Annotated in this window: 47 protein-coding genes and 6 pseudogenes (1 of these 53 cut by a window edge); 34 read left to right on the forward strand and 19 right to left on the reverse strand. The window is 67.2% G+C overall.

Going from position 1 to position 57352, the window contains the following annotated elements; translation table 11 throughout:
- The first annotated feature begins 75 nt into the window (after positions 1-75).
- The gene (locus BGI51_RS10940) at positions 76-981 is read left to right on the forward strand and encodes an alpha/beta fold hydrolase (protein WP_187981142.1); all 906 of its coding nucleotides are present in this window, start codon (positions 76-78) and stop codon (positions 979-981) included.
- An 8-nt stretch (positions 982-989) separates the two neighbouring features.
- Here BGI51_RS10940 and rutR read toward each other — a convergent pair whose 3' ends face one another.
- Complete coding sequence (gene rutR, locus BGI51_RS10945) at positions 990-1670, reverse strand: HTH-type transcriptional regulator RutR (RefSeq protein ID WP_133862169.1); 681 nt, start codon at positions 1668-1670, stop codon at positions 990-992.
- A 366-nt stretch (positions 1671-2036) separates the two neighbouring features.
- Here rutR and rutA point away from each other — a divergent pair.
- The 5 genes and pseudogenes from rutA to BGI51_RS10970 all read left to right on the forward strand — a co-directional run bounded on the left by rutA (position 2037) and on the right by BGI51_RS10970 (position 5641).
- Positions 2037-3124: pseudogene (gene rutA / locus BGI51_RS10950) on the forward strand (pyrimidine utilization protein A).
- On the forward strand, positions 3124-3852 hold the full coding sequence (gene rutB / locus BGI51_RS10955; protein WP_133862167.1) for a pyrimidine utilization protein B: 729 nt from the start codon (positions 3124-3126) through the stop codon (positions 3850-3852). The pseudogene rutA and the gene rutB overlap by 1 nt, the downstream one beginning before the upstream one ends.
- Positions 3853-3858: 6 nt before the next feature.
- Positions 3859-4242, forward strand: a complete 384-nt coding sequence (gene rutC, locus BGI51_RS10960) for a pyrimidine utilization protein C (protein ID WP_187981143.1) — start codon at positions 3859-3861, stop codon at positions 4240-4242.
- A gap of 85 nt (positions 4243-4327) precedes the next feature.
- Complete coding sequence (gene rutD, locus BGI51_RS10965; RefSeq protein WP_187981144.1) at positions 4328-5113, forward strand: pyrimidine utilization protein D; 786 nt, start codon at positions 4328-4330, stop codon at positions 5111-5113.
- 4 nt (positions 5114-5117) lie between these two features.
- Positions 5118-5641, forward strand: a pseudogene (locus tag BGI51_RS10970) (flavin reductase).
- A 74-nt stretch (positions 5642-5715) separates the two neighbouring features.
- Here the strand turns inward: BGI51_RS10970 and cysZ are convergent.
- Positions 5716-6468, reverse strand: coding sequence for a sulfate transporter CysZ (gene cysZ / locus BGI51_RS10975; RefSeq protein ID WP_187981145.1), 753 nt, complete (start codon positions 6466-6468; stop codon positions 5716-5718).
- A 299-nt stretch (positions 6469-6767) separates the two neighbouring features.
- Between cysZ and trxB the strand changes: the two genes are divergently transcribed.
- Positions 6768-7742 carry a thioredoxin-disulfide reductase gene (trxB, locus tag BGI51_RS10980; RefSeq protein WP_133862163.1) on the forward strand — a complete coding sequence of 325 codons (975 nt, stop codon included), beginning with the start codon at positions 6768-6770 and terminating at the stop codon, positions 7740-7742.
- A gap of 207 nt (positions 7743-7949) precedes the next feature.
- Here trxB and glyA read toward each other — a convergent pair whose 3' ends face one another.
- Complete coding sequence (gene glyA / locus BGI51_RS10985) at positions 7950-9203, reverse strand: serine hydroxymethyltransferase (protein WP_187981146.1); 1254 nt, start codon at positions 9201-9203, stop codon at positions 7950-7952.
- 123 nt (positions 9204-9326) lie between these two features.
- Entirely contained in the window at positions 9327-13520 is a 4194-nt protein-coding gene (locus BGI51_RS10990; RefSeq protein ID WP_187981147.1) for a sensor domain-containing protein, read from the reverse strand.
- A gap of 211 nt (positions 13521-13731) precedes the next feature.
- Between BGI51_RS10990 and ettA the strand changes: the two genes are divergently transcribed.
- Positions 13732-15396: an energy-dependent translational throttle protein EttA gene (ettA, locus tag BGI51_RS10995; RefSeq protein ID WP_158893649.1), complete on the forward strand. Its 1665-nt coding sequence runs from the start codon at positions 13732-13734 to the stop codon at positions 15394-15396.
- A 280-nt stretch (positions 15397-15676) separates the two neighbouring features.
- Here ettA and BGI51_RS11000 read toward each other — a convergent pair whose 3' ends face one another.
- Positions 15677-16105 carry a TOBE domain-containing protein gene (locus tag BGI51_RS11000; protein ID WP_187981148.1) on the reverse strand — a complete coding sequence of 143 codons (429 nt, stop codon included), beginning with the start codon at positions 16103-16105 and terminating at the stop codon, positions 15677-15679.
- A 95-nt stretch (positions 16106-16200) separates the two neighbouring features.
- On the opposite strand from BGI51_RS11000, the gene BGI51_RS23470 reads away from it, so the two are divergent.
- From BGI51_RS23470 to modC, 5 genes are read left to right on the forward strand one after another with little or no spacing between them, the layout of a single operon-like run.
- On the forward strand, positions 16201-16443 hold the full coding sequence (locus BGI51_RS23470; RefSeq protein ID WP_252977268.1) for a winged helix-turn-helix domain-containing protein: 243 nt from the start codon (positions 16201-16203) through the stop codon (positions 16441-16443).
- A gap of 17 nt (positions 16444-16460) precedes the next feature.
- Positions 16461-17012, forward strand: coding sequence for a TOBE domain-containing protein (locus BGI51_RS11005; protein WP_252977269.1), 552 nt, complete (start codon positions 16461-16463; stop codon positions 17010-17012).
- A gap of 22 nt (positions 17013-17034) precedes the next feature.
- Positions 17035-17790: a molybdate ABC transporter substrate-binding protein gene (gene modA / locus BGI51_RS11010; RefSeq protein WP_187981149.1), complete on the forward strand. Its 756-nt coding sequence runs from the start codon at positions 17035-17037 to the stop codon at positions 17788-17790.
- 4 nt (positions 17791-17794) lie between these two features.
- Entirely contained in the window at positions 17795-18472 is a 678-nt protein-coding gene (modB, locus tag BGI51_RS11015; RefSeq protein WP_187981150.1) for a molybdate ABC transporter permease subunit, read from the forward strand.
- Positions 18469-19545 (forward strand): molybdenum ABC transporter ATP-binding protein, encoded by a 1077-nt coding sequence (modC, locus tag BGI51_RS11020; RefSeq protein WP_187981151.1) that lies wholly within the window; start codon positions 18469-18471, stop codon positions 19543-19545. The genes modB and modC overlap by 4 nt, the downstream gene beginning before the upstream one ends.
- A 78-nt stretch (positions 19546-19623) precedes the next feature.
- On the opposite strand, the gene BGI51_RS11025 is transcribed toward modC, so the two are convergent.
- Positions 19624-20757 carry a Fic family protein gene (locus BGI51_RS11025; RefSeq protein ID WP_187981152.1) on the reverse strand — a complete coding sequence of 378 codons (1134 nt, stop codon included), beginning with the start codon at positions 20755-20757 and terminating at the stop codon, positions 19624-19626.
- 108 nt (positions 20758-20865) lie between these two features.
- Positions 20866-21756, reverse strand: a complete 891-nt coding sequence (locus BGI51_RS11030; protein WP_187981153.1) for a LysR family transcriptional regulator — start codon at positions 21754-21756, stop codon at positions 20866-20868.
- A gap of 172 nt (positions 21757-21928) precedes the next feature.
- On the opposite strand from BGI51_RS11030, the pseudogene BGI51_RS11035 reads away from it, so the two are divergent.
- A pseudogene (locus BGI51_RS11035) lies at positions 21929-22845 on the forward strand (DMT family transporter).
- On the opposite strand, the gene BGI51_RS11040 reads toward BGI51_RS11035, so the two are convergent.
- Both BGI51_RS11040 and BGI51_RS11045 read right to left on the reverse strand, forming a co-directional pair.
- On the reverse strand, positions 22811-23710 hold the full coding sequence (locus BGI51_RS11040) for an acetamidase/formamidase family protein (protein WP_252977270.1): 900 nt from the start codon (positions 23708-23710) through the stop codon (positions 22811-22813). The pseudogene BGI51_RS11035 and the gene BGI51_RS11040 overlap by 35 nt on opposite strands.
- Before the next feature lie 58 nt (positions 23711-23768).
- On the reverse strand, positions 23769-25151 hold the full coding sequence (locus tag BGI51_RS11045; protein WP_187981154.1) for an APC family permease: 1383 nt from the start codon (positions 25149-25151) through the stop codon (positions 23769-23771).
- Positions 25152-25303: 152 nt separating this feature from the next.
- On the opposite strand from BGI51_RS11045, the gene BGI51_RS11050 reads away from it, so the two are divergent.
- The 6 genes and pseudogenes from BGI51_RS11050 (at position 25304) to BGI51_RS11075 (ending at position 31468) form a co-directional block, all read left to right on the forward strand.
- A complete protein-coding gene (locus BGI51_RS11050; protein ID WP_187981155.1) occupies positions 25304-26068 on the forward strand; it encodes a LuxR family transcriptional regulator in 765 nt (254 codons plus the stop codon).
- 263 nt (positions 26069-26331) lie between these two features.
- Complete coding sequence (locus tag BGI51_RS11055; RefSeq protein ID WP_133862145.1) at positions 26332-26802, forward strand: DUF1348 family protein; 471 nt, start codon at positions 26332-26334, stop codon at positions 26800-26802.
- Between the two features lie 72 nt (positions 26803-26874).
- A pseudogene (locus BGI51_RS11060) lies at positions 26875-27779 on the forward strand (LysR family transcriptional regulator).
- Between the two features lie 109 nt (positions 27780-27888).
- Complete coding sequence (locus BGI51_RS11065; protein WP_133862143.1) at positions 27889-29079, forward strand: CaiB/BaiF CoA transferase family protein; 1191 nt, start codon at positions 27889-27891, stop codon at positions 29077-29079.
- On the forward strand, positions 29076-30002 hold the full coding sequence (locus tag BGI51_RS11070; protein ID WP_187981156.1) for a hydroxymethylglutaryl-CoA lyase: 927 nt from the start codon (positions 29076-29078) through the stop codon (positions 30000-30002). The genes BGI51_RS11065 and BGI51_RS11070 overlap by 4 nt, the downstream gene beginning before the upstream one ends.
- A 77-nt stretch (positions 30003-30079) precedes the next feature.
- Complete coding sequence (locus BGI51_RS11075) at positions 30080-31468, forward strand: MFS transporter (protein WP_187981157.1); 1389 nt, start codon at positions 30080-30082, stop codon at positions 31466-31468.
- Between the two features lie 2 nt (positions 31469-31470).
- Here BGI51_RS11075 and BGI51_RS11080 read toward each other — a convergent pair whose 3' ends face one another.
- Entirely contained in the window at positions 31471-34569 is a 3099-nt protein-coding gene (locus BGI51_RS11080; RefSeq protein WP_187981158.1) for a multidrug efflux RND transporter permease subunit, read from the reverse strand.
- On the reverse strand, positions 34569-35720 hold the full coding sequence (locus BGI51_RS11085; RefSeq protein ID WP_187981159.1) for an efflux RND transporter periplasmic adaptor subunit: 1152 nt from the start codon (positions 35718-35720) through the stop codon (positions 34569-34571). Before BGI51_RS11085 ends, BGI51_RS11080 begins: the two co-directional genes overlap by 1 nt.
- A gap of 118 nt (positions 35721-35838) precedes the next feature.
- Here BGI51_RS11085 and BGI51_RS11090 point away from each other — a divergent pair, with 118 nt between their 5' ends.
- The 3 genes from BGI51_RS11090 (at position 35839) to glsB (ending at position 39038) form a co-directional block, all read left to right on the forward strand.
- Positions 35839-36567, forward strand: coding sequence for a response regulator transcription factor (locus tag BGI51_RS11090; RefSeq protein ID WP_252977271.1), 729 nt, complete (start codon positions 35839-35841; stop codon positions 36565-36567).
- A 163-nt stretch (positions 36568-36730) separates the two neighbouring features.
- Positions 36731-38047, forward strand: coding sequence for an ATP-binding protein (locus BGI51_RS11095; protein ID WP_187981160.1), 1317 nt, complete (start codon positions 36731-36733; stop codon positions 38045-38047).
- 76 nt (positions 38048-38123) lie between these two features.
- Positions 38124-39038 carry a glutaminase B gene (gene glsB / locus BGI51_RS11100; protein WP_187981309.1) on the forward strand — a complete coding sequence of 305 codons (915 nt, stop codon included), beginning with the start codon at positions 38124-38126 and terminating at the stop codon, positions 39036-39038.
- Between the two features lie 185 nt (positions 39039-39223).
- Here glsB and BGI51_RS11105 read toward each other — a convergent pair whose 3' ends face one another.
- From BGI51_RS11105 to BGI51_RS11115, 3 genes are all read right to left on the reverse strand, one after another.
- Positions 39224-40108 carry a hypothetical protein gene (locus BGI51_RS11105; protein ID WP_187981161.1) on the reverse strand — a complete coding sequence of 295 codons (885 nt, stop codon included), beginning with the start codon at positions 40106-40108 and terminating at the stop codon, positions 39224-39226.
- An 85-nt stretch (positions 40109-40193) separates the two neighbouring features.
- Positions 40194-41633, reverse strand: coding sequence for a cardiolipin synthase (gene cls / locus BGI51_RS11110; RefSeq protein WP_187981162.1), 1440 nt, complete (start codon positions 41631-41633; stop codon positions 40194-40196).
- A 28-nt stretch (positions 41634-41661) separates the two neighbouring features.
- Positions 41662-42792, reverse strand: coding sequence for a methyltransferase (locus tag BGI51_RS11115; protein ID WP_187981163.1), 1131 nt, complete (start codon positions 42790-42792; stop codon positions 41662-41664).
- A 72-nt stretch (positions 42793-42864) separates the two neighbouring features.
- On the opposite strand from BGI51_RS11115, the gene BGI51_RS11120 reads away from it, so the two are divergent.
- Both BGI51_RS11120 and BGI51_RS11125 read left to right on the forward strand, forming a co-directional pair.
- Positions 42865-43641 carry a ferredoxin--NADP reductase gene (locus BGI51_RS11120; protein WP_187981164.1) on the forward strand — a complete coding sequence of 259 codons (777 nt, stop codon included), beginning with the start codon at positions 42865-42867 and terminating at the stop codon, positions 43639-43641.
- Between the two features lie 302 nt (positions 43642-43943).
- Positions 43944-45497 (forward strand): TerC family protein, encoded by a 1554-nt coding sequence (locus BGI51_RS11125; RefSeq protein ID WP_187981165.1) that lies wholly within the window; start codon positions 43944-43946, stop codon positions 45495-45497.
- Positions 45498-45666: 169 nt separating this feature from the next.
- Here the strand turns inward: BGI51_RS11125 and mscL are convergent, their stop codons facing one another.
- Positions 45667-46116, reverse strand: a complete 450-nt coding sequence (gene mscL / locus BGI51_RS11130) for a large-conductance mechanosensitive channel protein MscL (RefSeq protein WP_187981166.1) — start codon at positions 46114-46116, stop codon at positions 45667-45669.
- A gap of 233 nt (positions 46117-46349) precedes the next feature.
- Between mscL and BGI51_RS11135 the strand changes: the two genes are divergently transcribed.
- The 5 genes and pseudogenes from BGI51_RS11135 to BGI51_RS11155 form a co-directional block, all read left to right on the forward strand.
- On the forward strand, positions 46350-46589 hold the full coding sequence (locus tag BGI51_RS11135) for a YdcH family protein (RefSeq protein WP_187981167.1): 240 nt from the start codon (positions 46350-46352) through the stop codon (positions 46587-46589).
- 93 nt (positions 46590-46682) lie between these two features.
- Positions 46683-46892, forward strand: a complete 210-nt coding sequence (locus tag BGI51_RS11140; protein ID WP_183633565.1) for a hypothetical protein — start codon at positions 46683-46685, stop codon at positions 46890-46892.
- A 142-nt stretch (positions 46893-47034) separates the two neighbouring features.
- Complete coding sequence (locus BGI51_RS11145; RefSeq protein WP_187981168.1) at positions 47035-47304, forward strand: hypothetical protein; 270 nt, start codon at positions 47035-47037, stop codon at positions 47302-47304.
- A gap of 115 nt (positions 47305-47419) precedes the next feature.
- Positions 47420-48781 (forward strand): DNA repair protein RadA, encoded by a 1362-nt coding sequence (radA, locus tag BGI51_RS11150; protein WP_017639095.1) that lies wholly within the window; start codon positions 47420-47422, stop codon positions 48779-48781.
- Between the two features lie 190 nt (positions 48782-48971).
- Positions 48972-49577: pseudogene (locus BGI51_RS11155) on the forward strand (copper resistance protein B); the annotation flags it as partial.
- A 255-nt stretch (positions 49578-49832) separates the two neighbouring features.
- Here BGI51_RS11155 and BGI51_RS11160 read toward each other — a convergent pair.
- From BGI51_RS11160 to BGI51_RS11170, 3 genes and pseudogenes are all read right to left on the reverse strand, one after another.
- Positions 49833-50198 carry a PilZ domain-containing protein gene (locus BGI51_RS11160; protein WP_187981169.1) on the reverse strand — a complete coding sequence of 122 codons (366 nt, stop codon included), beginning with the start codon at positions 50196-50198 and terminating at the stop codon, positions 49833-49835.
- A gap of 144 nt (positions 50199-50342) precedes the next feature.
- Positions 50343-50981, reverse strand: coding sequence for a response regulator (locus BGI51_RS11165; protein ID WP_187981170.1), 639 nt, complete (start codon positions 50979-50981; stop codon positions 50343-50345).
- Positions 50978-52350, reverse strand: a pseudogene (locus BGI51_RS11170) (cache domain-containing protein). The gene BGI51_RS11165 and the pseudogene BGI51_RS11170 overlap by 4 nt, the downstream one beginning before the upstream one ends.
- A gap of 165 nt (positions 52351-52515) precedes the next feature.
- Here BGI51_RS11170 and BGI51_RS11175 point away from each other — a divergent pair.
- From BGI51_RS11175 to yjiA, 3 genes are all read left to right on the forward strand, one after another.
- Entirely contained in the window at positions 52516-54573 is a 2058-nt protein-coding gene (locus BGI51_RS11175) for a carbon starvation CstA family protein (RefSeq protein ID WP_187981171.1), read from the forward strand.
- Positions 54574-54585: 12 nt separating this feature from the next.
- On the forward strand, positions 54586-54789 hold the full coding sequence (locus tag BGI51_RS11180; protein WP_007162682.1) for a YbdD/YjiX family protein: 204 nt from the start codon (positions 54586-54588) through the stop codon (positions 54787-54789).
- Positions 54790-55036: 247 nt separating this feature from the next.
- On the forward strand, positions 55037-56029 hold the full coding sequence (gene yjiA / locus BGI51_RS11185; RefSeq protein WP_187981172.1) for a GTPase: 993 nt from the start codon (positions 55037-55039) through the stop codon (positions 56027-56029).
- A 4-nt stretch (positions 56030-56033) separates the two neighbouring features.
- Here yjiA and BGI51_RS11190 read toward each other — a convergent pair whose 3' ends face one another.
- The gene (locus BGI51_RS11190) at positions 56034-56492 is read right to left on the reverse strand and encodes a DUF721 domain-containing protein (protein ID WP_187981173.1); all 459 of its coding nucleotides are present in this window, start codon (positions 56490-56492) and stop codon (positions 56034-56036) included.
- Between the two features lie 234 nt (positions 56493-56726).
- Here BGI51_RS11190 and secA point away from each other — a divergent pair, with 234 nt between their 5' ends.
- A protein-coding gene (secA, locus tag BGI51_RS11195; RefSeq protein ID WP_187981174.1) for a preprotein translocase subunit SecA crosses the window boundary here: on the forward strand, positions 56727-57352 show its start. It continues 2116 nt past the right edge of the window; the window shows 626 of its 2742 coding nt (coding positions 1-626); its start codon is at positions 56727-56729; the stop codon falls past the right edge of the window.

A 57352-nucleotide genomic window follows, 5' to 3' on the forward strand; every position in this document is an offset into this window, starting at 1 on the left:
GACCGCCGGGTTCTGCCGCTTTCGCCGCGCCGGCCTTGGGGTAGCATGACCCTTTGCCCATTTCGCGGGGGAGCCATGGACATACGTGAAGGTCGCGCCCGGGTCGGTGCTCTCGAACTGGCCTATGAGGACTGGGGCGATCCCGCCGATCCGCCGCTGCTGCTGATCATGGGCTTTGGCGCCCAGCTGCTGCTCTGGCCGGAAGGCTTCTGCGAGGCCTTGGTACGCCGGGGCCTGCGGGTGATCCGTTTCGACAATCGCGACGTCGGCCAGTCCTCGCGGCTGAGCTGGCCGGGTGGACGGCCGCCTTCGCTGTGGCCGGTGCTGGGGCGGGCGCAACTGGGCAAGCCCAGTGCGGTGCCCTATCGCCTGGAAGCCATGGCCGCCGATGCGGTCGGGCTGCTCGATCACCTGGGGCTGGAGCGCGCCTTCGTGCTGGGCGGCTCCATGGGCGGCATGATCGCGCAGATCCTCGCCGCCGACTGGCCGCAGCGGGTCGCGCGGCTCGGCATCCTGTTCTCGTCGACCAATCAGCCGCTGTTGCCGCCGCCCTCGTTCAGGCTGCTTGGCAGCCTGCTGCTGCGGCCGCCGACCGATCTGCCGGCGGAAGCGGCGCTCGCCCGGCAGAAGGCCCTGCTGCGCGGTATCGAGAGCCCGCGCTATCGGCAGCGCGAGGTGGATCTCGAACGACTGGTGCAACGGATCCTGGCGCGCGGGGTGGATGTGGACGGGGTGCAGCGGCAGCTGTTCGCCCTGCTCGGCAGCGGCGATCTGCGGCCCTTTGCCCGGCGCATCCAGGCGCCGACCCTGGTGGTCCATGGGGCGCGGGATCCGCTGTTGCGTCCGGCCTGTGGCCGCGCCGTGGCCCGGACCATTCCCGGTGCCCGCTTCGAGTTGATACCCGACATGGCCCACGACCTGCCGGCACCGCTCTGGCCGAGACTGAGCGAGCTGTTCGCCGACTTCTTCCTGGCGCCCTGAGCCGGGCTTCAGCCTCTGAGGCGCGGGCGCAGCCCGTCGATGAGCAGGGTTTCCAGGCCGCGCAGAACCTCGTCGAAGAAGGCTGGATCCTGCAGGGTACGGCCACAGAGTGCCTGCACCTGGACCCTGAAGTCCGCATAGTGTTGGGTGGTGGCCCAGAGGCTGAACATCAGCTGGTACGGGTCCACCGGTGCCAGCCGGCCGGCATCGATCCAGGTACGGATCACCCGGGCCTTCTCGTCTATCAGATCGTGCAGGCTGCCCTGCAATTCCGGCAGCAGCAGCGGCGCGCCCTGGACCATCTCCAGGCAGAACAGCCGGGACTCGGCGGGATAGTCGCGGGACATCTCCAGCTTATGGCGCAGATAGCCGCGCAGGGCGTCGAGGGGATCCTGGTCTTCGCTGAAGGTGCGCAGGGGACTCAGCCAGGTCGCCAGCAACTGGCGCAGCACGGCGACATAGAGCTCTTCCTTGCTGCTGAAATAGTAGAGCAGGTTGGTCTTGGAGACGTCTGCCTGCAGGGCCACCTGATCCAGGCTGGCGCCGTGCAGGCCGAAGCGGGAAAAGATATCGAGCGCGGCGCCGAGGATCTGGGCGCGCTTGGCTTCTATCTGACGCTGCCGGCGTTGCTGGGCGGCAGGGCTGGGTTGACGCGGCTTGCGTGGCGGAGGATCACTGGCCTGACTCACGAACTGCTCCTTGGGCCTTCTTGGACATCTGACGCGGACCGACCGCTGGACGAGCAGGAGGGCCGGCTTCAGGCGCGGTCGTTGAGATTCGCACCTTCCTGGTGACGAATCGTCGGCGGACGCCAGAGGGTAGCGCGCCGGTCTCCAAACTCTAGCATGGCCCGACATCCTGCATGCCCCAGATTCGGGCGCCTTGCACAAACTAGGTGCTCTGATCTGGACCAAATGGTCTGGATATATTTCTAGATTTCCCCCAAGTGTTTGATTGGCTTGAAATTTCAAGACTTGGCAAGCTTTCTGCTCCGATCCTGCAGCCACGGCGCATCTCGATGCGCCTCGATTCCTGACTGCGGGAGAGTGCGAGCGATGAACATCGGTGTCTTCATTCCCATCGGCAACAACGGCTGGCTGCTGTCGGAAAACGCGCCCCAGTACCGGCCCACCTTCGAGCTGAATCGCGAGATCGTGCAGCGCGCCGAGCACTACGGCTTCGACTTCGCCCTGTCGATGATCAAGCTGCGCGGCTTCGGCGGTAAGACCGAATTCTGGGACCACAACCTGGAGTCCTTCACCCTCATGGCCGGGCTGGCGGCGGTGACCTCGCGCATCAAGCTGTTCGCCACCGCCGCGACCCTGACCCTGCCGCCGGCCATCGTCGCGCGGATGGCCGCCACCATCGACTGCATTTCCGGTGGCCGCTTCGGCGTCAATCTGGTCACCGGCTGGCAGAAACCCGAATACAGCCAGATGGGGCTCTGGCCGGGGATGAGTTCTTCGCCAGCCGCTATCAATACCTCGGTGAATACGCCCAGGTGCTGCGCGACCTCTGGGGCACCGGCCAGTCGGATTTCCAGGGCGCGCACTTCCGCATGGAGGACTGCCGGGTCAGTCCCCAACCCCAGGCGCCCATGGAGATCGTCTGCGCCGGGGCGAGCGACGCCGGCCTGGCCTTTGCCGCCGAACACGCCGATTACAGCTTCGTCTTCGGCAAGGGCGTCAACACGCCCAAGGCCTTCGCCCCGGCGGTGGAGCGGCTGCAGGCGGCCACCGCCAAGACCGGGCGCGAGGTCTCTTCCATCGCCCTGTTCATGATCATCGCCGCCGAGACCGACGAGGCCGCCCGCGCCAAGTGGGAGCACTACAAGGCCGGTGCCGACGAGGAGGCCATCGCCTGGCTGGGCGCCCAGGCCGCCGCCGACACCAAGTCCGGCAGCGACACCAACGTGCGGCAGATGGCCGATCCGACCTCGGCGGTCAACATCAACATGGGCACCCTGGTGGGTTCCTTCGCCAGCGTGGCGCGGATGCTCGACGAGATCGCCGAGGTGCCCGGAGCCAGTGGGGTGCTGCTGACCTTCGACGACTTCGTCCAGGGCGTGACCGACTTCGGCGAGCGTATCCAGCCGCTGATGCAGAGCCGTCGTCACGTCGACCTGCTCAAGGAGAGTGCCTGATGAATGCCGTGGAAACCCTGGCGGGCTATGCCTTGCCTGCGAGCGACACCGAAGCCGTGACGCTGCCGGCGCGACCCGAACCGCTGCGGCTCAAGGCCAGCGAGACCGCCCTGATCGTGGTGGACATGCAGAATGCCTATGCCAGCCAGGGTGGCTACCTGGATCTGGCCGGTTTCGATGTCTCGGCCACCGGCCCGGTGATCGAGAACGTCGCTGCGGTGGTGGAGACCGCCCGCGGCGCGGGTATCCAGGTGGTCTGGTTCCAGAATGGCTGGGACCCGGAGTATCGCGAGGCGGGCGGGCCGGGTTCGCCCAACTGGCACAAATCCAATGCCCTCAAGACCATGCGCAAGCGACCCGAACTGCAGGGGCAGCTGCTGGCCAGGGGTGGCTGGGACTATGCCCTGGTCGACCGGCTGCAACCGGCGGCCGCGGACCTGGTGGTGCCCAAGACCCGCTACAGCGGCTTCTACAACACCCACCTGGACAGCCTGCTGCGCGCCCGTGGCATCCGCAATCTGGTGTTCGTCGGCGTGGCCACCAATGTCTGCGTGGAGTCGACCCTGAGGGACGGCTTCTTCCTCGAATACTTCGGCGTCTGCCTGCACGACGCCTGCCATCAGGCCGGGCCTCGTGCGGCCCACGAGGCCGCACTGTTCAACATCGAGACCTTCTTCGGCTGGGTCGCCAGCTGCGCCGACTTCCACACCACCTTCGCCAAGGACTGAGCCACCATGCCCAAGCAAGCCGTGATCCCCGCCGGTACCGGTACCCCCATCGCCCCCTTCGTGCCCGGCAGCCTGGCCGATGGCGTGCTCTATGTCTCCGGCACCCTGCCGTTCGATGCCGAGAACAACGTGGTCCACGTCGGCGACGCCGCCGCCCAGGCACGCCACGTGCTCACCACCATCCAGGGCGTGGTGGAGGCGGCTGGCGGCAGCATGGCCGACGTCACCTTCAACATGATCATGCTCACCGACTGGGCGAACTACGCCGCCATCAACGCGGTGTACGCCGAATTCTTTCCCGGCGAGAAGCCGGCGCGCTATTGCATCCAGTGCGGCCTGGTGAAGCCCGACGCCCTGATCGAGATCGCCAGCATCGCCCATGTCGGCTAGCTCCCGCGCCGTACCTACCCCCTCTCCCTCTGGGAGAGGGCTGGGGTAAGGGAAGCCCCAACCACTGAACCACCGAGGACCGCCCATGCACTTCGAACTCCATGGCCGCCAGGACCCGGCGGCCGAGACCCTGCTGCTCAGCTCCGGGCTGGGCGGCGCCGGGGCCTTCTGGGCGCCGCAGCTGGCGGCCCTCGGCGAAAGATTCCGGGTGGTGGTCTACGACCAGACCGGCACCGGCAGCAGTCCGGCCGACCTGCCGGCGGACTATCGCATCCAGCATATGGCCGAGGACCTGCTGGCCCTGGCCGATCGCCTGGAACTGCGCGAGTGCCTGTTCATGGGCCATGCCCTGGGCGGTCTGGTGGGCCTGCAGGCCAGTCTGCTGCGTCCGGGCCTGATCCGCCGCCAGGTGCTGGTCAATGCCTGGAGTCGACCCAATGCGCATACCGCGCGCTGCTTCGCCCTGCGCCAGCGCCTGCTGCGCGACAGCGGCGCCGCGGCCTATGTCCAGGCCCAGGCGATCTTTCTCTATCCGGCTACCTGGATCGCCGAACACGGCGAGCGCCTGGCCGCCGACGAAGCCCATGCCCTGGCGCACTTCCCCGGCGAGGCCAATGTCCTGCGGCGCATCGGCGCGCTGCTGGCCTTCGACCTGGACGCCGAGCTGGCGTGCATCCCGGTGCCGACCCTGGTGCTGGCCAATCGCGACGATGTCCTGGTGCCCTGGACCTCGTCCCAGCGGCTGGCCGCGGGTCTGCCCCGGGCCAGCTTCCAGTTGCTGGAGTGGGGCGGCCACGCCTCCAGCGTCACCGATTCCGCCACCTTCGACCGGGTGGTGCTCGACTATCTCAGCCAAGATCTGGAGGCGTAACGCCATGTCCGTTGCCCATGCCTTGCCCCTGTCCGCCGCCAGCCCCGCCGCCCCGGTCGAACGCGACCTCTTCCGCGGGGCCATGGCGCGCCTGGGCGCCGCGGTCACCCTCGTCACCACCGATGGTCCGGCCGGCATGGCCGGCTTTACCGCCACCGCCGTGTGCAGCGTCAGCGATACCCCGCCGACCCTGCTGGTCTGCCTCAACCGCAGCGCCTCGGTGCACCCCGCCTTCAGTGCCAACGGCGTGCTCTGCGTCAACGTCCTGGCCGCCGGCCAGCAGGCGCTGGCCAACCTCTTCGGCGGTAAGACCGCCATGGCCGAACGCTTCGCCGCGGCGCGCTGGACCCGCCTCGCCACGGGGCACCGGTGCTGGACGGTGCCCTGGTGGCCTGCGATTGCCGCATCGCCGAGGTGCAGTCGGTGGGTAGCCACGACCTGCTGCTCTGCGAGGTGCTGGGGGTGGCCGAGCCGGGTGGCGAAGGCGGATTGCTGTACTTCGACCGGCGTTATCACGAGCTGGCTTAGCCAGGGCTGCCGGACTTCGGCGCTGGCGCCGTCTCAGCGCCAACCTGCGTCAGAACGTCCGACGAACCCGCTCCTCAGGTGCGCACCAGCAGGGCCTTGTCGCCCCCTTCACGCACCCAGAAGAGCGTCGCCCCGGCCACGGCGGCGGGCATGAACAGGGCGTTCAGGCCGGGCACCAGCAGCGCAAGGTAGGTCACCCCGCCAAAGCCCAGGCAGCGCAGGCGGCGGGTGCGCAGCCAGGCGAGCATGCTGCGGAAATCCAGCTGGTGGTTGTCGGCGGGGAAGTCGATGTACTGCACCGCCATCATCCAGACGCCGAACAGGATCCACAGCGGCGCGGCGATCAGGTTCAGACCGGGGATGAAGGTCAGCACCAGCAGGCCCAGCGCACGCGGCAGGTAGTAGCCCAGCTTGCGCAGTTCACGCTGCAGGGTGCGCGGCACCATGGTGACCAGTTCGGCGAGATTGAACGGCGGGAAATCGTCCTGGCCGCGTACCATGACCTCGACCTTTTCCGCGAGAAAGCCGTTGAAGGGCGCCGCCACCAGGTTGGCCAGCATCGTGAAGGTAAAGAAGATGATCGCCAGCAGCAGGAGCACGAACAGTGGCCAGAGCAGCCATTCGACGAAGCTCGCCCAGGCCGGCAGGCTCGGCATCAGCTGCTCCAGCCAGCCCTCGAAGCCGCGCACGGCAAAGGTGAGGATGGCCGCGTAGAGCAGCAGATTGATGGTGAGCGGGATGACCACGAAGCGGCGCATGCCGGGGCGAGTCACCAGGCGCAGCCCTTCGGCGAAATAGGCGGAGCCGGACAGCGGAGCGACAGCCATGAAGATTCCTGACGGGGAGCGGGAATGCACAGCTTACCTCAGGGCTCGATTGCCGCAGCGGTCGACATAGGCGCGCCCTATGGTCTGGATTTAGAATGGTCGCTTCTGTGGAGGGGCGGTACCCGTTAGGCTGAGCCCCATCCCTGGACCCGGTGTCCGCCTATCGGCGCCGGTCGCGCCGTCGCCAGGAGCGACCGGCGCTGCGGAACGGCTCCGCACGCACACCGGCCGGCATGCCCATGGGGCGCGCCGGCCTCTCTACTCTTAGGTCTGCCGGAGATCCCGGCAGGGAGAATGTCATGTCTGAAGCCAGCACCTCGCGCCATTCGCGCCTCATCATCCTCGGTTCCGGTCCGGCCGGTTATACGGCTGCGGTCTATGCCGCCCGCGCCAACCTCAAGCCGCTACTGATCACCGGCATGCAGATGGGTGGCCAGCTGACCACCACCACCGAGGTCGACAACTGGCCGGGCGATCCCCACGACCTGACCGGTCCGGCGCTGATGGAGCGGATGCGCGAGCACGCCGAGCGCTTCGAGACCGAGATCGTCTTCGACCACATCAATGCCGTGGACTTCGGTGGCAAGCCCTACACCCTCAAGGGTGACAGCGCCACCTACACCTGCGACGCCCTGATCATCGCCACCGGCGCCAGCGCCCGCTACCTGGGCCTGGCCAGCGAAGAGGCCTTCATGGGCAAGGGCGTGTCCGCCTGCGCCACCTGCGACGGCTTCTTCTATCGCAACCGCGAGGTGGCGGTGGTCGGCGGCGGCAACACCGCAGTCGAGGAAGCCCTGTACCTGGCCAACATCGCCAGCAAGGTGACCCTGATCCACCGCCGCGAGACCTTCCGCGCCGAGAAGATCCTGCAGGACAAGCTGCGCGCCCGGGTCGCCGAAGGCAAGATGGCGCTCAAGCTCAACGCCAGCGTCGACGAGGTGCTGGGTGACAACATGGGTGTCACCGGGGTACGGATCAAGAACAACGATGGCAGTACCGAAGAGCTGCAGGTGGCCGGTCTGTTCGTCGCCATCGGCCACACGCCGAACACTGGGCTGTTCGAAGGCCAGCTGGACAGCCACGACGGCTACCTGGTGGTGAAGGGCGGTCGCGAGGCCAATGCCACCGCCACCAACGTACCCGGCGTGTTCGCCGCCGGCGACGTGGCCGACCACACCTATCGCCAGGCCATCACCTCGGCCGGTGCCGGCTGCATGGCCGCCCTGGACGCCGAGCGCTACCTGGACGGCCTGGGCGATCTGCAGGTCCTCTGAGGCTGAGCAGCGTCTGACAAAGAAAACCCCGGCACTGGCCGGGGTTTTTCGTTTTCGGGGCCTTCCGGCGTGCGCCGGGGTCCGGCTTGGCGGCCTTGACGACCCTGCTGGAAATGCAGCGAGCCGCGGCCGATTGGTCGGGGCTCGTGGTTTGGGGTTTTCCCTCACCCCGGCCCTCTCCCAGGGGAGAGGGGGAAGGCGGACCTCTTACTTGCCGTATACCGGCAGGCGGGCGCAGACGGCCTGCACCTTCTCACGCACGGCGTCGATCACGGATTCGTCGCCCATGTTGCCGAGGATGTCGCAGATCCAGCCGGCCAGCTCGCGGCACTCGGTTTCCTGGAAGCCACGGGTGGTGACGGCCGGGGTGCCGATGCGCAGACCGGAGGTGACGAAGGGCGAGCGCGGATCGTTCGGCACCGAGTTCTTGTTCACGGTGATGAAGGCGCGACCCAGGGCGGCGTCCGCGTCCTTGCCGGTGATCTCCTGCTTGATCAGGCTGAGCAGGAACAGGTGGTTGTCGGTGCCGCCGGATACGACGTCGAAGCCGCGCTCGATGAACACGCCGGCCATGGCCTGGGCGTTCTTGATCACCTGCTGCTGGTAGGTCTTGAACTCGGGCTGCAGGGCTTCCTTGAAGCACACCGCCTTGCCGGCGATGACGTGCATCAGCGGACCTCCCTGGGCGCCGGGGAAGACCGCCGAGTTGAGCTTCTTCTCGATGGCTTCGTTGGCCTTGGCCAGGATCAGGCCGCCGCGCGGGCCGCGCAGGGTCTTGTGGGTAGTGCTGGTGACCACGTCGGCGAAGGGTACCGGGTTCGGATAGACACCGGCGGCGACCAGGCCGGCGAAGTGGGCCATGTCGACGAACAGGTAGGCACCCACGGCATCGGCGATGGCGCGGAAGCGGGCGAAGTCCAGCACCTGGGAATAGGCGGAGTAGCCGGCGACGATGACCTTGGGCTGGTGCTCGCGGGCCAGGCGCTCGACTTCGGCGTAGTCGATCAGGCCCTGCTCGTCGATGCCGTACTGCACGGCGTTGTACAGCTTGCCGGAGGAGGACACGGTAGCGCCGTGGGTCAGGTGACCGCCGTGAGCCAGGCTCATGCCGAGGATGGTGTCGCCGGCTTCGATCAGCGCCAGGTACACGGCCGAGTTGGCCTGGGAGCCGGAGTGCGGCTGGACGTTGGCGTAGTCGGCGCCGAACAGCTGCTTGGCGCGGTCGATGGCCAGTTGCTCGACCACGTCGACGTATTCGCAGCCGCCATAGTAGCGCTTGTGGGGATAGCCTTCGGCGTACTTGTTGGTCAGCACGCTGCCCTGGGCTTCCATGACCGCCGGACTGGTGTAGTTTTCCGAAGCGATCAGCTCGATGTGATCTTCCTGACGCTGGGCTTCCTGCTGCATGGCGGCATACAGGTCGGCGTCGAAGCGGGCGAGGGTGGTTTCACGGCTGAACATGGCGGCAGGGTCCCCTGAGGCATGGCGAAGAGCGAGCCCGATCGGGCTCGTGAGGGGCGACATTCTACCCCATCGCGGGAACTCTGAGGTATGAGCGCCGGTCATGCGCCGCCGCCATCGGTCTCATGTCAGGACGGGGAACAGCCCCTGGTGCTCCAGCCGCTCGCGCAGCAGATCCGGCGGCAGCGGACGGTCGAAGAGGAAGCCCTGCACCTCGTCGCAGCCATGGAGGCGCAGGAATTCCAGTTGCGCCGGCTCCTCGACGCCCTCGGCGATCACCGAGAGATTGAGGCTGTGGGCCATGGCGATGATGGCCCGGGCGATCTGCGCATCCTGCTCGCCGTGGGGCAGGCCGTCGACGAAGCTGCGGTCGATCTTGAGGATGTCGATGGGGAACTGCTTGAGGTAGTTGAGCGAGGAATAGCCGGTGCCGAAGTCGTCGACCGCGATGCACAGGCCCAGGCTCTTGAGTTCGCCCAGCAGCTGCAGGGCCTCGCCGACGTCGCGCATCAGGATGCTTTCGGTCAGTTCCAGCTCCAGGCAGGCCGGCGCCAGGCCGGTCTCGGCGAGGATCTCGGCGATGCGCTGGCCGAGCTGGCCATCGCTGAACTGGCGGGCGGAGAGATTCACCGAGACCTTGGGAATGCGCACCCTGGCCGCGTGCCATTCGCGCATCTGCCGGCAGGCTTCGCGAATCACCCAGTCGCCGACCTGGACCACCAGGCCGATCTCTTCCAGCACCGGGATGAATTCCGCCGGCGAGACGTGGCCGCGCACCGGATGCTCCCAGCGCAGCAGGGCCTCGACCCCGGTCAGGCGCCGGTTGTCGCAACGGTACTGCGGCTGGTAGTGCAGGCGGAATTCACCCTGCAGCAGGGCGTGCCGCAGATCGGCTTCCAGTTCCAGGCGCTCCAGGGCGCGGGCGTTCATCTCGGCCTGGTAGAACTGGAAGTTGTTCTTGCCCATCTCCTTGGCGTGGTACATGGCGGTGTCGGCGTTCTTCATCAGCTGGCTGAGTTCATGGCCGTCCTGGGGCGAGAGGGCGATGCCGATGCTGGCGGAGACGAAGAATTCGCGGCCTTCGAGCACGAAGGCCTCGGACAGCTGGGAGAGGATCTGCTCGCCGACGCGGATCGCCTGGGCCAGGGCGACCTCGCGGCTTTCCAGACCGGACAGCAGCAGGGTGAATTCGTCGCCACCCATGCGCGCCACGCTGTCCTCGGTGCCGACGCAGGCGGTCAGGCGCATGGCCACGTCCTTGAGCAGGCGGTCGCCGGCGGCGTGGCCGAGGCTGTCGTTGATCGGCTTGAAGCGGTCGAGGTCGAGGAACATCAGCACCACCCAGCTGCCGTTGTGGCGGCTCTGCTGCAGGGCGTTGTGCAGGCGATCCTGGAACAGGGTGCGGTTGGGCAGCAGGGTCAGGGCGTCGTAGTAGGCCAGGCGGTGGATGCGCCTTTCGCTGGCCTTGCGCTCGCTGATGTCGACGAAGAAGCAGACATAGCTCATCAGGTCGCCGTCGTCGTCGCGGATGGCGGTGATGCCGACCCAGGAGGGGTAGGGCTCGTTGTCCTGGCGGCGCTGCCAGAGTTCGCCTTCCCAGCTCTCCTGGGTGCGCAGCTGCTGCATCACGTGCTGCAGCTGGTTGGCTTCCTGCTTGTCCGCGCAGAGCATCATCGGCTGCTGGTCGAACACCTCTTCGGGACTGAAGCCGGTGATGCGGGTGAAGGTGCGGTTGACCCGCACGATGTAGCCGGCCGGGTCGGTGACCAGGATGGCGCCGGCGGAGTGGTCGAACACCGTGGCCGCCATGCGCATGTCCTTTTCCGTGCGGCGCTGGGCGGAGATGTCGCGGCAGATGCCGAGCAGACCGGCGAAGCGCTCGTGGTCGTCCCATAGCGGCTTGAGGCGCAGCTCGATCTGCAGGGTGTGGCCCTGGGCGTGCAGGCAGTCGAGCAACAGGGGCGCGAAGTGTTCCCGGCGCAACTCGGCCAGGGCGCGCGGATTGTCGAGGCTGCGCAGCAGCCGCTGCAGGGTGCGGCGCACCTCCTGCCACTGGCGCGAGTGCACCACCAGTTCGGCCAGGGTGCGCTGTTGCAGCTCGCCGACGGGATAGCCGAGCAATTCCTCCACCGAGGGACTGATGTAGTTGAGCACCAGCTGGGCGTCGGTGGTGAAGATGACGTCGCTGATGCTTTCCGCCAGCTGCCGGTAGCGATTCTCGCTTTCGCGCAGGCGCTCGCTGGCCCGCACCATGTCGGTGACATCCAGGGCCAGCCCGACCACGCTTGCCGCGGTGCCGTCCGCCGCACGGGCGAGGCGCTGCTCGCGCACGTCGAACCAGCGCCAGCCGCCGTTGCGGTGCTGCCAGCGCAAGAGGCTGCTGCTGGGCTGGTCGGAGAGCGTCGGCCGCATGCTCACCACCCGCTCGTGCAGTTCGAGGTCATCCGGGTGCAGGCGCGCGCGCCCGAGGCTGGCGAAGGCTTCCGGCGGATAGCCGAGCTTGAGGGCCAGCGAACGACTCTCGTAGGTCAGCTCGCCGCTGGCCACGTCATAGGTATAGAGGGTGTCGGGGATGGCGCTGATCAGATTCGACCAGAAGCTGTCGCGCTCGAGCAGGCGCAATTCGCCGAGCTTGCGCTGGGTGATGTCGTTGAGGCTGAGCAGGGTCGCGTCGAGGTGCCGGGGGTCGGCTGGCAGGTGCATGGTCAGCCAGAGGTGCCGTTCGCCCTCGGCAGTGCCGATGCAGGTCTCGAGTTCCAGTACCTGCTGGCCGGAGAGCAGGCCGGCCAGCAGGCGGTATCTCTTGCCACCGAGCTGGACGCGGGAGTCACCCACCAGCCGCGCCCAGGCCTGGTCGAGGTGCTCGATGCCGAGCATTTCCAGGGCGCGCTGGTTGATCTCGGTGATGCGCACCTGGCGGCCCAGGCTATCCAGGACTTCGGGCTCGCGGGCGAACAGCTCCGCCAGTTGCTCGGGGCGCTCCAGGCCGAGGGCCTGCATGTGCGGCTGGACGGCGCTCAGATCCACCACGCAGATGCCGGTGTGCACCCCGTTGAAGATGCTTTCGTAGCGCTGCCGGGTGGTCTGGATGGTCTCCAGGTTGCGCTGCTGTTCGGTGACGTCGCGCAAGACCCAGACGAAGCCATCCTGGGTCTGGGTGCGGTCGCGCAGGACCCGGACACTGGGCTGGCTGTCCGCCAGGGCGTGGCAGCTGACCGCGAAGCGCCGCGGCTGGCCTTCCACCGCCAGGGTGACCAGGGCGCCGCTGTCACGCTCGGCGGCCGTCAGGGCGACCAGCTCGGGCAGCAGGCTGGCGAGGAAGAATTGCTGGGCGTCATTGGCGGCGATGCCCAGCAGCCGCGCGGCAGTGGCGTTGACATGCACCAGGCGACCATCGGCCTGGGTCATGCAGACGGCTTCCTCGATCCCGTTGAGCGCGATGCCGGCCAGGCGCAGGCCGCGTCGCGAGGCGAGGGTCAGGGCGCGCAGGCCACGTTCTTCGCGCAACAGCAAATAGAGCAGGATGACGGCCACCAGGCCGGACAGGCTGAACAGCGCCAGGCGGCCGAAGGAGGCCCCCAGCAGCGTGGTGCCCATGTCTTCGGCGGGATGGCTGCCCACTACCTGCCAGTTGCTGTAGGCCAGCTCCTGGCGTACCTCGTCGACGCTGTTCGCCGCCGGGGCTTCTCCGCCGCGGAACAGCAGGGTGCCCTGGGAGCGATCTTCCAGACGCCAGTCGAGGCCGGACGGTACCCGGGTCGGCCGCCACAGGGGTTCGAGCAGGGGGGCGCTGGTCAGCACCCACCAGCCATTCTGCAGTTGTGGATCGCCGGCCAGCAGCACATAGAGGGGCGCCGCGGTGGCCTGACCGTTGTAGCCGTAACGGAAGTCGGCCTGGCCGGCGCGCGCGATCAGTTGCTGGATGAAGGCGGCGTCCGGCGTATCGCCCAGGCGCGCACTGCGCAGGTTGGCGTTGGCCGGCAGCCAGCGTACCTGTTGCAGTCCGGGAAAGAAGTCCTTGAGGCCGAGCAGCAGATTGGGGGCCAGCGGCAGGGTGGGGTCCAGCGACCAGCGCAGGGTGCTGCGCACCGCCTGGGCCTTGAGCGCCAGCCCGAATTCGACGGTGTTGGCCAGCTGTCGGGTCAGGCCATCCAGCTGTTCGCGCCGCAGCGTCTCGCGCTCGGCCACGCTGGCGAGGGCCTGCCAGAACATCAGGGCCAGCATGGCCACCAGCGAGAGGATCAGCAGACCGCGGGTCAGGCGTCGCGAAGCGGGGGCGAGCGGCTCTTCCGGCAGCGAGGAGGGCGGGCTGTTCACGACGGACTGCGTTCCTGCAGAGGCGATGGCCGTTCGGCTGCGCCCGATTCCGCGGGGCAGGGATGGCCTATGATAAGGGACCGGACGGTGTCTCCGCCGGTTTTTTCCGCGTGATCAGCACCGGCGCTTTCGTCGCGCGGGGTTTCGACAGCGTTCGCTGCTGACGCCATACTGTGTCCCCTGTTTTTCATTCCGGTCCCAAGGTCCCACCATGGCTCAATACGTCTACACCATGCACCGGGTCGGCAAGGTCGTGCCGCCCAAGCGTGAAATCCTCAAGAACATCTCCCTGTCGTTCTTTCCCGGCGCCAAGATCGGCGTGCTCGGTCTGAACGGTGCGGGTAAATCGACGCTGCTGCGCATCATGGCCGGCGTCGATACCGAGATCGAAGGTGAAGCGCGGCCGATGCCCGGTATCAATGTGGGTTATCTGCCGCAGGAACCGAAACTTGATCCCGAGCAGACAGTTCGTGACGTGGTCGAGGAAGCGGTCGGTCAGATCAAGCAGGCCCAGGCCCGGCTGGACGAGGTCTATGCCGCCTACGCCGAGCCGGATGCCGACTTCGACGCCCTGGCCGCCGAGCAGGCCAAGCTGGAAGCCATCCTCCAGGCCGCCGACGGCCACAACCTGGAGCGCCAGCTGGAAGTCGCCGCCGATGCCCTGCGCCTGCCGGCCTGGGACGCCAAGGTCGGCGTGCTCTCCGGTGGCGAGAAGCGCCGCGTTGCGCTGTGTCGCCTGCTGCTGTCGGCCCCCGACATGCTGCTGCTGGACGAACCCACCAACCACCTGGACGCCGACTCGGTGGCCTGGCTGGAGCACTTCCTCCACGACTTCCCCGGGACCGTGGTGGCCATCACCCACGACCGCTACTTCCTCGACAACGTCGCCGGCTGGATCCTGGAACTGGACCGCGGCCAGGGCATCCCCTTCGAAGGCAACTACTCCGGCTGGTTGGAATCCAAGGCCGCGCGCCTGACCCAGGAAGCCAAGCAGGAAGCCGCCCACGCCAAGGCCATGAAGGCCGAACTGGAATGGGTGCGCTCCGGTGCCAAGGCCCGCCAGTCCAAGTCCAAGGCCCGCCTGCAGCGCTTCGAGGAAATGCAGTCCCAGGAATTCCAGAAGCGCAGCGAGACCAACGAGATCTACATCCCCGCCGGTCAGCGCCTGGGCGACAAGGTCATCGAGTTCAAGAACGTCAGCAAGGGCTATGGTGATCGCCTGCTGATCGACGACCTGAGCTTCGTGGTGCCCAAGGGCGCCATCGTCGGCGTCATCGGCGGCAACGGCGCCGGCAAGTCGACTCTGTTCCGCATGATCATGGGCAAGGAGCAGCCGGACGCCGGCAGCATCGAGATCGGCGACACCGTGCAACTGGCCAGCGTCGACCAGAGCCGCGAGAATCTGTCCGACACCAAGACCGTCTGGGAGCAGGTCTCCGACGGCTCCGACGTGATCAAGATCGGCAACTACGAGGTGCCTTCGCGCAGCTACGTGGGTCGCTTCAACTTCAAGGGCGCCGACCAGCAGAAGTTCGTCAAGGACCTCTCCGGCGGTGAGCGCGGTCGTCTGCACCTGGCGCTGACCCTCAAGCAGGGCGGCAACGTGCTGCTGCTGGACGAACCCTCCAACGACCTGGACGTGGAAACCCTGCGCGCCCTGGAAGACGCCCTGCTGGACTTCCCCGGCGCGGCCATCGTGATCTCCCACGATCGCTGGTTCCTCGACCGCATCGCCACCCACATCCTCTCCTACGAGGACGATTCCAACGTGGTGTTCTTCGAAGGCAACTACACCGAGTACGAAGCCGATCGCAAGAAGCGCCTGGGCGAGGCCGCGGCCCAGCCCAAGCGGGTCAAGTACAAGAAGCTGGCCTAAAAAGCTCTCCACGATCTGCTGCGCGTCGGCCAAACGGCGTTGAAAATGCCCTGGGTGGCCAGCCCCGTCGGAATGCTCATTTACCGGTGTGGGCTCCGCTTCCTCAGGGGTTTTCGCAGGGCCGCCTAGGCCTTGTTTGTCTCTAGCTCGCGAGATCGTGAATAGCTTCTCAAGCGCCAAGCGAAACGCCGGCAGGGAAACCTGCCGGCGTTTTCTTTTGTCTCACGCTATATACTTTAGGCTATAACGCCCTGGCGGATCGGATCCGCCGCCCCCAGGATCAGGCCGGGACCCCCAGGATCACATGAGACGCCTTGAACACCGCCGTAGCGGCCACGCCCGGTGCCAGCTGCAGCTCCTGCACCGCGTCACGGGTGACCATGGCCACTACGCGGCTGCCACCGGGCAGGGCGATGACCACCTCGGCGTTGACCGCGCCATCGCTGATGCTCTCCACGGTTCCGGCCAGGCAGTTGCGCGCCGACAGGCGCAGTCCGCTATCGGCGCTCATCACCATCACCCAGGGCGCCTTGACCAGGGCCACCGCCGACGTGCCCGGCGCCAGCTCCAGGCTCTTCACGCTGTCCAGGGTAACCACGGCCACCAGCTCGGTACCGCCGGTCAGGGTAAGGGTCACCTCTGCATTCACCGCGCCTTCGCGCACCTGGCTGACGGTTCCCGGGAAGACATTGCGGGCACTGACCTTCATTGGATATCGCTCCTGAACGTTGGGGAAGAGGCAGAGGGCGCCACTCTAGGTCGGAGCGTTGTAGTCATACAACCCGGACGCCGGGAGTCCCTGACATGAGCGCCTCGCCCTTCATTGCCCATCTGTCGCTGGAAAGCAGTGTCGGCGCCGAGCTGACCCAGACCCGCATTCGTCTGCTGGAGGCCATCGCCGCCACCGGCTCCATCAGCCAGGCGGCCAAGCGGGTGCCACTGTCCTACAAGGCGGCCTGGGACGCGGTGGACCAGATCAACAACCTCTCCGCCCAGCCCCTGGTCGCCCGCAGCACGGGGGTAGCGGTGGCGGCGGCACCCGGCTGACCGCCTATGGCCAGCGGGTGGTGGCCTTCTATCGGGCGCTGGAGCAGCACTACCAGAACACTTTGGACCAGGTGGCGGCCGGACTGGACGAGGCCAGTCGCACCGAAGTGGCCGATTTTCGCCAGTTGCTGCTCAACCTCAACTGGCGCAGCAGCGCCCGCAACCAGTTTTCCGGCGTGGTCGAGGCGCTCGAACAGGGCGATGTGGAAAGCGCCGTGGTGCTGTGCCTGGACGATGCCACGCGACTCACTGCCCTGGTCACCCGCGACAGCGCCGCGCAGCTCGGCCTGGCGCCAGGTCGCGCCGTGGTGGCCCTGGTCAAGGCTTCGGCAGTGCTGATCGGCACCGATCCGGGGCTGCGCCTGTCGGCGCAGAATCTGTGGTGGGGAGAGGTCGAGCGCGTCCATGAGGGACCGATCAACCACGAGGTGGTGCTGGCGCTACCGGCCGGTCGCCGCGTCACCGCCACCCTGACCGCCACTAGCAGTCGCCAGCTGGGACTCGTCCCGGGCCTGGCCGCCTGCGCCTGTTTCAGCGCCGCCAGCGTCCTGCTGATGAGCGCATCCTGACCATCCCAAGGAGCCCGATCCGATGACCACCAGCCGTTCCCGCCTGTTGCTTTCCCTGCTCACCGCGACGCTGGCCGCGCCCGCCCTGGCCGACGAGGTCCAGGTGGCCGTGGCCGCCAATTTCAGCGCACCGCTCAAGGCCATCGGCGAGCAGTTCACCCGGGACACCGGCCATCAGCTGGTGATTTCCAGCGGCGCCACCGGTCAGCTCTACACCCAGATCAGGAATGGCGCCCCCTTTGCGGTCTTCCTCTCCGCCGACGACAGCACCCCGGCCAAGCTGGAAAGCGAGGGCGCGGCGGTCAAGGGCTCGCGCTTCACCTATGCCATCGGCACCCTGGCGCTCTGGTCGCCCAGGACCGGCTACGTGGACAGCGAAGGCGCGGTGCTCAAGCAGAACGCCTTCGCCCACCTGGCCGTGGCCAATCCCAAGACCGCGCCCTATGGCCTGGCCGCCACCCAGGTGCTGGCCAAGCTGGGCCTGACCGAGGCGGTCGCGGCCAAGCGGGTGGAAGGTCAGAACATCACCCAGACCTACCAGTTCGTCGCCACCGGCAATGCCGAGCTGGGTTTCGTTGCCCTGTCGCAGATCTATCAGGACGGCAAGGTCAAGGAAGGCTCGGCCTGGATCGTACCGGCCGAGCTCTATGCGCCGATTCGCCAGGACGCCGTGTTGCTGGACAAGGGCCAGGATCAGCCGGCAGCCAAGGCGCTGCTGGCCTATCTCAAGGGACCCCAGGCGGCCACGGTGCTCAAGGCCTACGGCTACCGGCAGTGATCCCATGAGCCTGAGCGCGGCGGACTGGGCGGCGATCCGCCTGACCCTGGAACTGGCCAGCGTGACCACGCTGCTGCTGCTGGTGCTGGGTACGCCCCTCGCCTGGTGGCTGGCGCGCACCCGCTCCTGGCTCAAGGGGCCGGTCGGTGCCCTGGTGGCCCTGCCGCTGGTGCTACCGCCCACGGTGATCGGCTTCTACCTGCTGCTGGCCATGGGGCCGGAGGGCTGGGTGGGACAGGCGACCTCGGCCCTGGGGCTGGGGCGGTTGCCCTTCACCTTCGCCGGGCTGGTGGTGGGCTCGCTGTGCTATTCGCTGCCCTTCGTGGTGCAGCCGCTGCAGAACGCCTTCGAGGCCATCGGTCCGCGTCCCCTGGAGGCCGCGGCCACCCTGAGGGCCAGTCCCCTGGATACCTTCTTCCACGTGGTGCTGCCGCTGGCGCGGCCGGGCTTCGTCACCGCCGCCATCCTCGGCTTTGCCCATACCGTGGGCGAATTCGGCGTGGTGCTGATGATCGGCGGCAACATTCCCGGGCGGACCCAGGTGGTCTCCACCCAGATCTTCAATCACGTGGAAGCCATGGAGTATCCCCAGGCGCATCTCCTGGCCGGCGGCATGCTGGCCTTTTCCTTCGTGATCCTCCTGCTGCTCTATGGCCGTCGCGGGCGGTCGGCCTGGACATGAGTCTCGCCGCGCGCTTCGAACTGCGGCATGCCGACTTCGTGCTGGCTGTGGACCTCGCCCTGCCAGGCAGCGGCGTCACCGCCCTGTTTGGGCCCTCGGGTTCGGGCAAGACCAGCTGCCTGAGGTGCGTGGCCGGACTCGAACCCGCCGCCCGCGGGCGTCTGGTGGTGGCCGGGGAGACCTGGCAGGACAGCGACCGCGGCCTGTTCCTGCCGCCGCACCGACGCGCCCTGGGCTATGTCTTCCAGGACGCCAATCTGTTCGAGCACCTGGACGTGCGCCGCAACCTGCTGTTCGGCTGGCAGCGGGTCGCGCCGGACGAGCGCTGGCTGGCGCTAGAGCAGGTCATCGAGCTGCTGGGCATCGAGGGACTGCTTTCGCGGATGCCGGCGCGCCTGTCCGGCGGCGAACGCCAGCGGGTCGGCATCGCCCGGGCGCTGCTGACCAGTCCGCGGCTGCTGCTGATGGATGAACCCCTGGCGGCGCTGGACGCCGAGCGCAAGGCGGAGATCCTGCCCTACCTGGAGCGCCTGACCCGTGAGCTGGCGCTGCCGATCCTCTATGTCAGCCATGCCCCCGACGAGGTGGCGCGACTGGCCGATCACCTGGTGCTGCTGGAGCGGGGTCGGGTGCTGGCCAGTGGGCCGACCACCGAGGTACTGGCGCGCCTCGACCTGCCCATCGCCCTGGCCGATGACGCCGGGGTGGTGCTGGAAGGGCGGGTGCTCGGCCATGATCCGGACTACGGCCTGCTCAGCCTGGGCTTGGCCGGCGAGCAGCGCGTGCTGCTGGCCCATGCCCCGCTACCGCCCGGCCAGGCGCTGCGCATCAAGGTACTGGCGCGGGATGTCAGCCTCAGCCTGGAGCGCCAGCACAGCAGCATCCTCAATGTGCTGCCGGCAACCATCGCCGAGATCGCCCCGACCCGTTCGCCGGCCCAGGTGCTGGTGCGCCTGGACCTGGGCGGCGCGGCGCTGCTGGCACGGATCACCCGCTATTCGCTGGAGCGGCTGGCGTTGCAGCCGGGGAGCCGGGTCTGGGCGCAGCTCAAGTCGGTGGCGGTCCTGGCTTGATGCCTTACATAGGCATTCCCATATGTAAGAAAAAACCTCTGCTCTTACATATGGGGACGCATATGTAAGAGCAGGACATCAGCGCATGAACAGGCGGAAATAGCGCTCGAAGAGGAACAGGCGATTGCGTCCATAGCCTGTTGTCTCGACCAGTACGCCTAGCTCTTCGAGCTTACGAATCAGAATATTAGCGCTCTGGTGGGTAACGCCCAGATGCTCGGCTGCTTCGTTCACACTGAGCATGGGGCGCTGGTACAGATACAGCAGTAGACGCTTGGCATTTTCCGCACGGCCACCCAGGGCGAGGATTTGATGCTCGACACCCTGGCGTAACGCCATGATTTCCATGAAGGTGTTCTTGCTGCTGGTGGCGGTCTCGGCAACGGCTGTCAGAAAGAAACGTAGCCAATGGAGTAGGTCGTTGGAGCTGCGGACCACCGTCAAGGCGTCATAGTAGGCACCACGATTGCGTTCGAAGAAGTCGGACAGGTACAACGCGGGCTTATGCAGCAAGCCTTTGTCTACCAGGTAGAGCGTGATCAGCAAGCGACCGATTCGACCGTTGCCGTCTAGGAAAGGGTGGATAGTCTCGAACTGGTAGTGGCTCAGTGCAATACGTATGAGATCGGGTACCAGGATCTGCTCGTTGTGCCAGAACTTCTCCAGATCACCCATCAGCTCAGCGACCTGATCGGGATGAGGGGGCACGAAGACAGCGTTGTTCAGGTTGCTGCCGCCAATCCAGTTTTGCGAGCTGCGAAATTCGCCAGGTAGCTTGTGCGCGCCGCGTACGCCCTGCATCAACACTGCATGGGTCTGTTTGAGCAGGCGAATGGATAGCGGCAAATGCTCCAGGTCGGATACTGCAGTGTTGATGGCCTCGATGTAGTTCTGCACTTCCTGCCAGTCGTCGCGCTTTTCGGGCGCCACTTGTTCCCGACGCATGATGGCTTCGTCCATCTGCGTTTGGGTCCCTTCGATACGACTGGAGGTATTGGCTTCCTTGGCAATGTGCATGCGGATGAAAAGATCCACGTCCGGCACCATCAGGGAAAGTGCATTCAATTCCGCCAGTGACCGAGAGGCTCGCTCCAGAAGGGTATTGAGTTGAGGATCCAGCCATTGCCATTCGCAGTTGATCGGAGCAGGGGAAAAGCTCTTGTATTGATACTGCTGCAGCCAATGGCCGGACACGAACTGTTCGACTTGCATCCTGCGAGGATCCTCATGGCGATTGGGGGCCTGGCTGTACCAGGGAGTAGGAAGAATCCTATTGCAAAGCAAAATGAACGGGTTGAGTAGGGGTATCTGAAGGGACTGCTATCGGCCTGCTCTAGAGCTGGACAGCCGCTCCAGCAGGAAATCCACCAGCACCCTGACCGCCGCTGGCAACTGGCGATCCGGCGGATAGAGCAGCCAGGCGGTGCCCTGGTAGGGGCCGAGGTATTGCCAGTCGGGCAGCACCCGCCGCAGACTGCCGGCGGCCAGGCCGGCTTCGGCGGCGAAGGCCGGCAGGCAGGCGATGCCCAGATCGGCGAGGGTCGCCTCCAGGCGCACGCCGCTGTGGTTGCAGGCCAGGCGGCCGCGCACCGTTACGCTTTCCACCCGGTCGCCACGGCGCAGTTGCCAGCGCTGGTCGCCCGGGGTTTCGCCGAGGTAGAGGCAATCGTGCTCCGCCAGCGCCTGGGGCTGCTGCGGCGTGCCGCGGCGCTGCAGATAGGCCGGGCTGGCGCAGAGCACGAAGTCCATCTCGCGCAGTGGCCGGGCGACGAAGCCGGCGGGTGGCTGCTCGGTGATGCGCACCAGCAGATCCTGGTCGTCGGCGATAGGATCCAGCGGGCGATCGTCCAGGCGCAGTTGCAGATCCACCTGCGGATAGCGCTGGAAGAATTCCGGCAGCAAAGGGGCGATCAGCCGGTAGCCGACCGCCTTGGGCACCGCCAGTCGTACCTGCCCGCGCGGTTCCTCGCTGTGCTGCAGGCCACTGTCCAGCGCCGCACCGGCGGCGGCCAGCAGCTGACGGCAGTGGCCGAGTACCTCGCGGCCGGCTTCGCTCAGCCGCAATTGGCGGGTGGTGCGCTGCAGCAGACGCACCCCCAGCTCCCGTTCCAGCCGCGCGACCTGACGACTGACCGCCGAGGGTGTGGCGTCCATCAGCCGGGCGGCCGCGGTGAAGCTGCCGGTCTCCACCACCTTGGCGAAGGCGACCATGCAGGGCAGCAGGGGAGGGCGCGCAGGAGATCCATGCCGAAGTCCGCCAGAAGCAATAGGGCTGGAAAGGCTGCCATTGCTTCCCCGGGGAACAAGAGCTATGCACGCTGGCGGGCTTATCGTGCTGGTCAGGGGCGGGCACACTGGCGGCCTGATTCAGGGAGAAGCTGTCATGTCGCAACGCCCCACCTTCGGTCTCGCCGAAGGCCTGCTGCTCGCTACCGCCCTGGTCTGGGGACCAGCTACGCCGTGGTCAAGGACGCCGTGATGCTCTATCCGGTGCTCGGCTACCTGGCGCTGCGCTTCTGTCTCACCGCGGCGCTGCTACTGCCAACCCTGAAGGGCGAGGGCCGGCGGGCCTGGCGACCCGGGGTGCCGACCGGGCTGCTGCTATTGGCGATCTTTCTCGCCGAGACCTATGGCGTGGCCCTGACCAGCGCCAGCAACGCCGCCTTTCTCATCAGCCTCTGCGTGGCCCTGACGCCCTTCGCCGAGTGGTGGCTGCTCGGTCAGCGCCCCGAGGCCCGCGCCCTGGGCGCCGCGGGGCTGGCGGTGGCGGGCGCCGGGCTGCTGACCCGTGGGGTGACCCTGAGCTTCAACCTGGGTGACGGCCTGATCCTGCTGGCGGCCGTATTGCGCGCGGTCAATGTCTGCGTGGTGCGTCGGCGTCTGCAGCAGGCCAGTGCCCCGGTGCCGGCCCTGGCGCTGACCGCCGTGCAGACCGGGGTGGTGGGCCTGGCCTGTCTGCTGCTGTTCGCCCTGGGCCCGGGCCTGGCACCGCTGCCCATGCAAGCGGGCTTCTGGCTCGCCACCGGCTACCTGGTGCTGTTCTGCACCCTGGGCGCCTTTCTCGCCCAGAACTTTGCCCTGGGCCGCACCAGCGCCACCCGCGTCGCCCTGCTGATGGGCGCCGAGCCGCTGTTCGGCGCGCTGTTCGCCAGCTTCTGGCTGGACGAACGCCTGGGCCTCTGGGGCTGGCTGGGCGGCCTGCTGATCGTCATCGCCTCGCTGTGGGGGACGTTGCCGCGGCGGACGCCAGACCGTTCGGCCCCGGCTATTCGAACACGATCCGCGGAAAATAGAAGCTGACCACCCAGTTGGGCACGTCGACGATCTCGCTGATGCGCAGATCGCCGCAGACCGAGCAGAGCAGATAGGCCTGCTCCGCCGGCAGGTTGCGGGTCTGCCCGAGCCAGTCGATGGCGCCGCTGACGGCCATCCGCGCCGCGGCCAGCAGGTCGGGTCCGACACCGGTGAAGACCTCGTAACCGGCGCCGTCGAGGTGTCGGGTGACCGGCCCCGGGGTGCTGAAGCGGGGCATGGCCAGCGGTCGCCCCTTGATCAGCTCGAAGGTGGCGGTGACCGCCATGGCGCTCTCGATGGCGGTGCCGCAGACCTCGCCATCGCCTTGGGCGGCATGGGTGTCGCCAATGGAAAACAGCGCCCCGGCGACCTCCACCGGCAGGTAGAGGCTGGTGCCGGCGGCCAGGTCGCGGATATCCAGATTGCCGCCCACCCGTCGCGGCGGCACCACCGAGTGCAGACCCGGCGCCGCGGGCGCCACCCCCAGGGTGCCGGCGAAGGGCTTGAGCGGGACCCGCGCCAGCTCGCCGAAGGCGGCCGGCATCTGACCGCTGCGGTCGTAATGCCAGAGCTGCAGCACCGGGTCCGGAAACTGGTCGGCGAGCAGGCCGAAGCCGGGAATGTTGGCGGTCCAGCCAAAGCCGCTGGGGGTGAAACTGTCCAGCGTCACCTTGAGCACGTCGCCCGGCTCGGCACCCTCGATCCACAGCGGACCGCAGACCGGATTGACCCGCTCGAAGGGCAGGGTGGCGATGTCGGCGGCGCTGGAGTGGCCGTGGAAGTGGCCGTCTGCCGCGTCGCGGCAGGCAAAGCTGACCGTCTCTCCCGGCGCGACCTCCAGCGCCGGGGGAGGCTGTGATCCCAGCCACAATGGCAGTGCTGGCTGTGCAGGGTCTTGATCATCGGGAGCCTCCGCGGCGGGTCTGTGCCTAATGGACGGCGTCGTTCGCCTTGAATTCCGTGGTCCGGCCGCTGAGCCTGAGGAAGGCCAGCACGGCCAGGCCCAGCACCATCCAGCAGCTGCCGCCGACCTTGGCGTAGACGTCGGCGTTGAACAGCACATAGGCGAGGATGATGAAACCGACCAGCGGGACCAGTGCATGCAGCAGCGGGCGACCGGCGCCGCGGTGATGCCAGGCCACTGCCACATGCAGGAGCAGGAAGGCGGTCAGCGCACCGAAGTTGCACATGGAGGCGAGCAGGTTGATCTGGCCGACAAAGAACAGCCCCAGCACCAGGCTCAGGGCCGCCACCAGCAGGATGGCGCGCTGCGGCACTTGGGTCACGGGATGGATCTGCCGCAGGAACTGCGGCATCTGGCGATCACGGGCCATGGCGAACAGCAGGCGCGACGTGGCGGCCTGGGCCACCAGGGCGTTGGCGATGGCGGCGCCGATGGCCACCGCCAGGGCGATCACCACCTGCAGCCAGGGGCCGGCGATCAACCGACCGATCTCGTAGAAGGCGTTGTTCGAGGCATCGGCGTCGGGGTACTGGATCAGGTTGGGTTGCAGCAGGGCGGCCAGCCAGGTCTGCACCATGAACAGCGCGGCCACCAGGGTCAGGGCCAGCAGCGTGGCGCGACCCACTACCCGGCTGCCGCCGCGGGTTTCCTCGGAGAGGGTGGAGATGGCGTCGAAGCCGAGAAAGGACAGCACCGCCACCGACAGCGCGCTGAAGATCAGTGGCAGGGAGAATTCCTGGGGGTTGTACAGCGGCTTCAGGCTCCACTCGGCGCCATTCACGCCGCGGCTGATGGCCAGCGCGGCCAGCACCACGAACACCAGCAGCACCGCCAGCTGGCCGTAGAGGAACAGCCGGTTGGCGCGGGCGGTGGTCTCGATGCCGCGCAGGTTGACCAGGGTGTTGAGGCCGACGAAGAAAACGATCCACAGCGGCTGGGGAATGACCGGGATGACGTTGGCCATGGCGTTGGCGCCGATCACATAGAGCAGGGTGGGCACCAGCAGGTAGTCGAGCAGGATGGCCCAGCCGGCGAGAAAGCCCAGCGCCGGGTGCAGGCCGCGACCGACGTAGGCGTAGACCGAACCGGCCACCGGAAAGGCGCGCGACATCTGCTGGTAGCTGACCGCGGTGAACAGCATGGCGACGAAGCCGATCAGGTAGGTGAGGGGCACCATGCCGTGGCTGGCGTCGAACACCCCGCCAAAGATGGAGAAGGGCGCGATGGGCACCATGAACACCAGGCCGTAGATGAGCAGGTCCTTCAGCCCGAGCTGGCGCTTGAGTTCCTGGGTGTAGCCGAAGCGAGCGAGGTCGGCGGCGTCGCCGGACGGAGCGTGCTGAGTCATGGGGCTTCCTCGAAGGGGCGGGGTAGGCTCGACTCTAGGCCAGGGTGGGGCCTGGCCCCATCCACAAAAGTGCTAGGTTTGCAGCAGGCCGGGGGCGACTGGCAGAGCCTTTGCTTCGCTTTCCCCATCGCCATCAGGGCAGGAGCTCCAAGATGCATGCCGATCTGCTCACCGTCAGCAGCCGCCTCGCCGGGCTGCCCACGCTTGACGCCTGTCTGGATGCCGTCCAGGCCAGTGCCGGCCACCTGGGCTGCAAGGCGCTGATCTACGACTACGCCCCGGTGCCCCTCAGTCACGACGGGGTACTCATCACCCCCTCGGTGTTCAAGGTACGCAACGCCCCGGCGGACATGCAGGCCTTCTGGTGCGAGCGCGGCTACTACCAGATCGACCCGGTGCAGCAATGCGCCAGTCGGCGTGCGGCGCCCTTCGTCTGGTCGTTTCGCAGCGAAACCCGCAGCGCCCTGCGCGAGTACCTGGGTGACAGTCATCGCCCGGTCACCTGCTATGTGCGCGACAGCGGCCTGGCCACCGGGGTGACCGTGCCGCTGCACCTGCCGGGGGGCGCCTTCGCCACCCTGACCGGCATCCTCGATGCCGAGGCCCCGGACGCCGAGGCCGCCGGCGAAGCCTGCCTGGGCGCCTTCCTGGTGCTGGCCCATGCCTTCCAGGCCCGCGCCGACGAATTGCTCGCGCCCGCCGAACGGCGCTGCGGCCAGGTCCGCCTGACACCGCGCGAGCGTGAATGCCTGCAATATTCCGCCAAGGGGCTGACCGCCAAGCGCATCGCCGCGACCCTCAACCGCTCTACCGCCACGGTCAACCTGCACCTCAACTCCGCCGCCCGCAAACTGGGCGCACGCAACCGGGTCGAGGCGGTGGTGCGGGGATTGCACTATCGCCTGGTCGAGGTCTGAGAGCCTGTTCAATGTCTCGCGAGCGAGAGCCAAGCAAGAAGCAAAGGGCTGAGGAAGCGGGTCGGACCCGCGCTCGGGTTCACGAGTGGTAGATGAGCATTCCGACCGGGCTGGCGACCCAGGCCATTTTCAAGGCAGTCTGGCCGACGCGCAGCAGCCGTTGAACAGGCGCTGAGCAACTTGGCCGGATCCGTGGGCCGTTCGACCTTGTGCCACCCCCGCCACGGCCCGACACTGGGGCCTCATCTGCCCAGGAGAGTCCCATGAGCGCTGCCCGTCCTCCCGTCCCGCCGTTCACCCTCGAATCCGCCCAGCAGAAGGTCCGCGCCGCCGAAGATGGCTGGAACAGCCGCGATCCCGCCAAGGTGGCCCTGGCCTACACCGTCGACAGCCGCTGGCGCAATCGCGCCGACTTCCTCCAGGGCCGCGTCGCCATCGAGGCCTTTCTCACCCGCAAGTGGCAGCGCGAGCACGAGTACCGGCTGATCAAGGAACTCTGGGCGCATGACGGCGCGCGCATCGCCGTGCGCTTCGCCTACGAATGGCGGGACGAAGACGGCCAGTGGTACCGCGCCTACGGCAACGAGAACTGGCACTTCGACGACCAGGGCCTGATGGCCGAGCGTCACGCCAGCATCAACGACCTGCCGATCACCGCGGCCGAGCGGCTGTTTCACTGGCCCCAGGGGCGGCGGCCGGATGACCATCCCGGCTTGAGCGACCTGGGTCTCTGACCGGAGGCGGGCGGCTAGCCCGGGCGGGCCTGGTCCTGTACAAGGACCTCTGGCCGCCAGGACCGCAAGACGATGCACTACCGCAACCTGCTCCGCCGCCTCGACCTGGTCTCGCTGCAGCTGCTGCTGGCGGTGCACGAGGAGGGCACCCTGACCCGCGCCGCCGAGCGCGAGATGATCGCCCTGTCCGCCGCCAGCAAGCGCCTGCATGATCTGGAGCGGTCGCTCGACATCGAACTCTTCGAGCGCAACGCCAAGGGCACCACCCTTACCCCGGTCGGCGAGACGCTGCTGCATTACGCCAAGCGCATCCTTGCCGACGTCGAGCGCATCAGCATCGACGTCGGCGAACACCTGCAGGGCGTGCGCGGCTACGTGCGGATGATGGCCAACATCTCCGCCATCATCGAATTCCTCCCGAGGACCTGCAGGCCTTCACCGTCGGCCATCCCCAGGTCAAGATCAGCCTGGACGAGCGACCCAGCGCCGGGGTGGTGAAGGGCGTGCTGGAAGGCGCCGCCGACCTGGGCATCTGCTCCTCGGACACCGACACCCGCGGCCTGCTGGCCGTGCCCTACCGGCAGGACACCCTGGTGGTGGTGATGCGTCCCGATCATCGCCTGGCCGCCCGCGCACGGCTGGCCTTCGCCGAGACCCTGGACGATGACCACGTCGGCCTGCACGCCGACAGCTTCATCAACCTGCGCACCAAGGCCGCCGCCCGCAGTCACGGCAAGGCCTTGCGCCTGCGCATCCATGTACCCGGCTTCGATGCCGTGTGCCGCATGGTGCAGGCGGGTTTCGGGCTGGGCGTGCTGCCGCTGCAGGCCTTCGAACTCATCGGGCGACCGCTCGGACTGATCGCCGCGGCGCTGGATGACGACTGGTCCCAGCGCAGCCTGGCGCTGGTGGTCCGCGACGTCGAGACGCTGTCGCCGGTCAGCCGGCTGCTCTACGACCACCTGCTGGAGGTCTGAATCCGGGTCTTCGCGATTCGCGAAGACCCCTTGCCGAAAGACGTTAACCACCGGCTGCTCTATTGTCCTAGCATCGGCCTCATTCCAATAACAAAGAGGCTCGCCCGCCATGACGGCTCTCACCGGACTCCGTGTCATCGAGATCGGCACGCTCATCGCCGCCCCCTTCGCCGCCCGCCTGCTGGCCGAATTCGGCGCCGAAGTGATCAAGATCGAAGCCCTGGACAAGGGCGATCCCCTGCGCAAGTGGCGCAAGCTGCACGAGGGCACCTCGCTCTGGTGGTACCTGCAGTCGCGCAACAAGAAGTCCCTCGCCCTAAATCTGCGTTCCGCCGAAGGCGTGGCCCTGGTCAAACAGCTGGTCGAGGGCGCCGACGTGCTCATCGAGAATCTGCGCCCGGGCGCCCTGGAAAAGCTCGGCCTGGGCTGGGACGTGCTGCACGCCCTCAATCCCAAGCTCACCCTGGTGCGCATCTCCGGCTACGGCCAGACCGGCCCCTATCGTGATCGCCCCGGCTTCGGTGCCATCGGCGAGGCCATGGGCGGCATCCGCTACACCACCGGTACTCCGGGCGTGCCGCCGGCGCGGGTCGGGGTCAGCCTGGGCGATTCCCTGGCTTCCATGCACGCGGTGATCGGCGCCCTGATGTCGGTGCTGCGGGTCAAGACCGGCCAGGGCGATGGCCAGGTGGTCGACGTCTCCCTGGTCGAGAGCGTGTTCAACGTCATGGAAAGCCTGGTACCCGAATACTCCATGCTCGGCCATGTGCGCGAGCGTACCGGTGGCGCCTTGCCCGGTATCGCCCCGTCCAACACCTATCCCACCGGCGACGGCGGTTTCGTGGTGATCGCCGGCAACAGCGATCCCATCTATGTGCGGCTGATGCAGGCCATCGGCCGACCCGATCTGGCCGAGCGCCCGGACCTGGCGCAGAACGACGGGCGCGCCCGCCACTGCGAGCTGATCGACGAGGCCATCGCCGCCTGGACCGGCAGTCGCGGCATCGACGAGGTGCTGGAGATCCTCGAAGGCGCCGAGGTTCCGGCCGGACGCATCTATTCCGCCGCCGACATCGTCGCCGATCCCCATTACCAGGCGCGGGAGATGCTGCTGGACACCACCCTGCCCGACGGCGCTACCCTGAAGATGCCGGGCATCGTACCCAAGCTGTCGGCCACCCCGGGCCAGGTCAACTGGCAGGGTCCGACCCTCGGTGAGCACACCGATGGCCTGCTGACCGAACTGGGGCTGAGCGAAGCGGATATCCAGCGACTCAGAAAGGGCGGGGTGGTGCAATGAGTAGCGAACGCCTGATCGTCCAGGAAGTCGCGCCCCGTGACGGCTTGCAGATCGAGCCGAGCTGGGTGGAAACCGCCGACAAGATCGCCCTGATCGACGGGCTCTCCGCGCTGGGTTTCTCGCGGATCGAGGCCGGTTCCTTCGTCTCGCCCAAGGCGGTGCCCATGCTGCGCGACGGCGAGGCGGTGTTCCAGGGCATCGCTCGCCGGCCCGGGGTGACCTATGTCGCCCTGGTGCCCAATCTCAAGGGCGCCCAGCGCGCCCTGGCGGCAGGCGCCGACGAGCTGAACCTGGTGCTCTCCGCCAGCCAGACCCACAATCGCGCCAACATGCGCATGAGTTGCGAGCAATCCCTCGCCAGCTTCGCCGAGGTGGTGCAGCTGGCCAAGGGGCAGGCGGTCTCGCTCAACGGCACCGTGGCGACCACCTTCGGTTGCCCCTTCGAAGGGCGCATCGACGAAGGCTGGGTGTTCGAGCTGGTGCAGCGCTATCTGGCGCTGGGCATGACCGGCATCACCCTCGCCGACACCACCGGCATGGCCAATCCGCGACAGGTCGCGCGGATCGTCCGCCAGGTGCTGGAACTGATCCCGGCGTCCGCCCTCACCCTGCATTTCCACAACACCCGCGGCCTGGGCCTGAGCAACGTCCTGGCCGCCTACGAAGCCGGCGCCCGGCGCTTCGACGCCGCCCTCGGTGGCCTCGGTGGCTGCCCCTTCGCCCCGGGCGCCTCCGGCAACATCTGCACCGAGGACCTGGTGAATCTCTGCGCCGAGATCGGCGTGGACACCGGCATCGACCTGCAACGGCTGATCGAGTTGTCGCGCACCCTGCCGGCGCTGCTGGGGCACGACACCCCCGGCCAGGTGGCCAAGGCCGGGCGCAATTGCGATCTGCATCCACCGCCCGCGACCGCTGGCTGAGCCGCACCCGCTTTCATTCGTTCGCCCTGACTACAACAACAAAGGAGCGCCAGTCTGGCCGCTCCCGGGAGACCGCTATGCCCTTATCCGCAACCTCCGCCGCCGCCGTGGCGGCCGCCGAACAGGCCATCGTCCGCAAGGTCGCCTGGCGGCTCATGCCGCTGATCATGATCTGCTACCTGTTCGCCTTCTTCGATCGCATCAACATCAGCTTCGCCAAGTTCCAGCTGCAGGCCGACCTGTCGCTGAGCAACACCGCCTATGGCCTGGGCGCGGGACTCTTCGTGGTGGGCTATGTGCTGTTCGAGGTACCCAGCAACATGATGCTGTACAAGGTCGGCGCTCGGCGCTGGATCGCGCGCATCATGATCTCCTGGGGCATCGCCACGGCGCTGATGATGTTCGTCACCACCGAATGGCAGTTCTATGTGCTGCGCTTCCTCATCGGCGCCATGGAAGCCGGCTTCGCGCCGGGGATCCTCTACTACCTGACGCTGTGGTTTCCGCAGAGCTATCGCGGGCGCATCACCTCGACGCTGTTCCTCGCCTCGGCCTTCGCCGGGCTGATCGGCGCCCCCGTCTCCGGGGTGATCCTCGGCCAGATGGACGGCCTGCTCGGCATTCGCGGCTGGCACTGGCTGTTCCTGGCGGGTGGCATCCCCTGCGTGCTGCTGGGCGTGCTGGTACTGCGCCTGCTGCATGACCGCATCGCCGATGCGCCCTGGCTCAACGCTGACGAGAAGACCTTTCTGGCCAGCCGCATCGCCCGTCATGAAAACAACAGCCATGGCTCGCTGCTGGCGGCGATCCGACTGCCGGGCTTCCTGCTGCTCGCGGTGATCTACTTCCTGATCCAGGTCGCCTCCTATGGCCTCAACTTCTGGGCGCCGCAGCTGATCCGCAGCGCCGGGACCGAGAGCCCCACCCTCATCGGCCTGCTGACCGCCGTGCCCTACGTCTTCGGCGCCATCAGCATGGTGGTGGTGGGCCGGTTGTCGGACGCCAGCGGCGAGCGGCGCAAGTTCGTCTGCGGTCTGGTGATCGCCGGCGCCCTGGGGTTCTTCAGCGCGGGACTCTTCGCCGATCACACCACCTTCCTGATCCTGTCGCTGGCCCTGATGGGCGCCGGCATCATCGCCGCCATCCCGACCTTCTGGTCGCTGCCGCCGAAACTGCTGGCCGGCGCGGGCGCAGGGGCCGCGGGGGGTATCGCCCTGATCAACACCCTGGGGCAGCTCGGTGGCATCGTCAGTCCGGTGATGGTGGGCTACATCAAGGACATGACCGGCAGCACCACTCCGGCGCTCTATCTCATCGGCTGCACCAGTCTGCTGGCCGCCGGCCTGATGTTCTGGGCACTGCCGCAGAGCCTGCGGACCTCGGACAAGATCGGCGCCCGCCAGCCGGAGCCCGCGCCGGTCGAGGATGCCGCGCTGCTGGGTGACAAGCGCTCCCTCAACTCCTGAGGCTAGAGTTCCGGCGCGCGCCAGCGCCGGACCAACCGCAGCACCAGCACGAAGAACACCGGCACGAAGACCAGCGCCAGGGTGGCGCTGAGCATGCCGCCGATCACCCCGGTGCCCACCGCCTGCTGGCTCGCCGAGCTGGCACCGGTGGCCAGGGCCAGGGGCACCACACCGAGAATGAAGGCCAGCGAGGTCATGACGATGGGTCGCAGGCGTAGCCGGGCGGCGCGACAGGTGGCCTGGTGCAGGTCCAGGCCGCCATCGTGCAGGCGCTTGGCGAATTCGATGAGCAGGATGGCGTTCTTCGCCGTGAGACCGATCACCGTGATCAGGCCGACCTTGAAGAAGACGTCGTTGGGCATCCCCCTCAGGGTCACCGCCAGCACCGCGCCGAGCACGCCCAGGGGCACCACCAGCAATACCGCAGTGGGAATCGACCAGCTTTCATAGAGCGCCGCCAGACAGAGGAACACCACCAGCAGCGACAGCCCCAGCAGCACCGGCGCCTGGCCGGCGGAGAGGCGTTCCTGCAGTGACAGCGCCGTCCATTCCAGGGCGAAACCACGCGGCAACTCGGCAGTCAGGCGCTCCAGTTCGGCCATGGCCTCGCCGGTGGTGTGACCGGGCAGCGGTTCGCCGGACAGGCTGATGGCGGGATAGCCGTTGTAGCGCGACAGCTGCGCCGGGCCCTGGGTCCAGTCGGCGCTGACGAAGGCGGACAGCGGCACCATGCGCCCGCGCTCGTTGCGTACCTCCAGGCGCAGCAGGTCGTCCACCTGGCTGCGGCTGCCCAGCTCGGCCTGCACGATCACCTGCTGCATCCGGCCGCGATTGGGGAAGTCGTTGACATAGCTTGAGCCCAGGGCAGTGCCCAGGGTCTCGCCGAGGGCGGCGAAGCCTACCCCCAGGGCGGCGGCCTGGCGGCGATCCACCACCAGCTGCACCTGGGCGCTGTCGGCCAGGGCGGTCTCCCGCACGTAGGCGATGATCGGATTGCCCGCCAGCCGGGCCTGCAACTCATCGCGCGCCGCCTTGAGCGCCGCCTGGCCGCGATTGGACCTGTCCTGCAGGCGCACCTCGAAACCGCTGGAGGTACCCAGGCCTTCCACCGGCGGCGGCAGCACGGCGAAACCCTGGGCTTCGCTCTCGCCGGCCAGGGCGGCGTTGGCGCGCTCGGCGATGGCCGCGGCGGAGTCGGTCGGGCCGCGGGCGGACCAGTCCTTGAGGGTGGTGAAGGCCAGGGCGGCGTTCTGGCCGCTGCCGGAAAAGCTGAAGCCGAGCAGCACGAGGTCGTTGGCCACCCCGGGTTCGGCGGCGTAATGGCGCTCCAGTCGCTCGAGCACCTTGAGGGTGCGCTCCTGGGTGGCGCCGGGCGGCAGCTGGATGTCGGTGATCAGATAACCCTGGTCCTCGGTGGGCAGAAAGGCGCCGGGCAGACGGCCATAGAGCGCCACCAGGGCCACCAGCAGGAGGGCGAACAGCAGGAGATTGGGCAGCAGCCGGCGGATGGCGCGGGCCACCCAGCCTTCGAAGCCGGCGGTCAGCCGCTCGAAGCCCCGGTTGAAGGCGCCAAAGAAGCCGCCGCGGGCATGGGTACCCTGGGGAATCGGCTTGAGCAGGGTGGCGCACAGCGCCGGGGTCAGACTCAGGGCGAGAAAGGCGGAAAGGAGGATGGCCACCGCCATGGATGCCGAGAACTGACGATAGATGACGCCCACCGAGCCGCTCATGAAGGCCATGGGCACGAAGACCGCGGTGAGCACCAGGGTGATGCCGACGATGGCGCCGGAGATCTCGCCCATGGCCTTGCGGGTGGCGGCGCGTGGGTCGAGACCCTCGCTGGCCATCAGCCGCTCGACGTTCTCCACCACCACGATGGCGTCGTCCACCAGGATGCCGATGGCCAGCACCATGCCGAACAGGGTCAGCACATTGATCGAATAGCCTAGCGCCAGGAGCACGGCGCAGGTGCCCAACAGTGCCACCGGCACCACCAGGGTCGGGATCAGGGTGTAGCGCAGATTCTGCAGGAACAGGTACATCACCGCGAACACCAGCGCCATGGCCTCCAGCAGGGTATGGATGACCTGGGTGATGGAGATCTCGACGAAGGGCGCCGTGTCGTAGGGGATGTCGTATTTCATGCCCGGCGGAAAGTACCGGGACAGCTCGGCCAGCTTGGCGCGCACCGCCTTGGCGGTGGCCAGGGCGTTGGCGGTGGGTGCCAGCTGCACCCCGACCGCCACCGAAGGCTTGCCGTCCAGCCGCGTGCCGAAGTTGTAGCTCTGGCTGCCCACCTCGACCCGGGCCACGTCGCCCAGGGTCACGCTGGAGCCATCGGCCCCGGCACGCAGCAGGATGCCGGCGAACTCCGCCGGGTCGCTCAATTGGCCCTTGATCAATACCGGCGCGGTCAGCTCCTGGCCGGCGGGGGCGGGCAATTCGCCAAGGCTGCCGGCCGCTACCTGGACGTTCTGCTCGGCGATGGCGCGGGTCACGTCGGCCGGGGTCAGACCGACCGCCACCAGCCGACTGGGATCGAGCCAGACGCGCAGGGCGTGCTCGGCGCCGAACAGCTGGGCCTTGCCCACCCCGTCCAGGCGGCGCAGTTCGTTGACCACGTTGCGCGCCAGATAGTCGCTCAGCGCGGTGGTGTCGAGGCGCTCATCGGTGGCGGTAAGGGTGACGAACAGCAGATAGCCGGCGGAGGTCTCCTCGATCTGGATGCCCTGCTGGGTGACCGCACGCGGCAGGCGCGGCTCCACCACCTTGAGGCGATTCTGGATGTCCACCTTGGCCAGCTCCGGATCGGTGCCGGGCTGGAAGGTCACGGTCAGGGTGGCGCTGCCCTGGCTGCTGCTGGAGGAAAAGTAGAGCAGATGGTTGACGCCATTGAGCTCCTGCTCGACCAGGCTGACCACGCTCTCGTCCAGGGTCTGCGGCGAGGCGCCCGGATAGCTCAGGGTCAGCTCGATCTGCGGCGGTGCCACGTTGGGATACTGGGCCACCGGCAACTGCGGCAGGGCCAGCAGGCCGGCGAGCAGGATGAACAGCGCCACCACCCAGGCGAACACCGGGCGGTCGATGAAGAAGCTGGCCATCAGCGCACCTCCGCCGCGGTGGCCTGGGCTTCTTCAGGCTCCACCACCAGGCCCGGCTGCGCCTGTTGCAGGCCGGAGAGCAACACCCGCTCACCGGCGGCGAGACCGGACTCCACCACCCAGCGCCCTTCGACTACCGGGCCCAGACGCACCTCGCGCAGGGCCACCCGGTTTTCGGCGTCCACCACCCAGACCTGGGCCCCACCATCGACGCTGCGCTGCACCGCCCGCTGCGCCACGCTCAGGCCCCGGTCGAGGCGCGCCTGCTCCAGGCGCACCCGCACGAAGCTGCCCGGCAGGAGGTCGTGCCGCGGATTGGGAAACTGGCTGCGCAGGGTGATCTGCCCGGTGCTGGCGTCCACCGCCAGATCGGCGAACAGCAGGCGGCCGCTCTCGGGATAGGGGCTGCCGTCCTCCTGCAACAGGGTCACCCGGGCCTGATCCGGCGCCACCTGCTGCAGACGACCGTCCCGCAGCGCATCGCGCAGGGTCTTGAGCTGGCGGGTCGACTGGGTGACATCGGCATGGATGGGGTCCAGTTGCTGGATGATCGCCAGGGGCGTGGCATCGCCCTGGCCGACCAGGGCGCCTTCGGTGACCAGGGCCTTGCCGATGCGCCCGGCGATGGGCGCTTTGACCGTGGCATAGCCCAGGTTCAGTCGCGCCCGCTTGAGCGCTGCCCGGGCCGCTGCCACCTCGGCCTGCGCCTGCAGGCTGGCACCGCGGGCATTGTCCTGCTCCTGGCGACTGATCGCCTCGCTCTCCACCAGCGCCGCATAGCGCTCGGCCAGCCGCTGCGCCTGGAAGGCGCTGGCCTCGGCCTTGCGCAGGGCGGCCGCGGCGCTGTCCACCTCGGCCTGCAGCGGCGCCGGATCGATACGGAACAGCACCTCGCCGGCCTTGACCTCGCTGCCCTCGCGAAACACCCGCTGCAGCACGATGCCGGCGACCCGTGCCCGCACCTCGGCGGTCCGTGGCGCCACCAGGCGGCCACTGAGTTCGCTGGCGATGGCCAGGGGCGTCGGTTGCAGTGTCTCCACCTGCACCCTGGGCGCGGGCGGGGTGGCGGCGTCCGGGGCCGGACGGTCGCAGGCGGCGAGCAGCAGGCAGAGCAGCACGAGGCTGCCGAGGGCAGGGCGGGACAGGGACATCGGGGCTTCCTCCAGAAGAGCGCCATGGTAGGCGTCTCGCTCAAGCCACCCTGTAAACGTCTGTAGGTCTCTTGTGAAAGAGTGTTAAGCCGTGCGCCCGCCCGCCCGGGGCTCGGCTATGCTCGGCACTTGCCCGCCACGAAGACCTGCCGTGATCCCCTTGCTCATCGTCGAAGACGACACCGCCCTGGCCGAGCTCATCGCCACCTACCTGGGCCGCCAGGGCTATGCCGTGACGGTGATCGGTCGCGGCGACGAAGCCCTGGCCGCGGTGCAGCGACTGCGCCCACAGCTGGTGGTGCTCGACGTCATGCTGCCCGGGCTGGACGGCCTGCAGGTCTGTCGCCAGCTGCGCGCGACCCAGCCGAGCCTGCCGATCCTGATGCTCACCGCCCTGGACGACAGCCACGACCAGGTGCTGGGGCTGGAGATCGGCGCCGACGACTACGTCAGCAAGCCCTGCGAGCCGCGGGTGCTGCTGGCACGCATCCGCACCCTGCTACGCCGCTGCCAGCTGGTCGAGGCGCCTGCCGATGACCGTCTGACGATCGGTCAGCTGCAGCTGCTGCCGGGCGAGCGTCAGGTCTGGTGGCGCGACCAGCTGGTGGAGGTGTCGTCCACCGAATTCAACCTGCTGGCGATCCTCATGCGCCATGCCGGCGAGGTACTCAGTCGCGACCAGCTGATCCAGCAATTGCGCGGCATCGAATTCAACGGCGTCGACCGCTCGGTGGATGTGGCCATCTCCAAGCTGCGCCGGCGTTTCGAGGAGCATCCCGGCGAAGCCCGGCGGATCAAGACCGTCTGGGGCAAGGGTTATCTGCTCTCCCGGGCCGAGTGGGACTAGTGTGGTGTCTCAGAAGTTAACTGCACAATTTTGGCGGCGCTTTTTGATTCTGAGCGTCGTTGCCCCTCCTCGCCATAGCCCTGCTATGACTCGTCGCGGCGCCTAGCCCATAAGCAAAAATCACTCGCCAATTCTTGCGCGAACTTCTGAGGCACCACACTTGATGCTCAAGATCCTCGTCCGCCTCTACCTCATCCTGCTGGTGACCTACGGTGCCGCCAGCTACCTGGTGCCCGAGGCGCTGATCAGGGTGTTCGACGAACGTTACAGCCGCTACGCCCTGGAGCAGTTGCACGGCCCGCTCAGCCTGGCGCAGCGCGCCTTCGTCACCACGCCGCCGGAGCGCTGGCCGGCGGTGCAGCAGGAACTGGCCACGGATCTGGCGCCCATCACCCTGCGCCTGGTCGCGCTCGAGGATCCGGTCTTCACCGTTGCCGAGCGCAGGGCGCTCGAAGCCGGCGAGCGGCAGGTGCGCCTGGGCGACTATGGCGAGCCCAGCGCGGCCCTGGTGCCGCTGCCGGCGGCTCAGGTGCTCTGGGTCGGCATCCCCGAGGCACCCACCGACATCGCCCTGACCTACTGGGCCATGAACGCCCTGATCGGCGCCGCGCTGCTGGTCTGTCTCTACGTCTGGCTGAGACCGCACTGGCGTGACCTGGAACGGCTGCGGCGTACCGCGGCGCGCCTGGGCAAGGGCCATCTGGGCGAACGCACCGCCATCTCGCCGCGCTCGGACATCGGCGAGGTAGCGCGGGCCTTTGATGACATGGCCCAGGAGCTGGAGGCGCTGATCGTCCAGCAGCGCGACCTGCTCAACGCCGTCTCCCACGAATTGCGCACACCGCTGTCGCGTCTGGAATTCGGCCTGGCGCTGCTGCAGGCCGATCCTCTGCCCGCCGAGACCCAGCGGCAGCTGGAGCAACTGGTGCGTCACGTTCGCGAACTGGATGCCCTGGTCGACGAATTGCTGTCCTTCGCCCGCCTGCAGAGCAGCCAGCAGCCGCCCGAACGCCTGAATCTGGAACTCGAGGCCTTTCTCGACAGCGTGCTGGCCGACTTCGCCGAGGAGCAGGAGCGCCGCGGACTCGAGGTGCACCTGGACGTGACGCAGGCGCCCAGGCGAGTGGAGCTGGCGCCTCGCCTCACCGCCCGCGCCCTGCAGAATCTGCTCGGCAACGCCCTGCGCTATGGCCAACGCGAGGTCTGGGTAACGGTCCGCGGCGACGGCGAAGAGCTGCTGATCGCGGTCGAGGACGACGGCGAAGGCATTCCCGCGGCGGAGCGCGAACGGGTCTTCGAGCCCTTCTACCGGCTGGATCGCAGTCGCGACCGCGCCACCGGCGGCTTCGGCCTGGGCCTGGCCATCAGCCGTCGCGCGGTGGCAAACCAGGGTGGCCGCCTGGACCTGAGTGCCGGCGCTCGGGGTGGCGCCCGGTTCGAGATCCGCCTGCCGCTGCAGCCGCGCCTGGGGCTCGCCTGAGGCCGCCGCGACCCCTACACTTGGCGCCCCCGCCCGTTTCGGAATCGTCATGGCAGAGCCCTTCGACCGCCAGCCGCTGCAACCCCTGCTCGACCGTATCGCCGCCGCCGCGCCGCGCCATTTCGGCGAAGGCGCGGTGGCCGACTACATCCCGGCCCTGGCCGAAGTGGCACCGGATCAGTTCGGCATCGCCGTCTGCGACGTCAAGGGCCAGGTCTGGCGCGCCGGGGCGGCCGACACGGCCTTTTCCATCCAGTCCATCTCCAAGGTACTCAACCTGGTGATCGCCATGCAGCGCCTGGACGAGCCGGACATCTGGACCCGCGTCGGCCGCGAGCCCTCCGGCCATGCCTTCAATTCCATGGCGCAGCTGGAAGAAGAGAAGGGCGTGCCACGCAATCCCTTCATCAACGCCGGCGCCGTGCAGGTCTGCGAACTGCTGGTGTCGCGCATCATGTCGATCCACTGGATGATGCGCGAGCAGGCGCGGCGCCTGGCCGGCAATCCGGCGATCAACTTCGACGACCGCGTGGCCCGCTCGGAGATGGAGCACAAGGCGCGCAACGCCGCCCTGGCCTATCTGATGAAGGCCTACGGTAATCTCCATAGCGAGGTCGATGACGTCCTCGACGTCTATTTCCACGGCTGCGCCCTGGCGATGAGTTGTGTCGACGTGGCCCGCGCCTTCGCCTTTCTCGCCAACGGCGGGGTCAATCCCCAGGATGGCCAGGCCGTGGTGACGCCCCAGCAGACCCGCCAGCTCAACGCCCTGCTGCTGACCTGCGGCCTCTACGATGCGGCGGGCGACTTCGCCTGGCGTGTCGGCCTGCCGGGCAAGAGCGGGGTAGGGGGTGGCATCGTCGCCATCGTGCCCGGGCAGATGAGCATCTGCGTCTGGTCGCCCCGGCTGGACAGCTACGGCAACTCGGTCGCCGGCCTGCGCGCCCTGGAGACCCTGGTGGAAGGGCTGGGCGTGGCGCCGCTGGGCTAAGAAGCTATTCACGATCTGCTGCGCGTTGGCCAAACGGCGTTGAAAAGCCCCTGGAAGGCCAGCCCCGCCGGAATGCGCATTTACGACGAGTAAACTCGAGCGCGAGCCCGGTCCGCTTCCTCAGGCCTTTTCGCGGGGCCGCCTAGGCCTTGTTTGGCTCTAGCTCGCGAGATCGTGAACAGCTTCTAATAGGCCATGGATAGACTGAGGGTCACCTGGGGCACCACGCCGTCGGTCTCGCCCTCCGGACCGCTCAGGTCGCGCAGGGCGCCGTCGCGATAGAGCGCCAGGGCTTCGGCGCGAGCGCTCCAGCGCGTCTCGCCCCAGCGAAAGGGCTGTTCCAGGGCCAGGCCGGTGCGCGCATAGAGGCGGTCGCCGGAGTCCGCTCCATAGAAGCCGTTCCAGCCCACCCCCAGGGCGCTGGGGAAGCTCAGACGCAGGCCGCTGGCCGAGAGATCCAGGCCTGGTTCCAGGCTGCCCTGGGTGTAGAGACCGCTGTCACCCTGGGTGCGGGTGGTCACCGCAAGTCCCGGGCGCCAGGCGCCCAGGCCCGTATCGGCCTGGTAGGCCAGGGTCAGGCTGGCCTCTTGCGTGGTGGCGGCGACGTCGTTGGGGCTGCTCTTGACCGTGTAGACGAAGCCGACCCTCAGACCCTCGGCCGGTGACACCACCAGGCCCACCAGGTTGTTGCTCTCGTACCAGCGCCGCGGGCTGACCCGTTCCTCGCTGGATGGGCTGTGCAGGCCGTTGCTGCTGCTGAACACCAGCCAGGCATCGGCCACGCCGTCGCTTCCCTGGTGCAGATCCAGCGCGAAGCCCGCCTGCAGGTGCAAGGGGATGCGGTCGAGGCTGGCCGCGTCGTCATCGTAGTTGCCGCGGGAGAAGTCGCCGTTGCGCACGTCCATGCCCAGTTGCGGATGGAAGCGCCCGGAGTTTTCGCTGACCTCCACGCTGCCCAGGGCGGCGTCTTCGCTTTCGATGGAGGGCACGCTGCGCGGCGCGGCGGTGGCCGTCAGAGCCAGACCACCTGCTAACAAGCAGACGCAACGCAGGGGCGAAAAGAAAGGCATGGCGGGTGACTCCGGGGGCGCGGGGCGCTCCGGGCGTGGCGCCATGAGCTATCGGACCGAGCCGTCGCAGAGCGGGTTCCAGGCCCTAGAGCACCGGCGAGAACACCCGTGCCACCCGCATGGCCACCCGCCGCCAGCGGCGCAGGGCGGCGTTGTCCTCGGGGGTGAGTTCGCGGGAGCGACTGAAGTCCTGTTCCAGCATCTTGCGCACCTCCCAGGCGAAGGCGACGTCCATCACCATCACCATGACCTCGAAGTTGAGGCGGAAGGAGCGGTTGTCCAGGTTGGCGCTGCCCACCGCGGCCACGTCCTCGTCGATCAGCACTACCTTCTGGTGCAGGAAGCCCGGTCCGTAGCGGAACACCCGCACCCCGGCATGCACCGCTTCGAAGGCATAGAGATAGGAGGCGGCATAGACCACCTTGTGGTCCGGTCGCGAGGGCAGCAGGATGCGCACGTCGACCCCGCGCAGGGCAGCCAGGCGCAGCGCGGCCGAAACGGCTTCGTCAGGGATGAAATAGGGCGTGGTGATCCAGACCCGGTGGCGCGCCGAGTGGATGGCCTCGACAAAGAACAGCGAGCAGGTCTCCTGGTCGTCCGCCGGCCCGCTGGGTACCACCTGGCAGAGCACGCCGCCCTCTTCGTAGCGTTCCGGCAGCAGCAGGGTGGGCAGCCGCCGGGTGACCCAGTACCAGTCCTGGGCGAAGGTCTCCTGCAGGGTGGCCAGGGCCGGGCCGCGTAATTCCAGGTGGGTATCGCGCCAGGGCGCCAGGGGCGGCTTGAGGCCCATGTATTCGTCACCGACGTTGAGCCCGCCGGTAAAGCCCACCTCGCCATCGACGATGACGATCTTGCGGTGGTTGCGGAAGTTGACCTGGAACCTGTTGATCAACCCGCGTCTGTTGCTGAAGCCCTTCACCTCGCAACCGGCCTCGCGCAGCTTTTCCACATAGGCGCGCGGCAGGGCATGGCTGCCGATGGCGTCGTACAGCAGAAAGACCTGCACCCCGGCGCGGGCCCGGTCGAGCAGGGTGTTCTGCAGGGCCAGGCCGAGGGCGTCGTCGTGGATGATGAAGAACTGCACCAGCACCACCTTCTGTGCACCGCGGATGGCCGTGAGGATGGCGGCGAAGGTTTCCTCGCCGTTGATCAGCAGGCGCACCTGGTTGTTGGCGACGCAGGGGGTACCGGTGAGGGCGGTCATGGCCCTGAGCTTGCGATTGGCCGCGCTGCACTGCTGGGCGGCCATGGCCTCGGCGATCCAGGGCCGCCAGTCCAGCTCGGCGGCCTGCCGCGCCATCTCCTCGTCGGCCTGGCGCCGCGCCTTCACATAGCTGTCGAAGCGCCGCCGGCCAAAGACCAGATAGGGGATCAGGCTGAGGAAGGGCATGAACACCAGCGCCATGGCCCAGGCCATGGCGCCCTGGGCGGTACGCACCGTGATGATGGCGTGGATCGCCGCGCTGATGCCGATCAGTTCGAGGACCAGGGCGATGTAGTGGAGATCGAGGGGCAGGGAAGGCACGCGGGCAGCTCTCGCTCCGGGGTGGATGTCAGAGAGGTTGGACCGCCCTGAGCACCACGAATTTCGGGGTGGCCGCGATCTGTTCGACGCGTCTGAACAGCCGCTTGAGTTTGGCGTGGTAACCCAGGTGGCGATTGCCCACCAGCCAGAGTTCGCCCTGCTCGGTCAGCGCCGCTCGCGCCTGCTGGAACATGCGCCAGGCGAGGAAGTCACCCACCACCTGCTGCTGGTGGAACGGCGGGTTGCAGAGGATCAGGTCCAGCGACCGCGGCGGCTGGTCGGCCAGGCCGTCGGCCGCGCGGATCGCCACCGGCCGGTCGCCGAAGGCCGCGGTCCAGTTCTCCCGTGCCGACTGCACCGCCATGTAGGACTCATCCACCAGGGTGAATTGCGCCTCCGGATTGGCCAGGCCACAGGCCAGTGCCAGCACGCCGTTGCCGCAACCGAGATCGGCTACCCGGGCCTGGCCCAGTTGCTGAGGCAGGTGCGGGAGGAAGGCACGGGTGCCGATATCCAGACCCTCGCGGCAAAAGACGTTGGCGTGGTTGACCAGGGTCAGCGGCGGTGCATCCAGGCGATAACCAGTCGGGTAGGGCGAGGTCACCGCTGGTCGCGCCTCGGGCGTGGCGGTCAGCAGCCGCGCCTTCTTCACCGCCAGCGACGCCTGCACCGGGCCGATATGCCGCTCCAGCAGGTCGCCGGCGGCGCGGGGCAGGTGCTTGAGCATGCCGGCGGCGATCACCCGCGCACCGGGCGCCAGCTGGCCGTGCAGGCGGATCAGTTGTTCCTCCAGCAACGCCAGGGTCTTGGGCACCCGTATCAGCACCAGATCGAAGGGACCGCTGGTCGCCTCGCTGGCCGGGACGAAGGTCACCGCCTCGGCGGCAAGGCCGTTGCGCGCCAGGTTGGCTACCAGCGCCAGGGCCGCCAGGTGCGAGTCGCCACTGGAGGTCACCCGGGCATGAGTGGCGAGGCTGGCGGCCAGGGCGCCGAAGCCGTCGTTGAGCACCAGCACCCGGGCGGCGGGGTCCAGGCCATCCTCCGCGACCTGTTGCAGCAGGTATTCGTCGGCGGCGTCGAAGGCCTGCAGGGGATCGTCGCGGCGTGGTGGCTGGCGGTCGAGTTCGAGGGTGGCGAAGGGCGAGACGAGAGAAGGCATGGTTTCTGTCGGTGTTTATCGGCGGCTCACTGCGGGACAATGGCGCCAGGCAATCGGGAAAAAGAGGCCAGTATGACCGCCACCGAAGACAAGTTCACCCGCGAGACGATCACCGCCGTCTGGCCCTGGAGCGATAACCTCTTCAGCCTGAGGACCACCCGCGACCCGCGCTATCGCTTTCGCGCCGGCCAGTTCGCCCGGCTGGGCGTGCGCAAGGCCGATGGCGACATTGTCTGGCGGGCCTACTCCATGGTCTCGGCACCCCACGACGACTTCCTCGAATTCTTTTCCATCGTGGTGCCGGGCGGCGCCTTCACCAGCGAGCTGAGCCGCCTGCGCGAGGGCGACGAACTGCTGGTGGAAAAGCAGCCCTACGGCTATCTCACCCTGGAGAGATTCGGCGGCGGTCGCGACCTCTGGCTGCTGGCCACCGGCACCGGTCTGGCGCCCTTCCTGTCGATGCTGCAGGAACCCGACACCTGGGAGCGCTTCGAGCGCATCGTGCTGGTCTACAGCGTGCGCGAAGCCCGCGACCTGGCCTACCAGGCCGTCATCCGCGGTTACGGCGAGGTGGAACACCTCGAAGGCCTCACCGACCGCCTGGTCTATGTCCCCGTGGTCACTCGCGAGGAGCATCCCGGCGCCCTGCGTGGCCGCATCACCACCCTGATCGAGAACGGCGAGCTGGAACGCGCCGCCGGCGTCGAACTCTCGCCCGAGCACTCGCGCATCCTCATCTGCGGCAATCCGGAGATGGTCGACGACACCCGCCAGTTGCTCAAGACCCGCGATCTGCAACTGGCCCTGAGTCGCCGACCCGGCCAGGTGGCGGTGGAGAACTACTGGTAGATAGGGTGCGGCGTTTCAGAAGTCACTGCACAATTTTGACGGCGATTTTTGCGTGTACTTCTAAAACACCACACCCGGCGCAGTGGCTTCTTTACGTTTTCTTCACAATTGGAAAAGGTTGGGCCTTTAGTTTTGGGCCCGCCTTGCTCTAGGATCGGAATTTCCAAGGCTACCTTTCGAGTTCCGATGAGCAGTGACAGATCCGAGCCGCCCCCGGCCCCTGTGCCAGGTGCGGCTGACACCCCCTCCCGCCTTATCCCCTCCGTGGCCGTTCGGCCCTTTCAGACGGAGGTCCGCTGCTGATGGAATGGATCGCCGATCCCACCGCCTGGTTGGGACTGCTCACCCTGATCGTCCTGGAAATCGTCCTGGGCATCGACAACCTGGTCTTCATCGCCATCCTCGCCGACAAGCTGCCGCCCGCGCAGCGTGACAGGGCGCGGGTGATCGGCCTGTCGCTGGCGCTGATCATGCGCCTGGGCCTGCTGGCCAGCATTTCCTGGATGGTGACCCTCACCGAACCGCTGTTCGAGGTCTTCGGCAAGGCCTTCTCCGGTCGTGACCTCATCATGCTGTTCGGCGGTATCTTCCTGCTGTTCAAGGCCACCACCGAGTTGCACGAACGGATCGAGGGCCATACCCACAAGACCGGGGGCAATCGCGCCTACGCGGCCTTCTGGCCGGTGGTCGCGCAGATCGTGGTGCTCGACGCCGTGTTCTCGCTGGACGCCGTCATCACCGCCGTGGGCATGGTCGAGCACCTGAGCGTGATGATGATCGCCGTGATCATCTCCATCGGTCTGATGCTGGTGGCGAGCAAGCCGCTGACCGCCTTCGTCAACGCCCACCCCACGGTGATCATGCTGTGCCTGGGCTTCCTGATGATGATCGGTCTGAGCCTGACCGCCGAAGGCCTGGGCTTCCACATTCCCAAGGGCTATCTCTATGCCGCCATCGGCTTCTCGATCCTCATCGAGCTGGCCAACCAGGTGGTGCGCTGGAAGCGCAAGCGCCAGTTGCACGAGCGCCTCGGCATGCGCGAGCGGACCTCCCAGGCCGTGCTGCGCCTGCTGGGCGGTCGCCTGCGCGAAGACGAGGTGGACGAGGACATCGCCGAGTTGATGGACGGCGAGAAGGGCGAAGGCCCGATCTTCGATCGCCGCGAGCGGCTGATGATCAGTGGTGTGCTGCAACTGGGCGAGCGCCCGGTGCGCACGGTGATGACCGCCCGCGCCGACGTCGACATCCTCGATGCCGATGCCGCCCCGGAGCGCCTGCGCGAGCAGTTGCTGGCCTCGGCCCACTCGCGCCTGCCGCTGGTGGTCAACGGCAATATCGATGAACCCCTGGGCTACGTGCACAAGAAGGAGTTGTTCACCGACATCCTGCAGGGGCAGACCCCCGACCTGCGCAATCGCGTACGTACACCCATCCATCTGCCGGCCCAGGCCTCGGTGCTCAGCGCCCTGGAGCAACTGCGTGCGGCCTCGACCCACGTGGCCTTTGTGGTCAACGAGTTCGGCGGCTTCGAAGGTTTGCTGACCCTGACCGACATTCTCGAGGCCATCGCCGGCGAACTGCCGGATGCCAGCGAGGACAGCCTGCCGGAGCTGGAAAAGGTGGAAAACGGCTATCGCGCCAGCGGTGGCCTGACGCTGCATCCACTGGCGCAGCGCACCGGCTTCCAGATCGCCGAAAACGAGGACTACCAAACCCTCGGCGGCCTGGTGGTGGACCTGCTGGGGCGCCTGCCGGTGGCCGGCGATCGCCTGGAATACCAGGGCTGGCAGCTGACGGTGGAGTCGGTCAAGGATCGGCGGATCGGCTGGATCCGCCTGGAGCGACCCGCCTCCTAGCGAGGCGGGCGTTGTGTAAGCCTGTTCAAAGGCTGCGAGCTAGAGTCAAACAAGGCGAAAATGGCTGAGGAAGCGGAGTTTACAAGTCGTAAATGAGCATTCCGACCGGGCTGGCGACCCAGGCCATTTTCAACGCAGGTTGGCCGACGCGCAGCCGCCTTTGAAAGGCTTACAGCGGGTTGACCGGCGGTTCCTGCTTCACCACAGGGGCCACCGTCGGCTGGCTGTTCTGCTCCTTCAGCAGGTCACGGATCTCGGTCAGCAGGACTTGGTCCTTGGTCGGGCCGGACGGGGCGGCCTCCTGATGCAGACGCAGGCGGTTGAGCACCTTGATCGCCATGAAGATGGCGAAGGCGATGATCACGAAGTCGAAGATGGTCTGCAGGAACTTGCCATAGGACATCACCACCGCCGGCTGGTCGCCCATGGCCGCGCGCAGGGTGATCGCCAGCTGCGAGAAATCCACGCCCCCCAGCAACAGGCCCAGTGGCGGCGTGATGATGTCGGCCACGAAGGACGACACGATCTTGCCGAAAGCCGCGCCCAGGATGATGCCGACCGCCAGGTCGACCACGTTGCCTCTCATGGCGAATTTCTTGAACTCGGCAATGATGCTCATGCTGCACTCCTTTGGATGGTTTCGAAGAGACGATAGACGATAGACGATTGTGCTCGCTTCGCTCGGGTTTGGAACCCTGCGAGCGGTCCAGAGGTTCCCCGGCAGCGGCAAATCGCCGCGAAATCGGCAGCTGGTCGTGGCTGTCGCACTTTGTCGAAGGGGCCGGGTCCACCCTTGTACGCCGAGGGCTGCAACCCTCGCGACTTCCACTTCTCGCCCCCAAGGAGCCCCTGATGGTTGCCAAACACGACCTGCACAAAGACTTTCCCGAATACGCCGAGCAGCTGGACAGCCGTCCCCAGACCGATGCGGCCTTTGCCAAGCTGCTGGAAGACTACGCCAAGCTCGACCAGCAGATCCTCGATATGGAGGAGGTGGAAGAATCCAGCGGCGACGAGGAACTGGGTCGCCTGCGGCGCGAACGGGTCCTGCTCAAGGACAAGATCGCTCAACAGCTGAAATACCCGTCCTAGCCGTGCCGGGCTCGGCCCTTGGTGCCGAGCCCACGTTTATGCGATTGGCAAGGGCCGCCGGCGTTGCCATCATGGCCTCCCAGGAGAGGACCGATGACCGACGAAGTGGCGATGTACCAGCAGTGGCACCTGTGGATCACCGAGGCGGCCGTGGAAGCCCAGCGCCGTCGCGTACAACTCGAATTCGCCGAATACAGCCGCCTGCTGGCCAACCTGCAGCTGCTCGAACAGGAGCGCTGGCAGCAGGCATTGCCGGTCTGGCTACGGGGCGACGTGGAGATGGTGTCGACGCTCAAGCACTAGCGCCAGAACCTCGCAGCAGACACTGATGACCAGGCGCTGAACGACCAGCGGTACCTGGCGGTCAATGGGGTACCCCAGGCGAATTTCGCCGGGTGAGCGAGGTTTATCCGGCCTACCTGGCCCTCCCAACGAGGATGTCCCCATGAAGCGTACCGCCCTGATCGCCCTGATGATGTTCGCCGCTGCACCCGTATTCGCCAAGGATCTGTGCGCGGTCCAGCTGCAGAAGCTGGACGATGCCAGCAAGATGAAGACCAACATGATCGGCCCGGGCAGTTCCCAGGCCCAGCAGATCGCCGGTTTCCGCAAGAGCGCCATGGAGGCACAGAAGGCCGGCGACGAGAAGAAGTGCATTGCCCAGGCCAACCAGGCCCTGACCATGCTGCGTCAGCCGGGTGGCGAGGGCAACTAAGGCTCAAGTCCGCTTTTGAGAGAGGCGCGCTCCCCCGGGATCGCGCCTTTTTACTGTCTATGCATCCAGTCGTGATATGCTGGGAATCTTCCTTTCTCGACTGGAGAACTTCGCCATGGCCAAGGCCAAGCGTCTCTACGGCTGCACCGAATGCGGCGCCACCTTTCCCAAGTGGGCGGGTCAGTGCGGCGAGTGCGGTGCCTGGAACACCCTGGTGGAAACCGTCGTCGAGACCTCCGCCGTCCCTTCCGGTCGCGCCGGCTGGGCCGGGGCGCAGGCGACCATCAAGACCCTGGCCGAGGTCAGCGTCGAGGAGACCCCGCGCTTCACCACCGACTCCACCGAACTCGACCGGGTGTTGGGGGGCGGCCTGGTGGATGGCTCCGTGGTGCTGATCGGCGGCGATCCCGGCATCGGCAAGTCCACCATCCTGCTGCAGACCCTCTGCCACCTGGCGGCGCGCATGCCGGCGCTCTATGTCACCGGCGAGGAATCCCAGCAGCAGGTGGCCATGCGCGCCCGCCGCCTGGGGCTGCCGGAAGACAAGCTCAAGGTCATGACCGAGACCTGCATCGAGACCATCGTCGCCACCGCCCGCCAGGAAAAGCCGCGGGTCATGGTGATCGACTCCATCCAGACCATCTTCACCGAACAGCTGCAGTCCGCTCCCGGCGGCGTGGCCCAGGTACGCGAGAGCGCGGCGCTGCTGGTGAGATTCGCCAAGCAGACCGGCACCGCCATCTTCCTGGTCGGCCACGTCACCAAGGAAGGCGCCCTGGCCGGGCCGCGGGTGCTCGAGCACATGGTCGACACCGTGCTCTATTTCGAGGGCGAGTCCGACGGCCGTCTGCGCATGCTGCGAGCGGTCAAGAACCGCTTCGGCGCGGTCAACGAACTGGGCGTGTTCGGCATGACCGACAAGGGCCTCAAGGAGGTCTCCAACCCCTCGGCGATCTTTCTCAACCGTGCCCAGGAAGCGGTGGCCGGCAGCGTGGTCATGGCGACCTGGGAGGGCTCGCGGCCGATGCTGGTAGAGGTGCAGGCCCTGGTGGACACCAGTCACCTGGCCAATCCGCGCCGGGTCACCGTGGGCCTCGACCAGAATCGCCTGGCCATGCTGCTGGCGGTGCTGCACCGCCATGGCAGCATTCCCACCTACGACCAGGACGTCTTCATCAACGTGGTCGGTGGGGTCAAGGTGCTGGAGACGGCGGTGGATCTGGCGCTGATGTCGGCGGTGATCTCCAGCCTGAGAGACCGCGCCCTGCCGCACGACCTGCTGGTGTTCGGCGAGATCGGCCTGTCCGGCGAGATCCGCCCGGTGCCCAGTGGCCAGGAGCGCCTCAAGGAAGCCGCCAAGCATGGCTTCAAGCGTGCCATCGTACCCAAGGGCAATGCTCCCAAGGATCCGCCGCCCGGTCTGCAGGTAGTCGCGGTGACCCGCCTCGAGCAGGCGCTGGATGCGCTCTTCGAATAGCCCTGGGCAGCATTTGTAATATTTTTTAAAACTCTCGGCGGGGCAGGGTGGTCTATCAGGCGCTTCCACGAACCCGGATACCCGCCATGCCTCGTCTGCTCCCGCTTTCCCTGTTCCTTGCCACCCTTGCCACCAGTGGCCTGGTCCAGGCCGCCGATCCCAGCAGCTCCGCCCGGCCAGCCTGGAGGTGGACCAGCTGGAGTGGCAGCATGCCGACGAAGGCAGCGTCTTCAATTGGGATCTGGAGGGCTGGGCGCTGGGCGGTGGTGCCAATCGCCTGGATTTCCGCAGCCAGGGCGAGCGTACCAACGGCCACACCGAGCAAGCCGAGGTGCAGGCGCTCTGGGGGCACAGCCTGGCCAAGGGCTGGGGCAGCGTGGCCGGCATCCGCCAGGATTTCAAACCCGGCTCGCCACAGACCTGGGCGGCCCTGGGCATCCAGGAGCACGATCCCGAGGATCTCGACATCGAGATCACCGCCTTCTTCGGCGAGAACAGCCAGACCTCCCTGCGCCTGGAAGCCGAATACGACTGGGCCCTGACCCAGCGGCTGATCCTCCAGCCCCATACCGAGCTCAACTTCTACGGTCGCAACGACGAGTCCCGCGGCCAGGGCGCCGGCTTTGCCGAAAGCGAGGCAGGCTTGCGCCTGAGATACCAGGTGACCCCGGAGGTCGCGCCCTATGTCGGGGTGTCTTGGAACGCCACCCATGGCAATACCGCCGCCATGGCGCGGGAAGAGGGCGAAGACACCCACGACGCGCGCCTGGTGGTGGGTCTGCATCTGGAGTTCTAAACCCGTTGGACTTCGTTTTCGCTCAACCCAACCTACGAGGCTACCGTGTAGGTTGGGTTGAGACGGCTTCATCGTCGAAGCCCAACAGCCAGGGCTGAGCCTCGCGCTCCGTTGGGCTTCGCTTTCGCTCAACCCAACCTACAAGGCTACCGTTACAGGTTGGGTTGAGATGGCCTCATCGTCGAAGCCCGACAGCCAGGGCTGAGCCTCGCGCCTTGGGTTTCGCTTTCGCTCAACCCAACCCACCCAGGTCGCTCAGGGCGTGCCCAATGCCGCCAGCTCGCGCTCCAGCAGGGTCTCGTCGCCCAGGTTCAGCTCCACCAGGCGGCGCAGGTGGCTGATGGAATCCAGGTCGATCTGGCGGCAGGCGAAGGCCAGCTGCTCGGGAGTTTCCCGCACCAGCTCCACGCCCATGGTCACCTGGGCCTCATCGTTCAGCAGGACGCGCAGTTCATAGGTGGCGCTTGGCTGGGCCGACCAGTCGGCGGGCCGCGCCAGCAGCACGCCCTTGAGCGAGATGTCGTCGACGGGCGCTGCCCACTGGTGCTCACCCTGGTGCAACTGCGCAGGGGCATCGAAGGTGAAGCGGGTAAAGCGGCGACGCTCGTTGGTGTCGTTCATGGAAAGGCTTCCTGAGGTTTCCTGATCACTGTAGACGACCGTGGCCGTCCCGTATCGACTGCGCCTGGAAGGGTAGCCGGCTGCGGCCAGCGGAGCCACAGCGAGAGGGCTCATTGGTCGCCAGGATGCGAGCAGTGGCCTTGGTCAGACGCTGGACGTGCCCTCGGGGCGCCAGCCGTACTCGCGTGCATGGCGGACCAGGTCGGCCGGCTTCTGGATGTCCAGCTTGCGGCGGATGCTCAGGCGATGGGTCTCCACCGTGCGCACGCTGAGCCCCAGTTGCTGGGCCATGGTCTTGTTGTTGAGACCCTGGGCCATCAGCAGCAACACCTGGCGTTCCCGCGGCGTGAGGTCGCCCTCGCTGGCGCCCCCTTCGCCCAGGCGGGCGGCGATGGCGCTGCTGTAGAAGCGGCCGCCGACCGCCAGGGCTTCCACCGCAGCGATGATCTCCTCCGAGGGTGCATCCTTGAGTACATAGCCGGCCGCGCCAACCCGCAGCGAGGTGCTTACGTACTCGCGATTGTCGTACATGCTCAGGATCAGTACCCGGGCGCGGGGTGCGCGCTCGGCGATCAGGGCGGTCAGCTCCAGGCCATTGATGTCCTTGAGGCCGATGTCCACCAGCAGGATGTCCGGATCGAGGCGCGCCAGCAGGTCGAGGGCCTCCGCGCCGCTGCCGGCCTCGCCGACCACGACGAAGCGCTCGATGGTTCCCAGCAGCGCCCGCACGCCGGCGCGGACCAGGGCATGGTCGTCGACCAGGAGGATGCGGATGGGCGTCATGTCGGGCTTTCCTCGTCGGCCGGGAGGTCCGAGCGTAGCAGAACCACGTCGAGGGTCGTGCCGCCGGGTCCGGACTGGATGGCGCAGCGACCCCGAACAGCTCCACCCGCTCGCGGATGTTGCGCAGGCCGATGCCGCCGCTGAGGCGCTCCACCTGGCCGGTATCGAAACCGCGGCCGTCGTCGTGCACAGTCAGGCAGATCCAGCGACCGCGGCGTTGCAGGTCGATGACCACGCGCCGGGCCGCGGCGTGGCGCTCGATGTTGGTCAGCGCCTCCTGGACGATGCGAAACAGGGCGACGTCCATGTCGCCGCCGGCGGGACTGTCGTCCAGGGTCTGCCGATAGTCCACGTCCAGGCCGCTGCGTTGGCGGAATTCCTCCACCAGCTGGCCGAGCGCGGCAGGCAGGCCGAGGGTGTCCAGCAGGGAAGGGTGCAGGTCGTGGGAGATGCGGCGGATCTCGCCGATGGCGGCGGCCAGGCGCTGGGTGCCCTCGCGCAGGGTCTCGCCGGCGTTGGACTTGCCCGCGCCCAGTTCGCGGCTGGCCAGTTCGAACTGGAACTTGATGGACACCAGCAACTGGCTGATGCCGTCGTGCAACTCGCGTGACAGCCGCGACCTTTCCTCTTCCTGGGAAGTGATGAGTCTCTGGGTCAGCTGCTTGAGCTTGCGATCGGCCAGGCGGTGTTCGCTGACGTTGAGCGTCAGGCCACCGGCGAACACCAGCAGCACCGCCACCAGGGCCACCCCGGCGCTGGCCAGCAGGGTGGTGCGGATGCCGGCGGCCACGTCGTGGCGGACCTGGGCGAGGGCGGCGTCCACGTCGTCCAGGTAGAGGCCGGTGCCCAGCACCCAGCCCCAGCGTTGCAGCTGGGTCACGTAGGCGAGCTTTTCCGCCATCTGCCCGCTGGAGGGCTTCTGCCAGCCATAGCGCTGGAAGCCATCGCCCTCCCGGGCGCTCCCGAGCAGCGCCTGGATCACCAGCAGGCCGGTACCGTCGGTCAGTTGCCAGAGATCCCGGCCGACCAGTTCGGGCTGGCGTGGATGCATGAGATTGCGGCCATGCTGGTCGTAGACGAAGAAATAGCCGTCGCTGCCGAAGTTCAGACTGGCCAGCAGCGCCAGTACCTTGGCCTTGGTGTCCTCGTCGTCGCGACCGCTGCCGTACAGCGGCTGGATGGCGCTGACGCCCATCTCCACATAGTTGCGCAACTCGGTCTTCTTGCTGCCGAGGATGCTGTGTTCGAGCAGCCGGGCCTGCTGCTCGCCCAGGCGCTGGCTCTGTTCCAGTACCACCAGGCAGACCGCGGCCACCGCCAGCAGCAGGGGCAGCAGTCCGAGGGCAACCATCTTGTATTTGAGCTGCATCGGCACCTGTCCGGACTGCCCTCTACGTAGAACTACGTAGCGGGCCTTGGGTAGTTCTGCGAATTTCGCTGTCGCGTCGAGCCGCCGATAGTAATATGGCTCCGCTGTGGGCTCTCACAATAACAAGTATCGCCGCGGCCACTGGTGCGCGGCAGGAGAACAAGCATGACCCGAATGGCCAGCCATCTTGCCTGGTTCGCCGTTGCCGTACTGGGCGCCTTCGCGCTGGGTACCGTGGCGCTGAGTCGAGGCGAAGCGATCAACGCCCTCTGGATCGTGGTCGCCGCCGTGGCGATCTACCTCGTTGCCTACCGCTACTACAGCCTGTTCATCGCCACCAAGGTGATGGGGCTCGACGCCAAAAGAGCCACGCCCGCCGTCCTCAACAACGACGGCCTGGACTACGTCCCCACCAACAAGCACATCCTCTTCGGCCACCACTTCGCCGCCATCGCCGGCGCCGGTCCGCTGGTCGGTCCCGTGCTCGCTGCCCAGATGGGCTATCTGCCCGGCACCCTCTGGCTGATCGCCGGGGTGGTCTTCGCCGGCGCGGTGCAGGATTTCGTGGTGCTGTTCCTCTCCACCCGCCGCAACGGTCGCTCCCTGGGCGACATGGTGCGCGAGGAGATGGGGCGCATCCCCGGCACCATCGCCCTGTTCGGCTGCTTCCTGATCATGATCATCATCCTCGCGGTGCTGGCGCTGATCGTGGTCAAGGCCCTGGCCGAGAGTCCCTGGGGCATGTTCACGGTGATCGCCACCCTGCCGATCGCCATGTTCATGGGCGTCTACATGAGATACATCCGCCCCGGGCGCATCGGCGAGATCTCGCTGGTCGGCGTGGTGCTGCTGCTGGCCTCCATCTGGGCCGGTGGCGTGGTCGCCGCCGATCCGGTGTGGGGTCCGGCCTTCACCTTCACCGGCGTGCAGATCACCTGGATGCTGATCGGCTACGGCTTCGTCGCCGCGGTGCTGCCGATCTGGCTGGTGCTGGCGCCGCGTGACTACCTGTCCACCTTCCTCAAGATCGGCACCATCATCGCCCTGGCCATCGGCATCCTGGTGACCATGCCGACGCTCAAGATGCCGGCCCTGACCCAGTTCGTCGACGGCACCGGTCCGGTGTGGAAGGGCACCCTGTTCCCCTTCCTGTTCATCACCATCGCCTGCGGCGCGGTGTCCGGCTTCCATGCCCTGATCAGCTCGGGCACCACGCCCAAGCTGATCGCCAAGGAAACCCACGCCCGCTACATCGGCTACGGCGCCATGCTGATGGAATCCTTCGTCGCCATCATGGCCATGGTCGCCGCCTCGGTGATCGAGCCGGGCGTCTACTTCGCCATGAACAGCCCGGCCGCCGTGGTCGGTGCCGACGTGGTGTCGGTCGCTGCCAAGATCAGCACCTGGGGCTTCGTGGTAACGCCCGAGATGCTGCAGGCCACTGCGACCGAGATCGGCGAGCACACCATCCTGGCCCGTGCCGGTGGCGCTCCGACGCTGGCGGTGGGGATCGCCCAGATCATGCACAACGTGCTGCCGGGCGAGAACACCATGGCCTTCTGGTACCACTTCGCCATCCTGTTCGAAGCGCTGTTCATCCTCACCGCGGTGGATGCCGGTACCCGCGCCGGACGCTTCATGCTGCAGGACCTGCTGGGCAGCTTCGTGCCGGCGCTGAAGAAGACCGACTCCTGGACCGCCAACGTCATCGGCACCGCCGGTTGCGTCGCCCTCTGGGGCTGGCTGCTGTACCAGGGCGTGGTCGATCCGCTGGGCGGCATCAACACCCTCTGGCCGCTGTTCGGCATTTCCAACCAGATGCTCGCCGGTATCGCCCTGATGCTGGGCTCGGTGGTCCTGATCAAGATGAAGCGCCAGCGCTATGTCTGGGTCACCCTGGTACCGGCCGTCTGGCTGCTGATCTGCACCACCACCGCCAGCCTGATCAAGCTGTTCGATTCGAATCCGGCGGTCGGCTTCCTGGCCCTGGCCAAGAAGTACAGCACCGCCATGGCCCAGGGGCAGGTGATCGCCCCGGCCAAGAGCATGGAACAGATGCAGCACATCGTCTTCAACGCCTACACCAACGCCACCCTGTCGGTGCTGTTCCTGGTGGTGGTGATGAGCATCCTGTTCTTTTCCATCAAGGTCGGTCGCGCCGCCCTGGCCAAGCCCGAGCGCAGCGATCGCGAGACCCCCTTCCAGCCGGTAGCGGGTTCCTAAAGGAGCACTCTCATGTTCAATGACCTGGGTCGCATGGGCAAATACCTCGGGCAGGCCGCCAAGATGCTGGTGGGCATGCCCGACTACGACACCTATGTCGAGCACATGCGCGGCAAGCATCCGGACCAGCCGGTGATGAGCTACGAAGCCTTCTTCCGCGAGCGCCAGGAAGCGCGCTACGGTGGCGGCAAGTCCGGCGCCATACGCTGCTGCTGACCCAGGGTCTCCATTGGAACCTGTTCATGATCTGCTGCGCGTCGGCCAAACGGCGTTGAAAAGGCCCTGGAAGGCCAGCCCCGTCGGAATGCTCATTTACCACTCGTAAACTCGAGCGCGAGTCCGATCCGCTTCCTCAGGCCTTTTCGTGGGGCCGCCTAGGCCTTGCTTGGCTCTAGCTCGCGAGATCGTGAGCAGGTTCCAAGGCCGGGCTCCATGCCCGGCCTCTTTCTGTCTGGAGTTTTCCATGCGTGAACCTATTCCCGTCACCGTCCTGACCGGCTTTCTCGGTGCCGGCAAGACCACCCTGCTCAAGCACATCCTGCAGGCCGAGCACGGCCTCAGGATCGCCGTGATCGAAAACGAATTCAGCGCCCTCGACGTCGACGGCGAACTGCTCGAAGACGCCGGCGCCGTGCAGCTGATGAAGGTCGCCAACGGCTGCGTCTGCTGCACCGGCAGCAAGGACCTGGCCTATGCCCTGACCGTGCTGCTGGAGCGGCTGGACAGCGGCGAGCTGGATTTCGAGCGGCTGGTGGTGGAGTGCACGGGTCTCGCCGATCCCGGTCCGGTGGCCCAGACCTTCTTTACCGACGAGCTCCTGCGCGAGCGCTATCTGCTCGACGGGGTGCTGACCCTGGTGGACGCCGTCCACGCCAGCGAGCAACTGAGCGATCCGCTGCTGCAGGCGCAGATCGGGTTCGCCGATCGCCTGCTGCTGACCAAGCTCGATCTGGCCGAGCCGGCCGCCGTCGAAGCGCTGGAGAATCGCCTGCAGCGCATCAACCGCCGCGCGCCGATCCGCCATGTCGACCATGGCCGCATCGACCTGGCCGAGTTGCTGGATATCCGCGGCTTCAACCTGCACGACGAGGACCTGGCGCCACCGACGCTGTTCCGGCCGCTGCGACCGGTGTCGGAAGCCGTCAGTCTCACCGAGCGCATCCAGTCCATCGCCATCCGCGAGTCGCGCCCCTACGACCAGGACAAGATCGGCAAGGTGATGGAGATGCTGCTCGACACCCTCGGCTGCGACCTGCTGCGCTACAAGGGCCTGCTCAACATCGCGGGCGAGGAGCGCCGCCTGCTGTTCCAGGGCGTGCAGCAGATCTATGCCGCCGACTGGGAGCGCGACTGGACGCCGGACGAGGAGCGCGAAAGCCGCGTGGTGCTGATCGGCATGGACCTGCCGGAAGAGCGCATCCGCGCCGCCTTCGAGCGGGCGGTGGCCAAGACCTAGGGGCTTACTCGGTGGCCTGGCCGGTACGACTGGCCAGTCGCTCCAGGGCCGCCTTGAGCTTGGGGTCGCGGATGCCGGCCGCGACTTCGCGCAGGCTGTCGGCGCCGACCTGACTGACCTGGCGCAATGGCCGGACACGGGTGGCGACGCCAGGGTTCGGCTGCATCTTGAATTGCAGGCGCGTCAGCCCGGCGAACTCCGGTGCCTTCTGCAAGAAGCGCAGTAGGCGCGGCTGCTGGTAGCGCAGTCGCGTCGCCCAGTGGGCGTCGTTGACCACCAGCAACAGCGTGCCCTCGCGCCAGCTGGCCACCCGGCAATGAGGTCGGGCGGCGGGTTGCAGCTGCTCTTCCAGCAACTGTTGCAGCCGGCCCAGCCGCTCGGCCTCGCGAAACAGCGCCTTGAGCGGTTTGGCCTGGCGCAGCAGGGCGGCGGGAGCGACGGCGGAGAGGGGGCGAAAGGCCATGCGCAGGACTCGCGATGGGCGAAGAGGAGACGCCGATGGTAACAGATCGCTCTGGCGTCCTGGCGGCCAGGGGGCCGTCGTTCTTTCCTCATCGGCATTTCCGAGTAGAATGCCCGATTACCATCGCGGGACACCGCGGGTTTCAACCCCCGCGCCCAGGCGTCTGGCCAGGCTCTGCAGAGGCCTTGCCGCCCGTTTCGCTCCCCTCATTCCAGCGGAAGAATTCCAGTCGATATGTTTGCGCCTTTGTTGAAGAAATTCTTTGGAAGCAAGAACGAACGAGATGTCAAACGCCTAGGCAAGGTCGTGGTGGCCACCAATGCGTTGGAATCCCAGATTGCCTCCCTGAGCGACGAGCAACTGCGCGCCAAGACCGAGGAATTCAAGCAGCGCGTCGCGCAGGGCGAGTCCCTCGACGTGCTGATGCCCGAGGCCTTCGCCGTGGTCCGCGAGGCCGGCAAGCGGGTCATGGGCATGCGCCACTTCGACGTCCAGCTGATCGGCGGCGCCGCGCTGCACGAAGGCAAGATCGCCGAGATGCGTACCGGTGAGGGCAAGACCCTGGTGGGCACCCTGCCGGTCTATCTCAACGCGCTGTCCGGCAAGGGCGTCCACGTGGTCACGGTGAACGACTACCTGGCCCGCCGCGACGCCAACTGGATGCGGCCGCTGTACGAATTCCTCGGCCTGTCGGTCGGCATCATCCTGCCGTTCCAGCCGCCGGAAGAGAAACGCGCCGCCTATGCCTCGGACATCACCTACGGCACCAACAACGAATTCGGCTTCGACTACCTGCGCGACAACATGGCCTTCAGCATGGCCGAGAAGTACCAGCGCGAGCTGAACTTCGCGGTGGTCGA

This window comes from Pseudomonas oryzihabitans, assembly GCF_014522265.1.
In the GTDB taxonomy this organism is placed as follows: Bacteria; Pseudomonadota; Gammaproteobacteria; order Pseudomonadales; family Pseudomonadaceae; genus Chryseomonas; species Chryseomonas aestiva.

Coding starts and splice junctions, on each gene's coding strand:
- rutD (WP_187981144.1), top strand. CDS start 4,328: ATGCACTTCGAACTCCATGGCCGCCAGGACCCGGCGGCCGAGACCCTG.
- BGI51_RS11025 (WP_187981152.1), bottom strand. CDS start 20,757: ATGCAAGTCGAACAGTTCGTGTCCGGCCATTGGCTGCAGCAGTATCAA.
- radA (WP_017639095.1), top strand. CDS start 47,420: ATGGCCAAGGCCAAGCGTCTCTACGGCTGCACCGAATGCGGCGCCACC.
- BGI51_RS11000 (WP_187981148.1), bottom strand. CDS start 16,105: ATGAAGGTCAGTGCCCGCAATGTCTTCCCGGGAACCGTCAGCCAGGTG.
- BGI51_RS11190 (WP_187981173.1), bottom strand. CDS start 56,492: ATGGCCTTTCGCCCCCTCTCCGCCGTCGCTCCCGCCGCCCTGCTGCGC.
- BGI51_RS11030 (WP_187981153.1), bottom strand. CDS start 21,756: ATGGTCGCCTTCGCCAAGGTGGTGGAGACCGGCAGCTTCACCGCGGCC.
- BGI51_RS11045 (WP_187981154.1), bottom strand. CDS start 25,151: ATGACTCAGCACGCTCCGTCCGGCGACGCCGCCGACCTCGCTCGCTTC.
- rutC (WP_187981143.1), top strand. CDS start 3,859: ATGCCCAAGCAAGCCGTGATCCCCGCCGGTACCGGTACCCCCATCGCC.
- modC (WP_187981151.1), top strand. CDS start 18,469: ATGAGTCTCGCCGCGCGCTTCGAACTGCGGCATGCCGACTTCGTGCTG.
- yjiA (WP_187981172.1), top strand. CDS start 55,037: ATGCGTGAACCTATTCCCGTCACCGTCCTGACCGGCTTTCTCGGTGCC.
- BGI51_RS11105 (WP_187981161.1), bottom strand. CDS start 40,108: ATGCCTTTCTTTTCGCCCCTGCGTTGCGTCTGCTTGTTAGCAGGTGGT.
- BGI51_RS11055 (WP_133862145.1), top strand. CDS start 26,332: ATGAGCGCTGCCCGTCCTCCCGTCCCGCCGTTCACCCTCGAATCCGCC.
- modA (WP_187981149.1), top strand. CDS start 17,035: ATGACCACCAGCCGTTCCCGCCTGTTGCTTTCCCTGCTCACCGCGACG.
- trxB (WP_133862163.1), top strand. CDS start 6,768: ATGTCTGAAGCCAGCACCTCGCGCCATTCGCGCCTCATCATCCTCGGT.
- mscL (WP_187981166.1), bottom strand. CDS start 46,116: ATGAGCATCATTGCCGAGTTCAAGAAATTCGCCATGAGAGGCAACGTG.
- BGI51_RS11180 (WP_007162682.1), top strand. CDS start 54,586: ATGTTCAATGACCTGGGTCGCATGGGCAAATACCTCGGGCAGGCCGCC.
- modB (WP_187981150.1), top strand. CDS start 17,795: ATGAGCCTGAGCGCGGCGGACTGGGCGGCGATCCGCCTGACCCTGGAA.
- BGI51_RS11070 (WP_187981156.1), top strand. CDS start 29,076: ATGAGTAGCGAACGCCTGATCGTCCAGGAAGTCGCGCCCCGTGACGGC.
- BGI51_RS11175 (WP_187981171.1), top strand. CDS start 52,516: ATGACCCGAATGGCCAGCCATCTTGCCTGGTTCGCCGTTGCCGTACTG.
- BGI51_RS11065 (WP_133862143.1), top strand. CDS start 27,889: ATGACGGCTCTCACCGGACTCCGTGTCATCGAGATCGGCACGCTCATC.
- ettA (WP_158893649.1), top strand. CDS start 13,732: ATGGCTCAATACGTCTACACCATGCACCGGGTCGGCAAGGTCGTGCCG.
- BGI51_RS23470 (WP_252977268.1), top strand. CDS start 16,201: ATGAGCGCCTCGCCCTTCATTGCCCATCTGTCGCTGGAAAGCAGTGTC.
- BGI51_RS11165 (WP_187981170.1), bottom strand. CDS start 50,981: ATGACGCCCATCCGCATCCTCCTGGTCGACGACCATGCCCTGGTCCGC.
- BGI51_RS11085 (WP_187981159.1), bottom strand. CDS start 35,720: ATGTCCCTGTCCCGCCCTGCCCTCGGCAGCCTCGTGCTGCTCTGCCTG.
- cysZ (WP_187981145.1), bottom strand. CDS start 6,468: ATGGCTGTCGCTCCGCTGTCCGGCTCCGCCTATTTCGCCGAAGGGCTG.
- BGI51_RS11075 (WP_187981157.1), top strand. CDS start 30,080: ATGCCCTTATCCGCAACCTCCGCCGCCGCCGTGGCGGCCGCCGAACAG.
- BGI51_RS11140 (WP_183633565.1), top strand. CDS start 46,683: ATGACCGACGAAGTGGCGATGTACCAGCAGTGGCACCTGTGGATCACC.
- BGI51_RS11080 (WP_187981158.1), bottom strand. CDS start 34,569: ATGGCCAGCTTCTTCATCGACCGCCCGGTGTTCGCCTGGGTGGTGGCG.
- glyA (WP_187981146.1), bottom strand. CDS start 9,203: ATGTTCAGCCGTGAAACCACCCTCGCCCGCTTCGACGCCGACCTGTAT.
- BGI51_RS11115 (WP_187981163.1), bottom strand. CDS start 42,792: ATGCCTTCTCTCGTCTCGCCCTTCGCCACCCTCGAACTCGACCGCCAG.
- rutB (WP_133862167.1), top strand. CDS start 3,124: ATGAATGCCGTGGAAACCCTGGCGGGCTATGCCTTGCCTGCGAGCGAC.
- BGI51_RS11125 (WP_187981165.1), top strand. CDS start 43,944: ATGGAATGGATCGCCGATCCCACCGCCTGGTTGGGACTGCTCACCCTG.
- BGI51_RS10940 (WP_187981142.1), top strand. CDS start 76: ATGGACATACGTGAAGGTCGCGCCCGGGTCGGTGCTCTCGAACTGGCC.
- BGI51_RS11050 (WP_187981155.1), top strand. CDS start 25,304: ATGCATGCCGATCTGCTCACCGTCAGCAGCCGCCTCGCCGGGCTGCCC.
- BGI51_RS11135 (WP_187981167.1), top strand. CDS start 46,350: ATGGTTGCCAAACACGACCTGCACAAAGACTTTCCCGAATACGCCGAG.
- BGI51_RS11120 (WP_187981164.1), top strand. CDS start 42,865: ATGACCGCCACCGAAGACAAGTTCACCCGCGAGACGATCACCGCCGTC.
- BGI51_RS11145 (WP_187981168.1), top strand. CDS start 47,035: ATGAAGCGTACCGCCCTGATCGCCCTGATGATGTTCGCCGCTGCACCC.
- BGI51_RS11090 (WP_252977271.1), top strand. CDS start 35,839: ATGCTCGGCACTTGCCCGCCACGAAGACCTGCCGTGATCCCCTTGCTC.
- BGI51_RS11095 (WP_187981160.1), top strand. CDS start 36,731: ATGCTCAAGATCCTCGTCCGCCTCTACCTCATCCTGCTGGTGACCTAC.
- BGI51_RS11160 (WP_187981169.1), bottom strand. CDS start 50,198: ATGAACGACACCAACGAGCGTCGCCGCTTTACCCGCTTCACCTTCGAT.